Raw genomic sequence first — 57,671 nt, 5'->3', positions numbered from 1 at the left:
TCGAAGCCGCCGCGTTCACGATGCCGGTCAAGTGGACGCGCATCAGTTCGTTCTTCGGCGAGCGCGTCCATCCGTTGTCGCAGGCGATGGCGTTCCATACGGGCGTCGATCTCGCCGCGCCGAGCGGCACGCCGGTCGATGCGGCGGCCGACGGGGTCGTGTCGTTCGTCGGCACCGATCCGGGCGGCTACGGCCGCTATGTGATCGTCGATCATGCGGATGGCTATTCGACGTACTACGCGCACCTGTCCGCGTACGCTCGCGGGCTGAAGGTCGGCGAAACCGTGAAGCAGGGCCAGCGCATCGGCTCGGTCGGGATGACGGGCGCGGCCACCGGCCCGCACCTGCATTTCGAGGTGCGGGTCGCGAACGATCCGGTCGATCCGCTCGTCACGCTCGCGAACGCGCAGACGGGGCTGTCCGACATGCAGCTCACCGCATTCCGCCAGGAAGCCGCGCAATGGCGCTTCCGCCTCGCGTCGATCAATAAGACGCCGTTCGCGTTCGCGCAGAACGACGGGCCGCTGTGGGGGGATTTCGCGACCGGTCCGTCGACGCTGCGGGCGGTTTTCGATACGCACTACTCGGCAGAACGAGGCTGACGCCGAGGCACACGATCGTGGTGGTTGGAGAAGAGCGCACGGTTGTCAGAATGCTCCCGCGCTCTTCTCTACACCGTCAGTTGGTCACGGGCTTGAGCCAATGTTTTGGCGCGAGGTAAAAGTAGAACTGCGCTCGATACCGTCGGCGGTGTGCGCTTGCCCCTCGTAGTCGACCGAGGTTGGTTCCCTCATGACAAACAAGACCGCGTTTATTCAGAACTGAGCGGTCACCTGAAAACCGAGCGTCACTCGCGCAGTCGGAAAACCCGACGGCTTGTAGACAGGCGTACCCGCGAAGAGATCGTACGCATAGGCTCCGAATCGCGTGCCCATGCTGCCTTTTATGCCGATCACGGCGCCGGCCAACTGCGTCCCGACGAGGGCCACAGGCTGCGGGCCCCATACGCGACCATAGTCGAGTCCCACATAAACTGCCTGCCCCGTCTGCCCGATCGGCGCCTGCAGTTCGTTGCGCCAGTAGAAGCCGCGTGCCGACGCGAGCATCGTTTCGCCATCGAAGCCGCGCACTGTATAGCGACTGCCAATCGTCAAGTCGTCGATGTAGTACAGCGTGTTCCCGGTGTACTGACCGTGGAATGTGCCGACATAGCGGAATGGCTGCTTGCCGATCGCAAAAGGCACCGCCAGGTTCGCGTCGAGCACCGCCATCTTGAACCGATAGGTCGGCCCCCCACCCGCCGCCAACGTATCGTCCTGAGCACCCAACCCACCGACGCCTTGACGATATGCAAGTGAGCCATCGAACTGCGCGCCGCCGAAATAGTGTCGATCGGTCAGGCCGAGCTCGATCATCGTGTTATTGCGGCGCTGCTGCGAAATCTCGGTGTCTTCGATAAAGCTTTGTCCGAAACGGCGCGACAGGCGAACGTATGCGCCGAATACATCATTCTGACTACGCGACAGCACGCGGGCCAGCTTGAAATCGACCGTCTTCGAATTGCCGCTCGCGACGAATGTCTGGTTCACGCCGGCAATCTGCTGGTAGTACGTGTTCGTGTAGGCGGACAGCGTGGCCGTCCAGTAGCCCCACGGAATCGAGTAGAAGCCGTTCCAGCCGTGCGAGCCGAGACGCTTGTCGCCGAATTCGAGGTCCTGGCTCACGCCGATGTTGAAGACGTCGTTCAGGCCGAGCGGGTTGTCGATGCCAAGCGACAGGTTGCCTTGCAGCTTGCCGGTCGCGCGCGTGCCGGCGTTGTCGACCGATGCGACGACGGTCCACGGCTTGCCACGCTTTACGTCGAGCACGACGTCGCTTTCACCGGGAAGCTCGCCCGGAACAAGTTGCATCGAAACATCCTGACTCGATACGCGTTTCATTTGCTCAAGGCCTTGTTCGAGGTCGCGCAGGTTCAGCACCTCACCGTCGCGGGTGGGGAAAGCCGTTTTCCATGTACCCCGCAGTTTTTCATCAGCGAAGCGCACATGGCGAATCGTGCCGGGAATCAGCGAGAGTCTGAGCGTGCCGTTCGATAGGTCTTGCTCGGGAACGAGCACGCGCGTCGTGACGTAGCCGCGCGCCAGAATCGCCTGGGACAGCCCTTTGACTAACACGTCTACGCCTTGCTTACCGACGCATTGCCCTGCGTAGTGGTTCAGCCATTCGCGCGCGAACGCGAAACGATCCATCGGCAAGGCGGATGCCCCTTGGGCCTTCGCTGCATCAGGCAATGAGGGCGGCACATCGAGCGTAAATCGATCGATGCGGAAGCACGGCGTCTCCGAGGGAAGTGCCGGATACGCTTCAACCTTTGGCACGTCGGAACGCACGGACGGAGTACGTACGGCCGCGTCGCGCTGCTGCACGTCACGTTGCTGCTGCGCCTGCCGATCCTGTTCGGCGTTCGCGCGAGCTGCGGCGGCTTGATCGGCAGGCGTGGGGGCTTGCTGCGCCTGCACCCCGAGCGATACTAAGGCTGTGATCGGCAATGCCGCCAGCCGCTTCTTGATTTTCATTGTTCTTAAATCCCTGATTCCGCCTGATCCCAACAAATGATCACCACCACGCTCGAGCAAAAATTCGAGGGGCAGAATAATCGATCAAACTTTAAAATTCCCCATAAACTCGTAAGGATCGAGGTAATTGTCTAGCGGCTCAATCGGCAGCCACTCCTCCGGAATCCAAGGCGTGTCAACCCTCACCCTCAATCCGTGGCGCCACGCGATTTTCGCGTATATCACCGCATGGGTGCCAATGAGTTTTTCAGTAAAGCCGAACGCGTGTTCGGCGTTTCGCACCTTAGCAACTTTTGGCGACGTGAGCTCTTGTAACGTCGCCTCCATGCTCGGCACATCTCGACGGGACAATGCAAGATAGAAACGATGATCTATTTCGTACTTTTTCATCTCTGTCGACGAATTTCCAATGATCTTGAGGCAACGCTCCTCCAACGTCTTCCACTCACCGCGCAGAGCCAAAAGCGCCTGGTATCCATGAAATTCCGCTGTCGCCGGATCATTGGCTCGAATCATGTCGAACGGCTGATCATTGCTTGAGAACCATTGAATCAACCCCTCGTGATCCGATAACAACGGCATCAATAGAAGATACGCTGGGTACCAACTTTTCGGCTCTCGTTGAAACGTGATGGATTCCAGTTTTCCAGATACATAGCACCACTGCTTAAAGGAAATTAAGTCACGCCCCTTGAACCATGATACCAAGGCTGCAGCCATGGCGTGAGAGCGAAGGCGTACCATACAAAAATCAGGATCTCCGCTACCGCTTGAGATAATCTCCAAAAAGAATTTCACCTTATCAGAAAGGGCCAGAAGGTGCTTTTCGACATGCTCCAGCCCCTTACTCTGAATATCCGAATAATCAAGTTCTTTTGCCATATCACACTCATTTAATCTTTACAGGAACCGCAACCACCTGTCCGGTCGACTTGTCAACACCTGCCACAGCGGTAATTAACTTGCCGGTGGCTCGCGCTTGTTCGATAGCTTGATATGCGGGAGACGTGCTGTCTAGCCTACTCAAAACGGAATCAATCCACCCGTTCGACAACTGCATATTCCCGCCAGCACCGCTTGCAGACAACGAAAACGATCCGTTGGTGATTTGCTTACTGTCTATCAGCAAAGTTACGTTTCCGGAAGCGTCCTCAAGGACGTGATCGAACCCGTTTGTTCGCGCCGTACTTGCCACCTGCTAGGCTACTATAGCCTTCGCTCTTGCTGATCGAATTGATGAGGTCTTCCGTCAGCTGACCTGAAGGGTCTCCTTTCTGCATGATGGTCTGAACCAAGGTTTTTTGTTCGGGCGTCGAAGCGTTCAACACGCAACCGCTTTCACAAACCTTCGTTGCATTCACAAAGCCGGAAGCGGATGGCACTGCCGGCGTGGCACCCTCCAAAGCCGAAAGACTCTTGCTGGCGGCTCCGTCAGCGATGGCTCCGATGACCCGCCCAACGATCGCCTTAACGGCTCCGGTCGCCAATCCCCCAGCCATAGTTGCCGCAATCATATCTTCGGCAGTGTGTTCTGGTGCGATTGCATCCCTGGACGTACCCGCTTTTGTAATCTGATCTTGCGCAAACCCCGCCACCTGTTGGTTGGTCGGGCCGTTCGGATCAACGTAATACTGCGATCCGATCCCGGCCGTCTGAGGCGTTTGGCCCGGGGCGAGTGCATGCGCTGTTCCCCCCGGCGTACCAAACAACGTCGAGTCGTTGAATTGAGCGCTCGTCGACTGGAACGTCTTGACTGTGCTGCCATCCGCTACGATCGCGCCGGTCGTGCCCGAGATCGTGTAGCCGGACATCTGATTGATCGCATTCTGTGCAATCTTCAGATTCTGCATAAACGTATCGAGCGCTTGCGAGTTACCAGACGCTTGAGCCGCCTGCACTAACTGAATTTCATACTGCGTGAGCTGCGTCTGTGCCTGAGCGTCTACCTTCGCGCCGGCAGCCAATGTCAGCATATTGGTCCAGTAGTCCGCCAGCTTCGCCTGATCAGCCGGAGTCTTGCCGTTGGCGGCTGCTATACCCTTCGCCACCGTGGAAATCATCGTACGCTCTTGCGGATGGAGCTGACGATTGAACAGATCGGCACTCAATGCACCGTTCGCGCCACTCATCGCTCCAGCCGAACCGCCTAAAGCGCCGCCCGCCGCCGCACCAGCCAGCCCCGATGCCGCATTCGCCAACAACGTGCCGCCCAGTGTATCGCCGAGCGCCTTCCCAACGGCATTGCCCGCCATATCACCGGCCACCGTGCCAGCGACGGCCCCGGCGACATTGCCGCCCCCCATCGCCGCACCGATTGCCGCTATACCGGCGTGTGATGCGATCCGAGCTGCGCCATCGTTACCCCACAAAGCTTCCTGCTGTTGCGCCGCCGTGAAATCGGCCTGCGCCTGTGCCATCCCGGCTGTATCGCCGGCGGCGCTAGCGTTGGCATATGCCAGTCGGGCCTTGGCCTCGTCTGCAATTGCCTTGTTCTGCAGCGCGTTCGCGACATCCCCCACCACCTGCATACCGACTTGGCCGACCGACTGCTGAACCGCCATGTCGTTCTGCACGTTCTGCGCATTGAACGTGTTCTGCACCGCGCCGTTCGCATTCGCCGTGTCGCGGCTCAGGTCCGCCGTACTGTCATGCCCGGTACCCGCGTCGCCGCGTACCGTGATCGCTCCGGGAGCGACGGCCGCGTAGGTTGTTCCCGACGCGTCGCTGCTCGTGCCCGCCGCCGAGAACCCGCTCGGTCCCAAGCCTTGCGAATTCTGCGCTCCCGGTACGTTGTTCGCGCCTTGTTTGACAGGCGTATTGAGGTTCACACCAGCCGGTGTGCTGTTCCCGAAGCCACCGCTCGCGCTGAAGCCGACCGTATCGCCGGAGTAAGAGGCGTGGTTTTCCAGATTCGTAAAGCCCAGCGTCTGCGTCGACAAACTGTTCTTGTCTGGTGTCGCCGTGCTCGCAATCAAGCCACCATCGAGTTGCGTACGATTCCCGACATTCACGTTGTACCCGCCCGTGCCCGCATAGATCCCGCTTTGCTGGTTCACCGACTGATAGTTCGCGTTAATGTTCTGCTGGCTCGCGCTCGCGCTACCGCTGACCGTTTGGCCGTAGCAGAACGGAGGCACGCAAATGCTTGCCTGGAAACCAGCGCTCGATTGCTTGCTGTCGTACGTGCTGGTGTCCTGCTGGCTCGCGATATTGAGGTCGCGCCCAACACTCGCGTTGACGGTATTGCCCGACACTTCCGCACCGCGCAGATTCGTATCGCGTCCGCTCGTTATCGACAGCGCATTGCCTGCGGTAACCTGCGTATCCCGATTCGTGATGCTGCTACCGTTTGCATGGCCGTGCGCCGTGCTCGCGCCCAGTTCAAGCGTGAAACCGTTCTGCTGGCCGCCAATAGCTGCGCCAACACCGATACTGCCGCCGCTGCTGCTATTGCTGCTCGACTGCTGACTCGTATCCTTCGCGCTCGTCAGGTTGATATCGCGTGCGGCGTTCAAGTCCACGTTCTGCGCGGTAATTTGCGTCCCACTGGCGTTTATATCGCCATCGGTCGCAACGCCGTTCGCATCCTTGGCACCGCTTCCTGTTGCAATGAGCGTTGCCTTACCGCCTGCGTGCAGAGTGCTCCCGTCGTTGGCGACGGAACTGGATTGCGCTTCGCTATGGCTGGTGCCACCGCCGATACTGACCGTCGCCTTGATCAGTGCCTGATTCGTCGGCTTTCCGTCACTCAACGCGCTTCCAACTTGATACGCGTTGTAAGCCGCAAGTCCGGCCTGAGCCTTATCCAGCGCCGCCAATCGCGAATCGCCGCCACGCGCCGGCTGCGCAAATGCCTGATTGGCCTGCGCGATGGCATTACCGACTGCGCCACCAAGCGCAACGCTCACGCCGAACTGGCTGGAATCCTGACTCATCCGACTCTGCGTCGCATCCGTTCCCGGATCGAGATTCAGGTTCTTACCGATCAGTGTTAGATCCTTACCCGCGCTCAGATCGGAGCCTGCGACCGTGATGTCCTGCTTTGCATCGAGCGTCACGTTGCCCTTGCCGCTCACAATCTGGCTGCGCATCGTGCTCTGCGTTTGCGACGACGTGTCCTGCACGCTATGGCTATTCGCCACACCGACCGAAAAACCGGTCGCCGTGCCGTTGCTACCAAGGCTGCCAACCTGGCGGCTACTCGACTCCAGGCGCGTCACGTTGGTGTCGAGACCCGCCAGTACATTGATCGCGCCCTGCGTAGCGACGAGATCGACGCCCTGCGTTCCGCTGATGCCCGACCCGACGACGTTAATGTCGCCCGTCTTGCTCTTGATGACAACGCTATTACCAGTGACCGACGACGCCGTTTGCTGGGTCATCGTCTGGCTGCCGTCCGAATTGCCCCGGCTCGCGTTGTACGGAGACGGACTGTTCCCGCCACTGTTGGCCGTGCCGCCGATCCAGCGAGCGACGTCTCCAAGGCTCGGCGTCGACAGTAACGCGAGGCTGGTGCTGGAACTGCTCGACGACGTACTCTGCCGAATCTGATCTGTCGACGCCTGCAACGTCACGTTGCGGTTGGCATCCAGCGCCGCCGTACCGCCAGCGCTGATCGCGGAGCCAATCACGGCAATATCGCCGTCCACAGTGTTCCCATTCGCATCTTTCTGCGCACCGCCGGTCGCTTTCACGGTCACGTTGCCGCCGCCACGCACCGTGCTTCCCGCATTCGTCAAACTCGACATGTCGGTCGTACTGCTGCTACGGCTCCGACCGTACGTCACCGAAATCGACGGCACATCGGCCGCACCTGCGCCGATTTCGGTCAGCACCGATTGGCCTCGCTGGAAACCGTTGCCCGAGGACGCATCCGCTTTCAGGTTGCGCACCGTATCAAACGGCGTACCAGTGACCGCCACCGTCAATCCGCTCGAACGCGCTTCTTGCTGATCATGCGATTGCGCACGGTCCTGTCCCGAGTCGATCGTGACGTTCTCGCCAGCAATGCTGATGTTACCCGTCGCACCCTTGACGTCGCCCACCGCCTTGCCGGCGACCACATCGCTGCCGCCGATATGAACGTCCTTACCGGCCGACACCTTCACGTTGCCTTCGACGCTGCCGACGGAACTGCGCGATTGGCTTTGCGTCGTCGAAGTTGCGTTATATCGATCGCTCTTTTCGCTCGATCCGATCGTGATACCCAGACCACCCGAGCCGGACAGGCCCGAATGCTTCTCTTGGTGATACTCGTTGTCCTGATACGTGTTGGTTGCTGCAGTGATGTTGACATTGTCCTTGGCCGACAGTGCCACATCGTGCGTCCCGACAATGGAGCTACCGGTGACGTTGATGTCTTTCCCGCTTACGACCGTTACGCCGTCGGCCGAGATCGTGCTGCCATTGGCATACGTGGTGGTCTGATCAACCCGGTTTGTCGCGCTCGCATGACTTGCGACGCCACCGTGGTCGTGCGATTCGTCCATGTTCGACACATGGGTTTCGGTCACCGCGCCGACGTTCACGTTGCCGACTGCCATGAGGCCCACATTGCCCTGATCAAGCGAGATCGTGCTTCCGATGACGTTGATGTCCTTGCTCGAAGCAACGTTCACGGTATTGCCGCTATGCACCGTCGTGCCAACCACTGTCTGATCGTACGTGTGCAATGTTTCCGAATAGCTGCCGTGGTGATCGCTGCCCGAACTGTTGCTGTCGACCGTCGATGTGGCACTCGCAGCGCCGAGCGTGATATTGCCCTTGGCAGCGACCGTTCCCCCGTTGCGCAGGTTGATTTGCGCGCCGCTCGCGGTCAAATCACCATTCACTCCGATCATCGACACGCCACCAACATTCACTGCGCTACCAACCACGTCATTGATGTCGGTATTCGATACGCCATTCGCGCGCTGCACGATCTTGTGCTCGCCGACTTGCTGCGTACCGAGGTCGTAGTTCCCACCAACAAGCAGGCCGAGATTCCCACCAACTGTCAGCGCACCCGCATGCTGTTCAAGGTTGCCCCCGGTGATGATCGCCGCGTCGCCCTTGACGTCGAGTTGCGCAATCGGCCCAAGCGTCGTCTTGACGCTCGTCGCACCGTCGCGGCTTACCTGGGTGTCGGTATTCACAGCGCTATTGAGAACGAGATCACCGCCTGCGTTCAGGTTCAAGCTACCCGCCTTGACCTTCGCCGATGTGAGATCGACGTTGCCATCCGTCTTCAGCGACATAAGGCCGCCGCTTTGCAGCGCACCGAACGCGTTGTCGATCTGCTTGCCTTGAATCGACAACGAATTGTCCGCCTTCAACGTGCCGCTGTTCGTGAAGTTCTGCGCGTCCTTCAGATCGATGTCGGTGGCGGTGATCAGCGGACCATTGACGTTCTGCTGGTTCGCCTGCGCCAGATACACGACCGGCACGAGCACCGACTGACCGTCGACCACGCGCGTTTCCATCATGATCACGTTACCGGTCAGCTTCGATACCTGCTCGGAAGACAAGCTCGCGCCCAGCGGCAGATTAAGCGACTTCTCCAACGATGCACCCGCCGCCATAAGCTGCTGATACATCGTCTGAAGGTCCGCGTATGGACCCAATACCGCGCGGCCGGTCAGCGCCGTCACCTGATTACGAACAAGCTGTTGCTCATAGAACCCGTCGCCCAGTCGCTTCGGAATGTGGGTCAGGTCGACGCCAATCTGACCGAAGAAATAGTCACTTGAAATGAAACTCTTTTGGTTCGTGAACGCCGGGTTCGTCTCGATCACGTAGCTCGCGCTCGGCGACGGATTCGGTCGATACAACCCCCCCTGCGGAATCGTCAGGTTGTTCAGCACGTTCAACGCAGTCGCGCTTGCAATGACCGGATCGACCTGTGTTGAGCCCACGCCGTGCACCGGCGCCGTCGATTGCGCGCCCGCGCCCGTGACCGTCCCTCGAACGACGCCGCCAGTTGTAGCCGAAGCCGTCGCATTGCCGTTGAGCGTGGCAGGCGTCACGGTCGTGCCGGACCCTGTCGCAGCGCCATTAAGCGAAATAGGCGTCAACCCCGCAACCGATTGACCGGGCAACAAGCCAAGGGACGGAAGCGATGCGTTGCTCGCAGTATTGTTGATGCTCACGCCCGTGCCGGAAATTGTGCCATTCGAACCCAAGGTCGAATCGTAGCCCGGCAGCTTGTAGGTCTTGACGTCCGCTGGCGCAGCTTGGGTGTAGCCCCCCGGATTGCCCGTCACAAATGGCGCGTTGCCAAACGGCAATTGCCAGTTATATTCGCTGCTATCGTAGTTGTTGTAGTGATACTGGCCCGAGTACGTCACCGTTACGGTCGGCGCCTGCTGGCCGGTAGCCGCCCAACCATTGGCATCGTAGGCATGCGGCATATCGACATTGCCAACCGCTGTGATGCTACTCCAGTAGTTTTGCAGGGTGCCGGTCGATGAGGCATCGATCTTGCCGCCCGACACGATTTGCGCAGTCGGGCTCAATGCCGTGACCGTGTTCCCCACAGCCGTTCCAGTATAGGTCGTGTAGAAGTACCCGCTGTTCCACTGGCCGCCGTGCGGCGGGTCAATGTACATACCGCCCGGCTGGGCGATCAAGGCGGCTGTTATGGCCGGTGTGAGGTTGGAGGGCCCGAGACCGGCGATCATCTGTCCCCCTCCCGCGCAATTCACCGCGAAGTACGATGCGCAACCTGACAGGCTAATGCCGTATTGCGCGAGGGCCGCCGGATCAACGTTACTCGTGCTTCCCGAGGTGCTCATCACACGACGCGTGCTCGTCACCTTGTCGGCGTGCAGTTCCATATCACCGCCGGACTGAATCAGAGCTGATACGTTGTTGACCAGTGCCGCATTCGTGTAATTGCCGCCCGCATCCTTGCCGCCCGCGAGCACAACCTTACCCATCCCGAAAATCGCCGTCGTCGGCATTGAATCGGCCGCCGTCGTGTCGTCACGGTTTTCGATGTCGTGCGCGAGAATTTCAAGCTTGCCGTTGCTGTCCGATGCGCCAATCAACGCCGTCGACCCAGCGTTCGACACCGTGCCGGTTGCGTTGAGCGAGACGCTCCCTCCCACCAGCGACCCGGTGTTGGACAGATTGCTCGATTGCGTATGCAGCAGTCCACCGGCCGACAACGCGCCCGAATTGACGATATTGGCCGCGTTGATGTTCAGGCCATTGATGGTTTGGAAACCCGCGTTGTTGGTGAACGTGCCGGGCAGCGCAAAGGTAAGGTCGTTGCCGACGTTGAACTGCGTATCCGTCGTTGTCGTGTAATCACCTTGCAGATTCACGTGTACATCGTGCGCTGCGCTATACGCGCCGCCGCCTTGCAGTGTCGGAGCCGTGATCGTCAGGTCGTGCGCCGAGCTGATTTGCCCGTTCGTATTCGTGAGTGCGGCGCTCGCCGTCATGTCCACGTTGCCGCTCGAATTCGCAACGCTGCCGATTTGCCCGCCGCTGTTGTCCAAGGTCGCCCCTTGAACATGGAGGCTCGCGCCGCTCAACTGCCCGCCTTGCGTGTTCGAAATCGATGTCGCGCTGATCGTAACGTCGCCGTTACCGGTGATCGCGCCCATGCCCGACACGTTGCCCGCGCGGCTATTCGTGATCTGGCTGCCGCCCTGCACGGTCATCGCGCCCGTGCCGAGGTCGGTAATGGCCCCGTCGGCGTTATTGATCGAGCCGGAATGAACAGCGATCGTGCTCGTGTCGCCGGCCGTCGTCTGACCGGCCTGAACGTGCCCGGCCCGGTTCACCAGCGCGCCGCCGTTCGTCAACGACAGAGACGCGCCCGCACGCACCAGCCCTTGTACGTTGTTCACGTCGCCCGCGACCGTCGCCGTCACGCCGCCCTGTGCCGCGAGAATGCCGTTCGAGTTGTCCCAGCTGCCCGCGTCGACAACCGCCTGCCCCTTGGTGACAATGGTCCCGCCTGCATTGTTCAGCGCACTCGCGCCGTTACCCGGCGCGATGGTCAGCGTCCCGGTACCGGCATGCGTGATCGTGCCGCCTGCATTGTTCAATTGGCTAGCGGCCAGCGTCAGGTCCGCACTGTTCGTTTGAATCACGCCCGCTGCGGAGTTGTCGAGCGAACCACTGACGTTGACAGCCATGGCTGACGAGCCATATTGCGTGATCGTCCCGCCGTGGTTCGTCAGGTTCGGCGCGGTCAACGCAAGTTGGTTGGCTTCGAGCTTGCCCCTGCTGTTGTCGATCGTCGAATCGGCCGTCACGGACAGGTTGGACGCACTGACCGATCCGCTCCGGTTCGTCATCGAGCCCGTGTGAATCGACGCGTTCGTGCTCGAGCCAATCTGACCGCCGTCGTTCGTCAGCGTGCTGCTGGAAATGCCAAGGTCCGCACGGGACTGCAACTTACCGTTCGTATTGTTCAGCGCGCTGCCGACCGTCGCCGTCAATCCGGATTTGCCGTTGATCAATCCCGACGTATTGTTCAGCGTGGCCGAGTGCTCCACGACGCTACCGTTGCTTGCAATCGATCCACCAACGTTCGATACCGATCCCGTCGCGTTTCCAAGCGTCAGCGTGCCACTGCCGGCATGCGTGATCGTGCCGCCATCGTTCACGAGTGATGCAGGAGAAAGCGTCAGGTCCGTACTGTTGGTTTGTAGCGTGCCGCCATTCGAATTGTCGAGCGTGCCGCTGACGTTGACAGCCATGGCCGACGAACCAAGTTGCGTAATCGTGCCGCCGCGGTTCGTGAGATTCGACGCGCTCAACGCGAGCTGATTCGCTTCGAGCGAACCGTCATTGTTGTCAAGCGTCGAGTCGGCCATCACCGACAGGTTAGGCGCAACGATCGATCCGCTCAGGTTCGACATCGCGCCCGTGTGGATCATCGCGTTCGCGCTTGCGCCAATTTGGCCGCCGTCGTTCGTCAGCGTGCCGCTGGAAACGGCAAGGTCCGTACTGGACAATAGCTTGCCACGCGTGTTGTTCAATGCGCCGGCGATCGTCGCCGTCACCCCGGCTTGGCCATTGATCGCCCCCGACGTGTTGTTCAGCGAACCACTTTGCGCGACGACTCGCCCATTGCTCGCGATCGAGCCGCCCGCGTTCGAAATCGAACCAGTGCCGTTGCCAATCGTCAGCGTGCCGGTACCTGCATGCGTAATCGTGCCGCCATCGTTCACGAGCGAAGCCGGAGTCAGCGTAAGGTCGGTGCTGTTCGTCTGAATCACACCGGCTGCCGCGTTATCGAGCGTGCCGCTGACGTTGACAGCCATGGTCGACGAGCCGTATTGCGTGATCGTGCCGCCATGGTTCGTCAGGTTCGGTGTGGTCAACGCGAGTTGGTTGGCTTCGAGCTTGCCGCCGCTATTGTTAAGCGTCGAATCGGCCGTCACCGACAGATTGGACGCGCTGGCCGATCCACTCAGGTTCGTCATCGAGCCTGTGTGGATCATCGCGTTCGTAGTCGCGCTAATCTGACCGCCGTCGTTCGCGAGCGTGCCGCTGGTGATGCCAAGGTCCGTATTGGACAGCAGCTTGCCATTCGTATTGTTCAGCGCGCTACCGACCGTGGCCGACAGGCCGGTTTGCCCGCTGATCGAGCCGGACGTGTTGTTCAGCGTGGCCGATTGCGCCACCACGTGCCCGTTGCTCGCGATCGTACCGCCGACGTTCGACACTGATCCCGTGCCGTTGCCGAGCGTAAGCGTGCCGGTGCCCGCGTGCGTGATCTTGCCGCCGTCATTGACCAGCGACGCGGGAGCGAGCGTCAGGTCGCTACTGTTGGTTTGCAACGTACCGCCGCCGGAATTGTCGAGCGTGCCCGACAAGTTCACACTCATCGCGCCGGTGCCGATCTGCGTGATCGTGCCGCCGTGATTCACGAGGTCGGTCGCGTTCAACGACACCTTGTCGGCCTTCACGGCGCCCGCGCTATTGTCAAGGGTCGTGCCGGTCAGTGCCGCCGTCTGAGCGACAATCGAGCCGCCGCTGTTGATCAGGCGCGCACCCGCATCGACCGCCACCTTTTGCTTAGCCTGCAAAACGCCACTGCTATTGTCGACCGATTGTCCCGAGACATGCAGATTCGTACTGGACGTCATCGTCCCGTGGTTGGCAACGTTGCCGCCATGCACGGTGACGTCGCCGTTGCCACCGATCACGCCGCCCTGCGCGCCGTTTGCAGTCTTGCCCGCTGCGTTGGTCAACTGGCCGCTGGTCGTCACGGAGAGGCCGTCGCTGTTGAGCGACGTGATCCGACCCGCCGTGTTGTCCAGCGACACACCGGCCACCGTCGTGCCAGCCGCGCTTTGAACGGTGCCCTGGTTGTTCGCGATGGCGCCGCCACGCACGTCCGCCGTGCTTTCGGATACCAGTTCGCCGGATTGGTTGGCGATCTGGCCGGCGACATTCACCGACAGCGCGCCTTGAGACGACACCTTGCCGCCCTGGTTCGACAGGTTCCCGCCGGCCAGCGTCATGCTGTTGCCGCTCGACAGGCTGCCGCGGTCGTTGATCACGGTGCCCGATGCGTTCGCCTGAATGGCGCCTTGCGCGCTCGTCGTCGCGTTCGACAGATTCACGTCGCCGCCCGTCGCGTTCAGCGACAGATTGCCGTTCGCGGCGGTCTGGCTGCCGGCGAGATTCACACTGCCGCCCGTCAGCGACGCGTTACCGCCCGCCACATTCTGGCCGGTCGCGGTCAGTTGGCCCGACGCACTCAAGTTCAGGTCGCCGCTGTGCGCGACGGAACCGTCGTTGTTCACACCCGCGCCGAGCGTACCGGTCGAGTTGACGCTGCCGGCGTTGACCGTCGCATTCTGCTGCGCCGCGAGCGTCCCGCTGTTCGTCAGATCGGCTGCGGTGTTCGCCGACAACGATTGCTGCGCATACGTGGTCCCGCTATTCTGGATGCCGCCCGACGCCGACATCGCGAGGTTGCCGCTTGCCGTGGTCTTGCCCGCGAGCACGAGCCGGCCGTCCGATTGCAACGTCAAATCGCCTGCCTGCGCCGCGATCGTCCCTGCGTTCGCGACACCAACGCCTGCGGAGTTGCCAACCAGAAACACCCTATTGGCATACATGCCGCCTAACTGAGCGACGTCAATCGCGACAGCAGGTGCAGGACCGTCACCGGCGATCTGCGTCGCGGCAAGCGTGTCGTGATTAACCTGGTTCGCACCGGCGATTACATTGAGATTCTTCGCATAGATCGCGGCATTAGCCTGTACGGCACGGGCGATGATGTCGGTCTGATCAACATTCGAAGTATCGAGGCCCGCGCCTTGCACGGTTACGAGGCCGCGATTGACATTGAAGCCCGTCAACGACCCGTCCGCGCCAAACTGCGGCACGCCGGTTGTCAAGACCGCGCGCGAGGTATTGATGAACCCGCCACCGTCCACGACGATACCGGCAGGGTTGGCCAGCACGATCTCCGCGCGGCTGCCCGCGATCTCCACATACCCCTTGATCTGACTGGCCGCGGTGCTGTTGACCTGGTTGACGATGATGCGCGCCGCCTGCCCCGCGCTCAGGTTCGGGTTGCCGTTGATATAGCCGGCCTGCTACGTGTTGACGATCGTCGACGCGTTGTTCAGGATCGCGCCGTTCTTCTGAACGTCGAACTGGTTATAGGTGTTCAACGACACGCCGGCAGCGCTCGGCGTGTTGATGTTGACTTGCGGCAGGCCGTTGGGCGTCTGCAGCACCGCGGGCGCGTGAGCCCCTCCGCCGACGATCTGCGCAGTCGCCCATATCGGATTCGCGCCGGCTGCGACCAGCGCGCCGAATGCAGTCACCCGTAATGCGAACTTCGCTGCCGGATGCTCGGCGCCGCGCTTGGCGAAACGGCGAGTCTCGCCCGTATTTGTTTTCCCCGTGCTGCTGGCCGTTTCTTCGACGGCAACCAACATACCCCGTACGCGGCTGAATACCAGCCGATAATGGTTTTTGTTCATCTTCTTGGTCTACTCGCGATTTTCGTTCGATCCGCCCTGACGGCCTCGGACATCGCGTGGAATCTATTTGAAATCGTGGAAAGGCACCGTCAACGAGTGTCAATCGTCGCCGAGATGCGATGGACGAGACGACTCGATACATCGGTCGATTACTGCCATGCCAATCCGACTATCTTGATATTTTATATAATGAAATACTCCGTCGACTGCAAATATCGACGGTATTGTTAACGGCAATCCGGGCGAATCTTACCTCACCCGTCAGTTCAAAAAAATCCCTGACAGAATTGCGAGGTCGAATCGGCATGCGACCTGTAATCAGATCTCTTGTAATTGCTTATCGGGATGACATCATTGCAAGGATTTGATCCGTTCGACCGCCGTGCTCTCGACACGCCGCGCCTGCGCGCCCCGCGACAACAACCACCGCGCCGCGCCATCGAGCGACGTGCACAGCACCAGATAGATCAGCGCGACGAACAGGAAGATCGGCGCCGGATACACCATCAGCCGGTTGTTCACCTGCGTTGCGACGAACGACAGTTCCGGCACGCCGACGATATACGCGAGCGACGTGTCCTTCACGAGCGCGACCCACTGGTTGACGAACGACGGCGTCATAATCCGGATCGCCTGCGGCAGGAGCACGTAGCGCACCGTCTGCCAGCGTGTGAGCCCGAGCGACAGCCCCGCCTGCCATTGCCCGTCGCCCGCCGCGACGATCCCGGCATGCACCGCATGCGCGAGATACGCACCGCCGACCAGCGCCAGCGCGCACACGACCGTCGCGAGCCCCGGCACGTCCATGTGCAGCAGCACGGGCATCAGGAAATACGTCCAGAAGATCAGCATCAGCACCGGAATCGCGCGGAAGAAGCCGATGAACGCGAGCAGCAGCACGCGCGCCGGGCCGCGTGCGAGCGCCATCGCGACACCGAGCGCCACGCCGAGCACGGCCGACGCGAGCGCGGACGCAAGCGCAAGCACCAGCGACAGCGCGGCACCGCCGAGCGGGCCGTCCGGAAATGCACCGACCAACAGGTACGGCAGATTCGAGAGCAGCAGCGAAAGGTCCATCGTCAGCGCCCCGCTCCGAGCCGGTCGCGCCATTGCGTGGCCGCATACGCGCCGGCCTCGATCGTGGCCACCGCCGCGACGTACAGCAGCGTCGCGACGCCGAACGCGGCGAACGTCTTGAACGTCTCGGTCTCGACCTGCCGCGACGCATACGACAGCTCGGCCACGCCGATCGCCATCGCGAGCGACGAGTTCTTCACGAGATTCATGTATTGGCCGAACAGCGGCGGCAACGCGATACGCACGGCCTGCGGCAGCACCACGTAGCGCAGGGACTGCATCGGCGTGAGGCCGAGCGCGGCCGCCGCATCGTGTTGCGCACGCCGCACGCCGCGCAGGCCGGCTTCGCACTCCTCGGCGACGAACGCTGCGGTATAGGCGCTCAAGCCGACCCAGCCCGCGACGAATTCGAACGACGGCCACGCGAGCGTAAACGGGCCCGCGCTCACCGCATGGCGTGCATTGAGCCACGCGATCCACGTATCGGGCAGCAACGACGCGACGCCGAAATACCAGAACAGCAGTTGCACGAGCAGCGGCGTGTTGCGAAACGCGACGACGTACGCGGCGGCGGCCGCGCGCGGCGCCCTGCCGCGCGCATGCCGCATCACGGCGAGCAGCAGCCCGCCGACGGTCGCGGCAATCGCCGACGCGGCCGCGAGGCCGAGTGTCAGCAGGAAGCCCTGCCAGAGCCAGGATAGATATTTGGGAGCCAATCCGAGCATGCTGGAGAGCGCGCACGACGCGCGCGGTCGGATGAAAACGAAAAGCGCCGCGCGGCCAGTGTTCCGGCCGATCGCGGCGCGCGTGCAGCGAAGGTCAGGTCTTGTCGCCGATCCGGAAAATGCGCGTGAGCGGCGTCTTCGTCGTCGGCCCGAACCACGCGTCGTAGATCTGCGTGGCGCGGCCGCTCGCCTCGAGCCCCTTCAGCGTGTCGTTGACGAAGCCGAGCAGGCGCGTCTCGCCCTTCGGCACGCCGACGCCCATGTAATCGTTCGAGATCGTGAACGCCGGGATCTCGTAGTTCTGCTTGTCCGGCACGTTCGCGAGCAGGCCGATCAGCTTCGGGCCGTCCTGCGTGATGGCCTGCACGTTGCCGGCCCGCAGCGCGGCGAACGCGAACGGCGTGTCGTCGTACGCGACGATCGTCGCCTTCGGGAATTTCTCGCGCAGCGTGATCTCGTTGGTCGTGCCCTTGTCCGCGCCGACGCGCAGGCCGTTCAACTGATCGACCGATTTCAGCACGCCCTTCTTCGCGAGAAACTGCTGGCCCGACGAGAAATACGGGATGCTGAAGTCGACCTGCTTCGCACGCTCGTCGGTGATCGTGAAGTTCGCGAGCACGAGATCGACCTTGCCGGACGTCAAAAACGGAATGCGGTTCGCGGGGTTGGTCGGTTGCAGTTGCAGCTTCACGCCGAGCTTGTCGGCAAGCGCCTTCGCGTAATCGACGTCGAGACCGACGATGTGGTTGCTTTTCGCGTCGACATAACCGAACGGCGGGTTGCTGTCGAACGTCGCGACGCGCAGCACGCCGGCCTTCTTGATGTCGTCGAGACGGTCCGCATGCGCGACGGTGCCTGCGAAGATGAGCGCGACCCCGATGAGCCACGTAGCGAGCGTGTTGATTTTCATGAGCACGACCTGATTTGTTATGGAGGCCGCCGCGGATCGCGCGGCGGCACGGTTCGAAACACATCGCGACGAAGTGTGTCGTCGCGAAGCCGCTAACGTATCAGCGCGTGCGGCGAATTCGAACCAACAAATGGTGCTTTGCTCTGCGGGTTTCGTGATGAGGCACATGGGCTGCGGTCACGCACGCGGTCACACAAAAAAAGACGCCCGCTGCAAGCAGCGGGCGCGAATCCCAGTCAAGGAGGTGTCACACGAACTACGCAGCCAGATTAAGGAAATCGCCCGTCATGGACAACGAATCGATTTCCATATCGATATGACGCGGCACGCTCATGCCGGCGCGTGCGGAATCGCACGCCGCAAAAAAAACGTCCCGCCAACCGGCGGGACGTTCGTCATCATGCAAGTACGCGCGACGCGCAGCCCGATCACGGCTCGTGACGCAGATACCCTTCCTTGCTCGGATCGCGCATCCGCCACGACACGATCAGCGAGATCGCGCACAGCACGGTCACGTACCAGTAGAAGGTTTCCTCGCTGCCGATCGACTTGAACCACAGCGCGACGTACTCGGCCGAGCCGCCGAAGATCGCGTTCGCCACCGCATACGACAGGCCGACGCCCATCGCGCGCACTTCCGGCGGGAACATCTCGGCCTTGATGAGGCCGCTGATCGACGTGTAGAAACTGACGATCGCCAGCGCCACCGTGATCAGCACGAATGCGGCCACCGGGCTCGTCACGTCCTTCAGCGCGTGCATCAGCGGCACCGTGCCGATCACCGCGAACGAACCGAACAGGATCATCGACGTGCGGCGGCCGATCTTGTCCGACAGCGCGCCGAACACCGGCTGCATCAGCATGTAGACGAGCAGCGCGACGGTCATCACGTTGCTGGCCGTCTTCGCGTGCATGCCGGCCGTGTTCACGAGGTACTTCTGCATGTACGTCGTGAACGTGTAGAAGATCAGCGAGCCGCCGGCCGTGAAGCCGACCACGGTGAAGAACGCGCCCTTGTGCTGCCACACGCCGCGGATCGTGCCGGCGTCTTTCTTGTCGCGCGATGCGCTCGTCGACGTCTCGTCGAGCGACTTGCGCAGGTACAGCGAAATCAGCGCGGCCGCCGCGCCGACCACGAACGGAATGCGCCAGCCCCATGCTTTCAGCTCGCCGGCGGACAGCGTCTGCTGCAGGATCACGAGTACCAGCAGCGCGCACAGCTGGCCGCCGATCAGCGTCACGTACTGGAACGACGCGAAGAAGCCGCGACGGCCCTTCAGCGCGACTTCACTCATGTAGGTCGCGCTCGTCCCGTACTCGCCGCCCACCGACAGGCCCTGGAACAGGCGCGCGACCAGCAGCAGCGCCGGCGCGAGCGCGCCGATCTGCGCATAGGTCGGCAGCACCGCGATCACGAGCGACCCGCCGCACATCATCAGCACCGAGATCATCATCGCCGCGCGACGGCCGTGACGGTCGGCGATGCGGCCGAACAGCCAGCCGCCGATCGGACGCATCAGGAAGCCAGCCGCGAACACGCCGGCCGTGTTCAGCAACTGCGTCGTCGTGTTGCCGCTCGGGAAGAACGCCGGTGCGAAGTACAGCGCGCAGAACGAGTAGATGTAGAAGTCGAACCACTCGACGAGGTTGCCCGATGAGGCGCCGACGATGGCGAACACGCGCCGCCGGGTGTCATGCGCGGACAGCGCAGCTTGGTCGGTCTGGACGTCCATGGGTTGGTCTGTTCCTTTTAGTGCTTTCTGGGCGAGACGGCTGGGGGCCGCCGCGTGCGGTCGCACGTGGCACCGGTTCCGGCGCACGGCGCTACGGGATTTTAGCGAAATGTAAAGTAACAAGCGCTCCGGGTTCGTCCGGATGTAGAAAAATTTTCTCCCGCCACGCGTTCGTCATATGAAAACGCCAGCCCGAAGGCTGGCGTTCGATGCAAACATTTCCGACTGCGGCGACAATCACACGCGCACTTCCGGCGGCACGTAGCGGCACTCGTAGCGCTTGCGCACGGTGCCGGCCTCGTCGACGCTTTCCAGGTACACGTCGAACTGCCAGAGCCGCGCCATGTGCTTGAGCACTTCGTCGCTGTCGTTGGACAGGTGGCGGTTGTCGGTCATGAAGTGGCGCAGCGTGAGGCTGCGGTCGCCGCGCGTATTGACGGCCCACACCTGGATGTTCGGCTCGCGGTGATGGATGTCGTACTGCCGCGACAACGCCTGCCGCACGTACTGGTAACCGGAATCGTCGTGGATCGCCGATACCTCGAGCGAATCGCGCATGTCGTCGTCGAGCACCGAGAAGAGCCGCATCTCGCGGATCAGGTTCGGCGACAGGTACTGCGCGATGAAGCTCTCGTCCTTGAAGTTGCGCATCGCGTAGTGCATCGCCGGCAGCCACGGCGTGCCCGCGATCTCCGGAAACCACTTGTAGTCTTCCTCCGTCGGCGCTTCGCAGATCCGTCGGATGTCACTCATCATCGAGAAACCGAGCGCATACGGGTTGATCCCGCTGTAGTACGGCTTCGTGACGGGCGGCTGGTAGACCACGTTGCTGTGCGAATGCAGGAACTCCATCATGAAGCCGTCTTCCAGCTTCCCCTGGTTGTACAGCGTATTGAGCAACGTGTAGTGCCAGAACGTCGCCCAGCCTTCGTTCATCACCTGCGTCTGCCGCTGCGGATAGAAATACTGGCCGATCTTGCGCACGATGCGGATCACTTCCCGCTCCCACGGTTCGAGCAGCGGGGCATTCTTCTCCGCGAAATACAGCAGGTTCTCCTGCGGCTCGGACGGATAGCGGTCGTCCTGCTCCTCCGTCAGCTCCGGTTTCTTGCCCGGCAGCGTACGCCACAGCTCGTTGACCTGCGACTGCAGGTACGCCTCGCGCTCGCGCCGCAGCGCCGCCTCCTTCGACAGCGACGGTTTCTGCGGCCGCTTGTAGCGGTCGACGCCGTAATTCATCAGCGCGTGGCACGAGTCGAGCAGTTCCTCGACGCGATCGAGGCCGTAGCGCTCCTCGCATTCCGCGACGTAGTTCTTCGCGTACACGAGATAATCGATGATCGCGTGCGCGTCGGTCCACAGCCGGAACAGGTAATTGCCCTTGAAGAACGAATTGTGCCCGTACGCCGCGTGCGCGATGACGAGCGCCTGCATCGTCATCGTGTTCTCTTCCATCAGATACGCGATGCACGGGTTCGAATTGATGACGATTTCGTAGGCCAGGCCCATCTGGCCGCGGCGGTAGCTCTTCTCGGTCGCGAGGAAGTGCTTGCCGAACGACCAGTGACGGTAGTTGACGGGCATCCCGACCGACGCATACGCATCCATCATCTGCTCGGCGCTGATCAGTTCGAGCTGGATCGGGTAGATGTCGAGCTCGTATTGTTCGGCGACCTGCGAGATGTGCGTGTCGTATTCCTCGAGCAATTCGAACGTCCAGTCGGACGGGCACGGCAACGGCTTGCGTTCGGCCACGTTCATACGCGCTTCCTTTTGCCCGGAACCGGGCAAGTCGGCGGCCGGCGGCGGCGGTTCGGCCTGCGCGCGTTGCTGCGGTGCGGCAGGGCCGGCCGTATCGTCGCCGGAAGGGCGCGGCTCGTAGCCGCGCGACTCGTTGTGCAGATGGCGGGTCGTCATGACATTTCCACCTGCTTTTCGAACAATTCGCGAAACACCGGGTAAATGTCCGCAGCCGATTCCACTTTTTTCATCGCGAGATGCGGTTGCGACAGGGCCAGTTGCGCGTATTCCAGCCACAGATTCTGCTCTTCCGGCGCGACCTGGATATACGCGAAGTAACGCGTCTTGGTGAGGATATCCTCTTCCAGGATTTTGCGACACTTGGGCGAATCGTCAGTCCAGTTGTCGCCGTCGGATGCCTGCGCGCCGTAGATGTTCCACTCGGTCGGCGAGTAGCGCTCGTCCATCACCTTGCGCATCAGTTCGAGCGCGCTCGACACGACCGTGCCGCCGCTTTCGGTCGAATGGAAGAAGGTGTCCTCGTCGACTTCCTCGGCGCGCGTGTGGTGGCGGATGAACACGACTTCGATGCGCTCGTAGTTGCGCTTGAGGAACAGGTAAAGCAGGATGAAGAAGCGCTTCGCGAGATCCTTGCGCTGCTCGTCCATCGAGCCCGACACGTCCATCAGGCAGAACATCACGGCCTGGCTCGACGGTTGCGGCTGCTTCACTCGGTTGATGTAGCGCAGGTCGAACGGATCGATGAACGGAATCCGCCAGATGCGCCCTTTCAGGTGATGAATCTCGGCCTCGAGCGTCGCGATTTCCGCGCGGCGGTCTTCGGGGTCGCTCTTCAGCGCCTCCAGCTGCGCCTCGAGTTCGCGCAGCTCGTTGACGAGCGGCGAGCCGAGCGCGATGCGCCGGCCGAGCGCGCTGCGCAGCGAACGCACGACGTCGATGTTGTTCGGCGTACCTTCCGCCGACCAGCCCGCGCGCACGTTCTTCCAGCTCGGCACCGTCAGCAGGTGCGTCTTCACGAGGCGCGGCAGTTCGAGATCGTCGAAGAAGTACTGCATGAATTCGTCGCGCGACAGCTCGAACACGAAGTCGTCCTGCCCTTCGCCCTCGTTGCTCGCCTGACTGCCGCCGCCGCCCGAGCCGCCCTGCGGACGCGGAATCTTGTCGCCGCGCACGTAGTCTTCATTACCCGGGTGCACATATTCGCGACGCCCGCCCGGCGCGTGCCGGAAATTCGGCTCCGCGATGTCCTTGCGCGGGATCGTGATGCTCTGCGTGCTCTGGATATCCTTGATGCTACGGTCGCGCACCGCGTCGGACACGGCACGACGAATGTAGTTCTTGACGCGACGCAGAAAGCGTTCGCGATTGGCGATGCTCTTGTTCTTGCCGGCCAGCCTGCGGTCGATGATTTGATGAAGCACTCCCGGTCTCCCGCTCGAAAGTCGATCTGCCGGGGCACTCGCCGCGCATGCCGTCTGCCGTCATGCGGGCGGCGCCTCTGAAAGCGCCCGTACGGACTCGCCGTACGGGCGCGATACCGCGCGCGTCATGACGACTTGCGCACGCGCAGGTACCAGTCGCAAAGCAGCCTCACCTGCTTCGGCGTATAGCCCTTCGCGACCATCCGGTTCACAAAGTCCTCATGCTTGCGCTGCTCCTCCGCCGAACCCTTGGCGTTGAATGAAATGACCGGCAACAGTTCTTCGGTGTTCGAGAACATCTTCTTCTCGATCACGACGCGCAACTTCTCGTAGCTCGTCCACACGGGATTCTTGCCGGCGTTCGCCGCCCGCGCACGCAACACGAAGTTCACGATCTCGTTGCGGAAATCCTTCGGATTGCTGATCCCGGCCGGCTTCTCGATCTTCTCCAGTTCCGCGTTCAGCGCGGCGCGGTCGAAGCTCTCGCCCGTGTCGTGATCGCGGAATTCCTGATCCTGGATCCAGAAGTCCGCATACGTGACGTAGCGATCGAAGATGTTCTGACCGTACTCCGAATACGACTCGAGATACGCGGTCTGGATCTCCTTGCCGATGAACTCCGCGTAGCGCGACGCGAGCACGTCCTTCACGAACGACAGATACTTCTGCTCGGTTTCCGGCGGGAACTGCTCGCGTTCGATCTGCTGCTCGAGCACGTACATCAAATGCACCGGGTTCGCCGCGACCTCGCTCGTATCGAAGTTGAACACACGAGACAGGATCTTGAACGCGAACCGTGTCGACACGCCGGTCATCCCTTCGTCCACGCCCGCGTAGTCGCGATATTCCTGGTACGACTTCGCCTTTGGATCGGTGTCCTTCAGGTTTTCGCCGTCGTACACCTGCATCTTCGAGAACAGGCTCGAATTCTCCGGCTCGTGCAGGCGCGACAGTACCGAGAACTGCGACATCATCTTCAGCGTGCCCGGTGCGCATACAGCCTCGGCCAGCGACGAATTTCGGATCAGCTTCTCGTAGATCTTGATCTCTTCCGACACGCGCAGGCAGTACGGCACCTTCACGACGAAGATCCGGTCGAGCAGTGCCTCGTTGTTGCGGTTGTTGCGGAAGGCCTTCCACTCCGATTCGTTCGAGTGCGCAAGAATCACGCCGTCGAACGGAATCGCGCCGAAACCTTCGGTGCCCTTGAAGTTGCCTTCCTGCGTGGCGGTCAGCAGCGGGTGCAGCACCTTGATCGGCGCCTTGAACATTTCGACGAATTCGAGCAGGCCCTGGTTCGCGAGGCACAGGCCGCCCGAGTAGCTATAGGCGTCGGCATCGTCCTGCGCGTACTGTTCGAGCTTGCGGATATCGACCTTGCCGACCAGCGACGAAATGTCCTGGTTGTTCTCGTCGCCCGGCTCCGTCTTCGCGATGCCGACCTGCCGCAGGATCGACGGATAGCGGCGCACCACGCGGAACTGGCGGATGTCGCCGTTGTATTCGTGTAGGCGCTTGACGGCCCACGGACTCAGGATGCTTTTCAGGTAGCGGCGCGGAATGCCGTACTGTTCCTCGAGGATCGGACCATCCTCGTCGTAGTCGAACAGCCCGAGCGGCGATTCGTTGACGGGCGAGCCCTTCAGCGCATAGAACGGCACGCGCTCCATCAGTTGCTTCAGGCGCTCGGCGATCGACGACTTGCCGCCGCCCACCGGGCCCAGCAGATAGAGAATCTGCTTCTTCTCTTCAAGACCTTGCGCAGCGTGGCGGAAGTATGCGACCACCTGCTCGATCACCTCCTCCATTCCGTAGAACTCACGGAATGCCGGATACACCTTGATGACCTTGTTCGCGAAGATCCGCGACAGGCGCGGATCGTTGCGGGTATCGATCTGTTCAGGTTCCCCGATTGCTTCCAGCATGCGTTCACCAGCCGTCGCGTACGCGGATGGATCGTTCTTGCAGAGCGCGAGATACTCCTCCAGCGAGAGCTCTTCCTCTCGCGTTTTTTCGAAGCGGTTCGCGAAGCTGCTGTAAATATCCATGCTACCTCCCTCGCCTGAGTCTGAAGACGTGCCTGCCTTCGTCTGACTGCGCAGAAGCAAGCGCGTTCGAATTCATCCTAAACCCTTTCTTATTTTTTTTCACGAACTCTTCGTATGAAGTTCGTCATTCTCGACAACACCGCTTGGACAACGCATTTCGTCGTTTTACAATCGACCTCCCGAGCCGCAGAAACTGCATCCGCCGCGTCTCGTCGAACATCGAAACGTCTCGTGCGTTGGACACCTCCGACGTCGTCGCCTCTCCCTTCATTCCTATACGTTCGAGCGGTCGCGTGCGATGACACGCCGCGCGCACCGTTACAAATTTTTTTCGCAGTCCCTTACGGACATACCCGTACGACGAACGGGGGAACATGACGCGCATGCAGCGCATCGCCGAGGGTCCGTCGGTGCACGATGCGCAACGCACGTGCCGATGCACGACCGATCGTCCACGCTGTCACATTCAACTGTCGCAGAAACGACGACGCCCGCAATCGCGGGCGTCGTTGGTCACCAAATGGGGATCGATACGCGGCGCGCGCCGATCAGAACGTCTCCCAGTCGTCGCCGCCGACGGTCGCGGCGGCCGGCGCGGGCGCGGGCGCAGCCGAGACGGCGGCAGGCTTGCGCGCCGGCGCCGTCGCTGCAGCGGCCGCACGTTTCGGCGCGGCGTCGCGTTCGACGCGCGCGGCAGCCGGTGCGGGGGCCGCCGCCGGAGCGGAAGGCGCACGCGGAGCAGGACGCGCCGCCACCGCAACGACGGCGCCCGCGCGTGCCGCTCCGTCGTCGAGCTGGAATACCGCCGCCGTTTCGCGCAGGCGGGCCGCCTGTTCTTCGAGCGACTGCGCGGCAGCCGCGGCTTCCTCGACGAGTGCGGCATTCTGCTGCGTGACCTCGTCCATCTGCGTGACCGCGCGCGCCACCTGGTCGATCCCGCCGCTTTGCTCCTCGGACGCCGCCGCGATCTCGCCCATGATGTCCGTCACGCGCTGAACCGCGCTGATCACGTCGCTCATCGTGCGCCCGGCTTCGTCGACCAGCGTCGAGCCGGTCCGGATCCGCTCCACCGACGCGTCGATCAGCGCCTTGATTTCCTTCGCCGCGCTCGACGAACGCTGCGCGAGGCTGCGCACTTCGCCGGCGACAACCGCGAAGCCTCGGCCTTCCTCGCCGGCCCGCGCGGCTTCGACGGCCGCATTCAGCGCAAGAATGTTGGTCTGGAACGCGATTCCCTCGATGATCGCGATGATGTCCGCGATTTTCGCCGAGCTGTCGTTGATTTCGCCCATCGTGCCGACCACCTGGCCGACCACCGTATTGCCCTTGTTTGCAATCTCGGACGCATTCGCGGCCAACGAGCTTGCCTGACGCGCATTGTCCGCGTTCTGCTTCACGGTGCCGGTCAGTTGCTCCATGCTCGACGCGGTTTCCTGCAGCGCGGCGGCCTGTTCCTCGGTACGCGACGACAGGTCGATGTTGCCGGCCGCGATCTGGCGGGCCGCGGTCGCGATCGACTCGCTGCCGCCGCGCACGGTGCGCACCGTGTCGACGAGCCCGCGCTGCATCCTCGCGAGGCCCTCCAGCATCTGGCCCATCTCGTCGCGCCGGTCCACGACGATCGGCCGGCGCAGGTCGCCCGCGGCGATCGCGTCGAAATGCGACAGCGCGTCGGCGATCGGGCGGCCGATCGCGCGGCTCAGCGTCAGCCACGACAGCACCGCGGCGCCGATGCCGGCCAACAGCACGACGATCGACAGCACGCGCATCGTCTCGAACACCGATTCCGCCTGATCGAAGTGCGCCTGCGCATTGGCGAACTGGAAGTTGCGCAGCGCTTCGCCGGCCGCGGCCAGCTCGGTATAGCGCGCCTGAAGCTGCTTCGCGCCGTCGCCGATCCGGTCATGATCGCCGGCCGCGACCGCACTCGCGAACGCGTCGCAACTGGCCTGCAGCACCTTGCGCCGGGCGGCGACGTCCTGTGCGAGCCGGTCCTCGTCGGCGTCGCGCGGCAGCGCAAGGTATTTCTGCCACCACGCGTCCGACTGCGTGCGCATCGCGCGGCTGCGCTCGATGGCCGCCGCCGAGTCCGGCGTGCCGGCCAGCAGCGCCGCACGGTCGAGTGCGAGGCGCTCGCGTGCGGCGAACATTTCCGAGACCGCGACGTCGACCGCGCTCGGCATCTGGTTCGTGTAAATCTCGCGCGTCGACTCGTTCGAACGCGTCATCCCGTGCAGACCGAGCACGCCGGTGACAGCCAGCAGTACCGCCAGAAACGCCATCGTCAAACCGATGCGCGCACGAATCGTCAGCTTCCTGAACACCATCATCCACCCTGTGTTGCGTCGTCATGAACGGGCCCGGCCCGTTGGCTCGAAGCATTGCTTCACTCGGTGCATTTACGACCGGGCGGCGCATAACTTGATGGTTTTGCCGTGTTTATTTCGTATTATTCGTCTGTTTATTGAATAAGACTGAATAATCGACGCAATTCGGGTCGGAGCGAAAACGGGGCGAACGCGCGTCGGCGCGCCAATGCAGCGCACCCGGCCGTCTCGTGCGACGGACCGGGCGCGTGGGGAACCGAAAACGCGAGACCGGGGATCCGGCCCTAGTCGGCCAGTTCCGCCCGCGTCGGGATCGAGGGCTGGGCGCCCGCGCGCGTCACCGATAGCGCCGCCGCGCGTTGCGCGAAGCGAATGGCGGTATCGACGTCCGCGCCGGCCGCGAGCCGTGCGGAGAAGCCGCCGATGAAGGTGTCGCCGGCCGCCGTCGTGTCGATGGCCTGCACGACCGGCGCCGGATAGTGCCGCGCGGCGCCGTCGGCCGTCAGCGCGAGCACGCCGCGCGCGCCGAGGGTGATCAGCACGTTGCGCGCGCCGCCGGCCTGGAGCGCCCGCGCGGCGGCTTCGGCGTCGGCCGGGTCGCGCACCGGCAGCCCGGTCAGCGCGGCCGCCTCGACCTCGTTCGGGATCAGGTAATCGACGAGCTGCAGCCAGCCGTCCGGCAGCGGCGCGACGGCCGGGGCCGGATTGAGCACCACCGTGCGGCCGAGCCGGCGTCCGGCCGACAGCGCCGCGAACACCGCGTCCGGCGGCGTCTCGAGCTGGCAGATCAGCACGTCGGCCGTCGCCAGCGCGGCCTCGTGCCGTGCGATCGTGTCGGTCGTGACCTCGCCGTTGCCGCCCGCGACGATCACGATCGCGTTCTGGCTCGCATCGTCGACGACGATCAGCGCGACGCCGGTCGACGCCGACGCGCTCGTCGCGAGCCCCGTGCAGTCGATTCCCTCGGCCTCGAGGCCCGCGCGCAGTGCCGCGCCGTGCGCATCCGCGCCGACGCAGCCGATCATCGCGACCTGCGCGCCGAGCCGGGCGGCGGCGACGGCCTGGTTGCCGCCCTTGCCGCCCGCCGCCTGCGCGAACGCGTGCCCGGCGAGCGTTTCGCCCGGCAGCGGCAGCCGCGGCGCGCGCACGACGAGATCCATGTTGAGGCTGCCGACCACCGTCACGCGGCCGGCGCCCGTTGCGCTCGCCGTCATGCGCGCGCACCCGGCGCGGCCGGCTCGCGATAGACGGCCGTCGATTCGCGCAGCACGAGGCGCGGCGACACGACACGGCGGCGGCTCGGCACGGCGGTCGAGCCGCCGCCGATCCGTTCGATCAACGTCTGCGCGGCCATTTCGCCGAGCGCGCGCACCGACTGGCCGACCGTCGACAGCGCCGGATACGTGTAGCGGGAAAATTCGATGTCGTCGAAGCCGATGATCGAACAGTCGTCGGGCACGCGCAGCCCGCGCTCGGCCGCCGCGCGCAGCGCGCCGACCCCCATCAGGTCGTTGCCCGCGAAGATCGCGCTCGGCCGTACCGATTCGAACAACCGCGACGCCGCGTGATAGCCGCCGAGGCATGAGAAATCGCTTTCGGCGATCGCGCCCGGCACGATGTCGACGCCGCGCTCGGCCATCGCGCGGATGAAGCCGTGTACGCGCATCGCGCTGACCGCGGTGTCGGTCGGCCCGGTGATGCAGCCGATCTTCGCGTGTCCGAGTTCGAGCAGGTGGCGCGTCGCCAGGTATGCGCCGCGCTCGTGGTCGATCTGCACGAGATCGGCCGCGAGCCCCTCGATGTTGCGGTCGACGACGACGAGCGGCGCATGGATATCCGCGAGCGTCTGCGCGAGCACCGCGTCCTCGCCGGCCGATGCGACGATCAGCCCATCGATGCGTTTTTCCTGCAGCACGCGCAGGTAGTTGCGCTGCTTCACGGGATCGTCGTCCGAATTGCAGAAGAACACGCAATAGCCGTTGGCCGCGCACTGATCCTCGATGCCGCGCGCCAGCTCGGCGAAGTACGGATTCGTGCTGTTCGGCACGACGAGGCCGATGGTCGCCGTCGCCCGCGCCTTCAGCGAGCGCGCCACGGCCGATGGCACGTAATTCAGCTCGCGGATCGCGCCCTCGACCTTCGCACGCACGTCGGCGGACACCGGCCGCGAATTGTTCACCACGTGCGAGACGGTCGTAAACGACACGCCCGCCATGGCCGCCACATCCTTGATCGTCGCCATTTCCCGTTTCTCTCTGGTCTGTTCTGTCTGTCTTTTTACCGCACGCGCGTACGCCGGCTGCGATACGTATCGAGCACGACCGCCACCACGATCACCGCACCCGTGATGATCCGTTTCGTCGGCTCGTTCGCACCGATCTGCGCGAGCCCCGCGGCCAGCACGGAGATGATCAACACGCCGAAGAACGTGCTGATCACCGAGCCGCGCCCGCCCATCAGGCTCGTGCCGCCGATCACGACGGCGGCGATGACCTGCAGTTCGAGGCCCGCGCCCGCGTTCGGATCGGCCGCCTCGAGCCGCGAAATCTGGAACAGCGACGCGAGCCCCGCGAGCGCGCCCATCAGTGCGAATACGAGGATTTTATACGGCCGCGGGTTAACCCCTGCAAGTCGCACCGCTTCCTCGTTCGTGCCGATGCCCACCAGATAGCGTCCGAACACCGTGCGCGTCAGCACGAACTGGGCCGCGATCATCACCGCGACCGCGATCAGGAACGCCGGCGAGATGCCCAGCGCGATCGGGTTCGACAGGAAGTCGAACGCGTCGCCGATATACGCGGTGCGCGAATTCGTCAGCTGGTACGCGAGGCCGCGCGCGGCCTCCAGCACGCCGAGCGACACGATGAACGACGGGATCCGCCAGCCGACCGTGACCGCGCCCGTCAGCGCGCCCGTGGCGGTCGCGACCGCGATCCCGATCAACGCGGCCGGCAGCGGCCCCCACTGCCATTTCAGCGCGGCGACGCTGACCATCGACGCGGCGAGCGCGAGCACCGAGCCGACCGACAGGTCGATCCCGGCAATGATCAGCACGAAGGTCATCCCGACCGACATCACGACGAGATCGGGAATCTGGTTCGCGATCGTGCTGAACGTGTCGTAGGTCAGGAAATGCGAGCTCAGCACCGAGAACAGCGCGATCATCGCGGCCAGCGCGCCGGCGAGCCCGAGATAGTTCGACAGGCCGAGCCGCGTGCCGGACAGCGTGCGCGCGCGGCGGCCCGTCACGTCCTGCTGCGCGCCTGCGTCGGTCGGGGATACGGGAGGCTGGGTCATTGCTGTCGTCCTGTCGTCGAAGTGCCCGGAGCGGCGCCGCGCGCGTGCTCCGGGTCCGGATGCTGCATGGCGGCCGCCAGCGTCTCGCGGCCGAAGCCGGCGAACGCCGCGGCCAGCAGCGCGTCCTGGGTCCAGTTGCCGCGCTCGAACACGGCGGTCATGCGCCCGGCCGACATCACGCCGATCCGGTCGCAGATCAGCATCAGCTCGCGCAGGTCGCTCGATACGACCACCAGTGCGCGGCCTTCGCGCGCGAGCGCGCCCATCAAAGTGTAGATCTCGAATTTGGCGCCGACGTCGATCCCGCGGGTCGGCTCGTCGAACAGCAGCACGCCCATGTCGCGCGCGAGCCAGCGGCCGATCACGACCTTCTGCTGGTTGCCGCCCGACAGCTCGCCGACCGACTGCGCCGCGCCGTGCGTACGGATCCGCAGCGCATCGATCTGCTGCTCGGCGAGCGCCGTTTCGCGGGCCGAATCGACGATGCCGCCGCGCGCGAGCCGGTCGAGCTGGCCGAGCGACACGTTCGCGGTGATCGACTGCGACAGCAGCAGCCCTTCGCCCTTGCGATCCTCGGTGATCAGCGCGATGCCGAGCTTCACCGCATCGACGGGCGACGCGATCCGCGCCGGCTTCAACGGCTGACCGACGGCGATCGTCCCGGCATCCGGCGTATCGGCGCCGTAGATCAGCCGCAGCAGCTCGGTGCGTCCCGCGCCGATCAGCCCCGAGATGCCGAAGATCTCGCCCGCGCGCACCTCGAGCGACACGTCGCGCACCGCCGTCCCGCGCGTGAGGCCCGATACGGCGAGCCGCGGCGCGCCGAAGCGGCGCTCGCCGAGATCGATGTGTTCGCCGACCTCGCGCCCGACCATCAGCGTGACGAGCCCGTCGGACGTCGTCGCCGCCATGTCGCCCGCATGCACGAGCCGGCCGTCGCGCAGCACCGCGACGCGCTCGGCGACGCGCGCGAGCTCTTCGAGCCGGTGCGAGATGTAGACGATCGCGACGCCGCGCACCTTCAGCCGGTCGATCTGCTCGAACAGCAGCTCGACTTCGCGCGCGGTCAGCATCGCGGTCGGTTCGTCGAGAATCAGCACGCGGCAGTCGCCGATCAGGTTGCGCGCGATCTCGACCATCTGCTGATGGCCGATACCGAGCGCGCCGACCGGCGTATCGGGGTCGACCGCGTCGAGCCCGACCTGCGCCATCGCCGCGCGCGCGTCGTCGCGCAGCCGCGCGCGATCGATGATGCCGAAGCGCCGCGGCAGGCGGTTCAGGAACAGGTTTTCGGCGACGCTCAGCGTCGGCAGCAGGTTCAGCTCCTGCATCACCATGCGCACGCCGAGCGCCTCGGCCTGCGTGCGGCTCGCCGGCGCATAGGCCTCGCCGCCGAGCTGCATCGTGCCGATGGTCGGGTCGACGAGCCCGCCGATGATTTTCGACAGCGTGCTCTTGCCGGCGCCGTTCTCGCCGGTCAGCGCGAGCGCCTGGCCCGCGTCGAGCGTCAGCGTGACGTCGGCGAGCACGGGTTCGGCATAGGTCTTGCCGATGCCGGAGACGGACAGCACGGGGTGGGCTGAACGGGAGGGTTGGAAGGTCGGTTCCATCGCGATCCTGGTTGCGGCCGCGCGCACGGGGCGCGCGGGTATGACGCTCACAAGTGCATGCAGTGGCCGTGATCGCGCTCACACCGGATAACGGCCGCCGCGCCGGATTCTTGAGCGCGGCGGCCGGACCGGTGCGGCGTTACTTCGTCACGAGATCCACCGGCGTCTCGACCACGCCGGACAGGTCGGCCTGCTTGCGATGCTCGGCGATCGCCTTGAGCGCCGTGTCGATGCCGAACACGGCCTGCTTCGCCGCATACTGGTCGGCGGTCGCGAGCACGCGGCCGTCCTTCAGCATCGGCTTGATCGCGTTGATGTTGTCGTAGCCGACCACGAGTACCTTGCCCTGCTTGCCGGCCGCGCGCACGGCCGACACGGCGCCGATCGCCATGTTGTCGTTGCCGCACAGCAGCGCCTTCAGGTTCGGGTATTCGTTGAGCATCGCGGCGGCCACCGCATTGCCCTTGTCGATCTCCCATTCACCCGACTGCACCGACACGACCTTCATCCCGCCCGCCTTCATCGCGTCCTGGAAGCCGGCCGTGCGCTGCTGCGCGTTGGTCGTCGTCGACACGCCTTCGACGATGCCGACCTGGTCGCCCGCCTTCAGCCGCTTCGCAAGGTAGTCGCCGATCTTGCGCGCGCCCTTGCGGTTGTCCGGGCCGACGAACGGCACGTTCAGGTTCTTCGACTTCAGCACGTCGGGATCGAGCCGGTTGTCGATGTTCACGACGACGATGCCGGCGTCGACGGCCTTCTTCACGACCGGCACGAGCGCCTTCGAATCGGCCGGCGCGAGCACGATCGCGTCGACCTTCGACACGATCATCTGCTCGACGATGCGGATCTGGTTCGCGGTGTCGGTCTCGTCCTTGATGCCGTTGGTGATCAGGTCGAACTGGTTCGCGTTGTGCTTCTGGTATTCCTTCGCGCCCGTTTCCATGGTCAGGAAGAACTCGTTGGCGAGCGACTTCATCACGAGCGCGACCTTCGGCTTGGCTGCGGACTGCGCGTGGACAGCCGGGGCAGCGGCCACCGCGACGGCGGCGAGCGCGGCGGTCAGGAAGCGACGGCGAAAGCGGACATTCATACACATCTCCTGGCGACTGGCCCGAAGGCCGATTGTTGTTCGGTTGTTGTTTTAATGTGAGCAAACGTTTGCGCCACACTACCCGGGCAATGGCCATCGATGTTGCTGTCGGTACCACGGAATGGAAGCGAGGCAGACGGCCGACTGCCTGGCGCGTGCTGGCGTTGACGCGCCACCGCCGGCGGGACGCCGGCGGAGTGAAGGCTATGCTGTACCGATTCGCTTCGGCGCGCAACCTGTCTAATCAATATTTAAGGGTTTATTCGGAGCGCGCGAGCGCGCTTCGCGACGCGCAAATACGACACTCGCGATGCCGGCGGCGGTTCGCCGAAGCGCGGTGCATCCAGGTTCTGCGTTGCCGGTTGTTCTTGTTTTTCTGTCCGCACGGGAACGCAGGTCGATCGTCGGCTGACGCGACGCACCGGACCGGCAGCGTCGGCCGATGCTTGAAGCGTGACGGCGGCCATCCCCCCGCCGCCGCCCGGTGCGGCGTACGGCAAGGTGCGCGTCATGCGTGTCGCGCGCCGTCCGCGGGATCCGCCCGGACAGCGCGCGACACGCGCGAATCAAACGGCTTCGCGCAACAGCCCCGCGATTTCCGCTTCGTTCAGGTGCGGCGCGAACATTTCGATCAGCCGGTACGCATACGCACGCAGGAATGCACCCTTGCGCAGCCCGACCCGCGTCGTGCTCGCCTCGAACAGGTGCTGCGTGTCGAGCGCGACGAGCCCCGTGTCGCGCTGCGGGTCGTAGGCCATCGCCGCGACCACGCCGATCCCCATCCCGAGCTCGACGTAGGTCTTGATCACGTCCGCGTCGATCGCGGTCAGCACGACGTCGGGCACCGCGCCCGCCTGCGTGAACGCCTGGTCGATGTGCGAGCGGCCCGTGAAGTCCTGGTCGTACGTGATGATCGGGTATTCGGCGATTTCCTCGAGCGTCAGGTTCTCGCGACCGACGAGCGGGTGGCCCTTCGGCACGACGACCGTGTGGTGCCACGAATAGCACGGGAACGTGACGATGTCCGGATAGCGATCGAGCGCCTCGGTCGAGATACCGAGATCGGCCTCGCCGTTCAGGATCATCTGCGCGATCTGCTGCGGGCTGCCCTGACGCAGCGCGAGATGCACCTTCGGGAACACCTCGGTGAACTGCCGGATCACCTTCGGCAGCGCGTAGCGCGCCTGCGTGTGCGTCGTCGCGACGACGAGGTGGCCGCTGTCCTGATCGGCGAACTGGCGTGCGACGCGGCGCAGGTTCTCGGCGTCGAGCAGCATCCGCTCGATCAGCTGGTGCACCGCCTTGCCGGGCTCCGTGAGCCCCGTCAGCCGCTTGCCGCGCCGAATGAAGATGTCGACGCCCAGCTCATCTTCCAGATCCTTGATCTGTTTCGACACGCCCGACTGCGACGTGTACAGCACGTTCGCGACTTCCGTCAGGTTCATGTTCTGGCGCACCGCTTCGCGCACGAACCGCAATTGCTGAAAATTCATGGGTATGCCTCTTAGGCTGTCGTTGTTTGATTGTCGAATCGGCGCGAATCCCGCCCTCTGCCCTGCGTTGTCTCGTCAACGCGCGGGAAATACCCGCACGGCGCGCGGCACGGCGGTCGCGCCGTCGCCGACCTGCAGCGAAAGCGCGCGCCATGCGTCGCGGTCGAGTTCCGCCTCGAGCGCGCCGCCTGCGCGCGCCTCGAGCTCCACGCGCACCGAACCGCCGAGCGGAATCACGCGCCGTACGTCCACCGCGATGCCGTCGCTGTGCCCTTCGCCCGCCGGCCACAGCTGCAGATCGTGCGGCCGCACGTACGCGTTCGCGGGGCCCGCGAAATCGGCGTCGACCTCGATCGGCGCCGCCGCGCCCTCGGCGACGAAGCCGCGCCCGGCCACCGTGCCCGGCAGCCGGTTCGCCGCGCCGAGAAACTCGTACACGAACGCGCTTTGCGGATGGTCGTAGACGTCCTGCGGGCTGCCGACCTGCTCGACGTGGCCGCGATTGAGTACGACGATGCGATCGGCCACTTCGAGCGCCTCTTCCTGGTCGTGCGTGACGAAGATCGTCGAGATGTGCAGGTCGTCGTGCAGGCGACGCAGCCAGCCGCGCAGCTCCTTGCGGACCTTCGCGTCGAGCGCGCCGAACGGTTCGTCGAGCAGCAGCACCTTCGGCTCGACCGCGAGCGCGCGGGCAAGCGCGATGCGCTGACGCTGGCCGCCCGACAGCTCGGACGGATAGCGCTGCGCGAGCCAGTCGAGCTGCACGAGCTTGAGCAGCTCGTGCACCTTCTCGCGAATCGCGGCTTCGGACGGCCGCTCGCGGCGCGGCTTCACGCGCAGCCCGAACGCGACGTTCTCGAACACCGTCATGTGGCGGAATAGCGCGTAATGCTGAAACACGAAGCCGACCTGCCGCTCGCGCGCGCCAACCGACGCGACGTCGAGCCCCTGCAGCACGACCTGGCCGGCGTCCGCGTGCTCGAGGCCCGCGATCACGCGCAGCAGCGTGGTCTTGCCGCAGCCGGACGGCCCGAGCAGCGCGACCAGTTCGCCGGGCGGGAAGTCGAGCGAGACGTTGTCGAGCGCCGTGAAATCGCCGAAGCGCTTCTGAAGGTGACGGACGGTGATACCCATTCTGGTTGCCTCTTTACGATTTCGACGAAACGGCGCCGACGGGGCCGGCATGTGCGGGAACGGCGTCGTGCGCGTCGGCCAGTTCGGCCGCAAGATGACGCTCGGCGATCAGCTTCAGCGCGAGCGTGACGAGCGCGAGCAGCGCCAGCACCGACGCCACCGCGAACGCCGCCGCGAAGTTGTATTCGTTGTACAGGATCTCTACGTGCAGCGGCATCGTGTCGGTCACGCCGCGAATGTGGCCGGACACGACCGACACCGCGCCGAACTCGCCCATCGCGCGCGCATTGCACAGGATCACGCCGTACAGCAGGCCCCACCTCACGTTCGGCAGCGTCACGCGCCGGAAGATCTGCCAGCCCGACGCGCCGAGCACGCGCGCGGCTTCTTCCTCGTCGGTGCCTTGCGCCTGCATCAGCGGAATCAGCTCGCGCGCGACGAACGGGAACGTGACGAAGATCGTCGCGAGCACGATGCCCGGCACCGCGAAGATGATCTGCACGTCGTGATCCTGCAGCCACGGCCCGAACCAGCCCTGCGCGCCGAACAGCAGCACGTACACGAGGCCCGAGATCACCGGCGACACCGAGAACGGCAGGTCGATCAGCGTCGTCAGCAGCGCCTTGCCGCGGAATTCGAATTTCGCGATCGCCCACGATGCGCACACGCCGAACACGAGGTTCAGCGGCACCGCGATCACGGCGACGGTCAGCGTCAGCTTGATCGCCGACCACGCATCGGAATCGGCGAGCGATTCGAGATAGAAGCCGACGCCCTTGCGCAACGCCTCGACGAACACCGCGGCGAGCGGCACGACGAGGAAGAACGCGAGGAACGCCAGCGCGATGCCGGTGAGCAGCCAGCGCACGACGCGCGACTCGCTGACCGGGTCGAGCCGCTTCGCGGCACGCGCGGCCGGCGACGGGGTTTTCAGCACGACGGTGGCCTCCTGGCTCATTGCTGGCCTCCTGCGGCGGCAGCAGCAGCGGTGACGGTGGCGGGCGCCGGGCCGCTCGCCCCCTTGCTCGTACGACGCTGGAGATACCACTGCAGCGTGTTGATCAGCAGCAGCATCAGGAACGACACGACCAGCATCACGACCGCCAGCGCGGTCGCGCCCGCGTAGTCGTACTGCTCGAGCTTCGTGATGATCAGCAGCGACGTGATCTCGGATTTCATCGGCACGTTGCCGGCGATGAAGATCACCGACCCGTATTCGCCGAGCGCGCGCGCGAACGACAGCGCGAAACCGGTGAGCAGCGCCGGCAGCACGGCCGGCAGCACGACGCGGCGGAACGTCAGCCAGCGCGACGCGCCGAGGCACGCGGCGGCTTCTTCCTGCTCGCGCTCGAAATCCTCGAGCACCGGCTGCACGGTGCGCACGACGAACGGCAGCCCGATGAAGGTCAGCGCGACCAGCACGCCGGCCGGCGTGAACGCGATCTTGATGCCGAGCGGCGCCAGATACTGGCCGACCCAGCCGTTGGTCGCGTAGACGGCCGCGAGCGAGATGCCGGCCACCGACGTCGGCAGCGCGAACGGCAGGTCGACGACCGCGTCGACGAGGCGCTTGAACGGGAACGTGTAGCGCACCAGCACCCATGCGACGAGGAAGCCGAACACGGCGTTGATCAGCGCGCCGCCGAGCGCGGCCGAGAACGTCAGCCGGTACGACGCGAGCACGCGCGGCGACGTGACGGCGGTGACGAACTGGTCCCACGACAGCGTTGCGGTCTTCAGGAACGTGGCGGCGAGCGGAATCAGCACCACGAGGCTCAAATAGGCCACCGTGATGCCGAGTGTCACGCCGAAACCGGGCAGCGCGCTCGGCTTGCGAAAGGTGTACGTCGTCATCGGATGCTCTTGCTGGGTCGATGCTGCTCACGGGTCCGACGCAAACGCCGGCGCAGTGAATCGCGCCGGCGAGCCGTCGGGGACGCGGCGCGCTGTCGTGGCGCGCCGCTTGTCGTTATGGTGTGACTGCGTGCGTTACTGCGGCTTGTAGATCGAATCGAACACGCCGCCGTCCGCGAAATGCGTCTTCTGCGCATTGGTCCAGCCGCCGAACGTGTCGTCGACCGTGTACAGCTTCAGCTTCGGGAACTGCTTGGTCAGCTCCGCCGGTACGTTCTTCGAACGCGGCCGGTAGTAGTTGCGCGCCGCGATTTCCTGGCCTTGCGGGCTGTACAGAAAATTCAGGTATGCCTCGGCCAGCTTGCGCGTGCCCTTCTTGTCGACCACCTTGTCGACCACCGCGACGGGCGGCTCGGCCAGGATGCTCACCGACGGCACGACGATCTCGAACTTGTCGGTGCCGAATTCCTTGACCGACAGGAATGCCTCGTTTTCCCATGCGATCAGCACGTCGCCGATCCCGCGCTGCACGAAGCTCGTCGTCGCGCCCCGCGCGCCCGAATCGAGCACGCCTGCGTTCTTGTAGAGCTTCGAGACGAATTCCTTCGCGGTCTGCTCGTTGCCGCCCGGCTTGTGCTGGGCGTACGCCCATGCGGCCAGGTAGTTCCAGCGCGCGCCGCCCGAGGTCTTCGGGTTCGGCGTGACGATCGAGATGCCCGGCTTGGTCAGGTCGTCCCAGTCCTTGATCCCCTTCGGATTGCCCTTGCGCACGAGGAACACGATCGTCGACGTGTACGGCGACGCGTTGTCGGGCAGGCGCTTCTGCCAATCCTTGTTCACCAGCCCCTTGTTCGCGAGCGCGTCGATGTCGTACGCGAGCGCCAGCGTGACGACGTCGGCCTGCAGCCCGTCGAGCACCGAGCGCGCCTGCGCGCCCGAACCGCCGTGCGACTGCTTGAAGTTGACCGTTTCGCCCGTCTTCGCCTTCCACTCCTTGCCGAACGCCTGGTTGAAATCCTGATACAGCTCGCGCGTCGGGTCGTACGACACGTTCAGGAAGGTCGTATCGGCCTGCGCATGCGTCGCGACGCCCAGCGCCGCCGCCGCGCCCAGCGCGAGTGTTGCGATCAGGCGACCCACTCCGCCCACCAGCCCCGTATTGCGCTTCGCCATCCTTGGTTCTCCAGTGTTGTCGGTATTGCGATGTCGGGCCAGTCTATCGAACGGGTTACATGATTAAAAATAATCGTTCCTTATTTTTTAATACTCAAAAGTGCTAACGCAGACGGGATGGACGGTTGCGGCGGACAAACCGGCGTCAGGACGTCGCGAAATCACGCCGGAACCGGCGCGATCGCGTCGAACCTCAAGTAACACTTGAAATTCCCCAAGTACTGTATAAAAATACAGCTCACTGTCTATCCATACAGTTCAGCCATGACCAAACTCACCGCCCGTCAGCAGCAAGTGTTCGACTTGATCCGTCGCGCGATCGAGCGCTCCGGATTCCCGCCCACCCGTGCCGAGATCGCGGCCGAGCTGGGCTTCAGTTCGCCGAATGCCGCCGAGGAGCACCTGCGCGCGCTGGCGCGCAAGGGCGTGATCGAGCTGGCGGCCGGCGCGTCGCGCGGCATCCGGCTGCTCGGCCTCGACGACGCCCCACATCAGTTCACGCTGCCGCACGCCGGCCTGATGCAACTGTCGCTGCCGCTCGTCGGCCGCGTCGCGGCCGGTAGCCCGATCCTCGCGCAGGAGCACATCTCGCAGCACTACGCGTGCGATCCCGCGCTGTTCACCAGCAAGCCCGACTATCTGCTGAAGGTGCGCGGCCTGTCGATGCGCGACGCCGGCATTCTCGACGGCGACCTCCTCGCCGTGCAGAAGCGCACGGAAGCGAAGGACGGCCAGATCATCGTCGCGCGTCTGGGCGACGACGTCACGGTCAAGCGCCTGATGCGCCGGCCTGGCGGCCTCGAGCTGATCGCGGAGAACCCGGATTACGAAAACATCTTCGTCAAGGCCGGCAGCGCGGATTTCGCGCTGGAAGGCATCGCCGTCGGGCTGATCCGCTCGGGCGAACTCTGACATTCCGTCTCGCTAGGAGAACATCATGGAACGCCTTTCCCGCCTGCTGCCTTTCCGTCAATTCGGTCGCCTGCGTCATCTGCGCGGCCGCACGCCCTGCGCACCGCTGTCCGCGGCTGCGCCTGTGCAAGAAGAAATCGCAGTCGAACGGCAGGCGTCCCTGCTGCCGTCAGCGCTCCCCGCGTTCGCGCGGGTGTCGCTGAACGCCGGTCTGAATCATGCGGAACCCGCGCGCCGCGCGCCGGTGCGCGTCTATCACGGCCGCTCGCGCCTGATCATGGTGGGCACGATCGATGCCGTGTGCCGGATGATCGATCGCTGCATCGCGGAGGAACGATCGGCCACGCCGGGCGGTCTCTGATTGCGGAACCTTCCCGCACCGGAGGCAACGTGACTGAATCGTCGCGCCGCGCTTGGCGAATCAAGCCGCTGCTGATCGTCGCGCTGGTCGTCGCCCTCATTGCGGCGCTCGGCTATGCGTACGCGTCACCGTATGTCGCGCTCGGTCGCCTGAAATCGGCGATCGATGCGCGCGATGCGCAGGCGATCAGCGAGTATGTCGATTTTCCGTCGCTGCGCATCAGCCTGAAGCAGCAGGTCACGGAAGAGTTGATGCGCCGGATCGACGCCGTGAAGAAGAACAATCCGTTAGCGGTGATTGGCGCGCTGATCGGGTCGGCGCTGATCGGCCCGCTGGTCGATGCGTACGCGACCCCGGAAGGCGTCGCCGCGTTGATGAGCGGATTGCCGCCGCGCGGCAATCCCGGCGAGCGCCCGCCCGAGTGGTCGAATCAGCCGCCAGCAGGCAATGCGTCCGGCAACCCGCCTGCCGCACCGCCCGTCAATCCGGCGCCGGCAAGTGCTGCGGTACCGGGCGGCAACGCGGCCGCTTCGGCCGCATCGTCGCCGGCACCTGCGCCCGCCGCACCTGCCAGCCCGAGCGAAGCAACGCAAGCGCCGCGCCAGCAGCAAACCAGCGCGGGCTACCGGAATATCGATGAATTCGTCGTCACATATCAGCGCAGCGCCGACGGCACGCGCTATGCGGCGATCTTCCACCGCTTCGGGCTGTTCTCGTGGAAATTGTCCGGAATCGACCTGCACGCATAACAGGCCGCGCTCGGTGCGCGCGCTGCCAATGCAGCGCGACGCCTGACCGGCCCGCATCGCCGGTCGGGCTGTCAGGGTCATCCAGCCTTTAGGTCATTGGCTGCTCGCCGTGGCCGCTTCACGTTCGCGCGCGATTTCGGCCTTCTGCTCTTCCGCCGACGAGCACGCGACCAGAATGCTGCAGTTCACGCGATCGAGCAGTTGCGTATTGCCCGACCCCATCCACCATCTCGACAATCCGCTGCGGCACCGGTGGCCGACGACGACGAGGTCGACCTTCAGCTCCGACGCGAGATTCGCGATTTCGTCGATCGGATAACCGAATGCGAAATGGCCTTCGGCCTGGACGCCGCGCTCGCGCAGCCAGTTCACGCCTTCCTGCAGGATTTCGCGCGCGGTTTCCTCGAAGCGGCCGCATGCGACGTCGGTCAGCAAACCCGCGCTTTGCGCGATGCTCGAACGCATGTCCACGACCGACAGCAAGTGCGTTTCGGCCTTCAGGTCCATTGCGAGATTGGCGCCGTAACGCAGCGCCTTGCGCCCTTCGAGCGTGCCGTCGTAACACAGCAAAATCTTGTTGTAGCTAGCCATGAAGCCTCCCTATCGCGACAACGAGCCTACGCATTCATCATGGTGCGCCGCAATTCAGGACGCAAGGGATGGAAAACGCTGATTCGCCCCGCTCGGCGCGTGCGCGATGATGCAGTGCACGATCGGTGCGTGCTTGCCTCGCACCGTGCGCGCATGCCCTCAAGCGATGCAGCGATGCACTAGAATGGCCCCGTTCCACGTCCGGCGGGCCAGCTCGCGCCGGCGTCGTATGCTTCGGCCATGCCCATGTGACACGCCTTCGCGCGATCCGTTCGCACACGGGCCGCGGGCCGGGCGGCGGAACGCACCCGCTTACAACGACAACACGCCCATGTCCGTCGCACCAATCGATTTCCGCAACGTCGAAAAGCGCTATGGCGACAAGCTCGTCGTCAATGGCCTGTCCTTCAACGTGAAGGCCGGCGAATGCTATGGTCTGCTCGGGCCGAATGGCGCCGGCAAGACCACGACGCTGAAGATGCTGCTCGGCCTCGCGCATCCCGACGCAGGCACGATCGCGCTGTGCGGCGAACCGGTTCCATCGCGTGCGCGACATGCACGGCGGCGAGTCGGGGTCGTCCCGCAGTTCGACAACCTCGACCCCGACTTCACCGTCCGTGAAAACCTGCTCGTGTTCAGCCGCTATTTCGGGATGTCCGCGCAGGCCGCACGCGCGCTCGTGCCGCCGCTGCTCGAATTCGCGAAGCTGGAAAACAAGGCCGATGCAAAAGTCGGCGAACTGTCGGGCGGCATGAAACGCCGCCTCACGCTCGCCCGCGCGCTCGTCAACGATCCCGACGTGCTGGTGCTCGACGAGCCGACGACGGGCCTCGATCCGCAGGCGCGCCACCTGATGTGGGAGCGGCTGCGCTCGCTGCTCGCGCGCGGCAAGACGATCCTGATCACCACCCATTTCATGGAAGAAGCCGAGCGCCTGTGCGATCGGCTGTGCGTGATCGAGGAAGGCCGCAAGATCGCCGAAGGTGCGCCGCATGCACTGATCGAATCGGAGATCGGCTGCGACGTGATCGAGATCTACGGGCCGGATCCGGTCGCGCTGCGCGACGAGTTGTCGGCATTCGCGAAGCACACCGAGATCAGCGGCGAGACGCTGTTCTGCTACGTGACCGACCCCGAACCGGTCAGCGCACGACTCACGGGCCGCCCGGGGTTGCGCTATCTGCATCGCCCGGCCAATCTGGAGGATGTGTTCCTGCGGCTCACGGGCCGCGAGATGCAGGACTGATCGACCATGGACGTCCGCAACTATTCCGCCACCACGCCATCGGCCCCGCCGCGCGCGTCGCGCTTCGCGATCGCGATGCCGGCGAACGCAAGCAACTGGGTCGCCGTCTGGCGGCGCAACTATCTCGTGTGGCGCAAGCTCGCGCTCGCGTCGATGTTCGGCAATCTCGCCGATCCGATGATCTATCTGTTCGGGCTGGGTTTCGGGCTCGGCCTGATGCTCGGCCATGTCGACGGCGTGTCGTATATCGCGTTCCTCGCGGCCGGCACGGTCGGCTCGAGCGTGATGATGTCCGCGAGCTTCGAATCGATGTATTCGGGTTTCTCGCGGATGCACGTGCAGCGCACGTGGGAAGCGATCATGCATACGCCGCTCGCGCTCGGCGACATCGTGCTCGGCGAGATCGTCTGGGCGGCCAGCAAGGCGATGCTGTCGGGGAGCGCGATCATGCTCGTCGCGGGCGTGCTCGGCTACGCGGCGTTTCCGTCGATGCTCGCGGTGCTGCCCGTGATCGCGCTGGCCGGCCTCGCGTTCGCCAGCCTCGCGATGATCGTCACGGCGCTCGCGCCATCCTACGATTTCTTCATGTTCTACCAGACGCTCGTGCTGACGCCGATGCTGCTGCTGTCGGGCGTGTTCTTCCCGATCACGCAGTTGCCGCCGCTCGCGCGGCACGCGGCGCAGGCGCTGCCGCTCGCGAATGCGGTCGAGCTGATCCGGCCTGCGATGCTCGGTCGGCCGGCGACCGACATCGCGTTGCACGTCGTGGTGCTCGCCGGCTACGCGGTCGGCGGGTTCCTGCTGTCCGCGTGGCTGTTCCGGCGGCGGATGATGCGCTGACGGCCGGCGCGTCGGGCACCGGGCACCGGGCACCGGGCGTCGGGCACCGGGCGCCGGCTTCATGCGACGACGTTACTCGTCGTCGTCGCTCCACGGAATTTCGACGTCGGTCAGGAACGCGACGGTCGCGAGCGGGCCGCCTTCCTGGCGGCCGAGCTTGCCGTCCGCGCGATGCCATTCGACGCGGAACTGCGTGCCCGGATCGTCGGCCACCAGATAGACCGTGCGCAGTTCTTCCTTGTCGGCTTCGTTCACCGGGCCGTCGAACGACACCAGCATCTTCTGCGGCCACAGGCCGTTGACCGGATCGTAGATGCGATCGCCTTGCGGAATGTCGATGCTGGCCTCGACGCCGATCGTTGCGGATGCCTCGATGATCATCGTGCCGAGCGCGTTCAGCACGGCAGTCGCCCGCGCGGAATTGGCCTGGCGGATCGCGAGATCGCCGCGCGTCAGCGCCTTTTCGAGTCGAGGATGGATCTTCGGTTGGGTCATGCGTTTTCCTGTTTGCTTCTTGTAAAGGGCGCCGCACGCGTGAAGCGGCGGCGCCGGATGAATACGAATGCGACGCGTGCGCCGGGCCGGCGTGTCGCCCGCGTTGTCAGAACCCGAACGCGATCGCGAGCAAGCCGCTCACGATCCCGAATACGACGACGAGCGTCGCGACGATCGCCAGCATGTAGGGCTTGAACGAACGCGCGAGCATCGCGAGCGACGGCACGCTGATCGGCGGCAGCGTCATCAGCAGCGCGGCGGCCGGACCGACGCCCATGCCGAGCGACAGCATCGCCTGGATGATCGGCACCTCGCCGGCCGTCGGGATCACGAACAGCATGCCCGCGACCGCGAACGCGACGATCCAGCCGAGATGATTGCCGATGTCCGGGCCGATGTGCGGAAACAGCCACGCGCGCGCGGCGCCGAGCAGCAGCACGAGCACGATGTATTCGGGCACGAGCCGCACGGCCATGCGCGCGAGCAGTTTCATCCAGCGGACGAACGGATTGCCGGCAGCGGCCTGTTCGGCCGCCAGCGCGGCGAGCTGCGCATCGTCGATGCTGCGGTCTTCGGGGCGCGCGATGCGGTTCAGCAGATAGCCGATCCCGAACACCATCGCGATGCCCAGCACGAGGCGCAGCGCGCTCCAGTGCCAGCCGAGCACGAAGCCCATGAACACCAGCGCGGCCGGATTCAGCACCGTATTGCCGAGCCAGAACGCGACCGCGCCGCCCGGCGATGCATGGCGCGCACGCAGGCCGGCGACGACCGGCGCCGCGCAGCACGTGCACATCATCCCGGGCAGCGACAGCAGCCCGCCCGCGGCGACGCTGCCGAAGCCCGTGCGGCCGAGCACGCGCGCCACCCAATGCGCGGGCAGCAGCGCCTGCACGGCCGAGCCAAGCAGCAGGCCGAGCACCATCGCCTGCCAGATCGCCTTGCCGTATGCCCATGCGTAGTCGAGCGCCGCCTTCAGCGACGGCTCGGGTGCGGCCGCCGACGTGCCCATCAGGATCGACTGGCCGATCGAATGGTGCTCGGCGGCAACGAACGCCTTGTTGTAGTACGGGAACCATTTTACGTAGAACAGTCCCGCGACCGCGATCAGCAGGAAGGTCATCCAGCCGAGGGCCGGGTTCGGTTGGGTGCGTGTGGTCGTCATCGTGTGGTGATCGTCGATTGGTTTTTGTCGGTTTCGGATGTCGTGCCGCCGGCAAGCGCGGCCGATGCGGGCAATCCGGCCTGCGCGAGTTCGGCCAGCAGCGTGCGCGCCTGAGCGCGTACGTCGTCCGCGTTGGGCCGGAACGTGAACGTCAGCGCGCGGTTCGGCTTGTCGTATGTCGCGCGATACGTGCGTGCGTAGGCGGGATCGTAATGTCTGTCGATCAGTTCGGTGAACAGATCGGCCCGCGCGCCGGCATCGATCAGCGCCTTCCAGCGCATCACCTCTTCGCGGCTGTGCAGGCCGATCAGCCGATGAAGCTGCGCCTTGAATGCGTCCGGTTCGTCGAACAGGTGCGCGTAATCGTCGAGCAGGAACGCGATCCGCTCGTCGTGCGCCGCTTCGACCTGCACCCACGGCCCCGCGTGAAACGCTTCGATCAGCGCGATCGGCAACTGCACGAGCCCGATCCTGCGGCTTTCCGACTCGACGAATACTGGCCATTGGGAGTTGAAACGCCCGAGCGTCTCGACGAGCCCGGAATCGAACCCCTTTTGCGTGGGCTGCGGCTTGCCCGGCAGCGCGCCGAGCAGGGAGCCGCGATGGCACGCGAGTGCTTCGAGATCGAGCGTCTGCGCGCCCACGTCGCGCAGCGCGTTCAGCAGGCGTGTCTTGCCGCAGCCCGTATGGCCGACGAGCGCGATGTAGCGAAAGCGCGTCGGCAGCGAGTCGAGCGTCGCGCACACCGACCGGCGGTATGCCTTGTAGCCGCCGTCGAGCTGGCGCGCCTTCCAGCCGATCAGGTTGAACCAGGTCGTCATCGAGCCCGAACGCTTGCCGCCGCGCCAGCAGTAGATCAGCGGTCGCCAGTTGCGCGGCCGGTCGGCAAACGTCGTGTCGAGATGGCGTGCGATGTTGCGCGCGACGATCGCCGCGCCGACGCGCGTCGCCTCGTACGGCGACACCTGCCGGTACATCGTGCCGACGAGCACGCGCTCTTCGTTGCTGAGCACGGGCGCGTTCAGCGCGCCGGGGATATGGTCCTCGGCGAACTCGAGCGGCGTGCGCACGTCGATGATCTCGTCGAACTCGCCGGCGCGATCGAGGGTGACAATCAGGTTCTTCAATTTGGCGTCGAACAGGGGCGATGCGGCTCGGGGAGCCGCATGGGCACGGAAGGCGGATTGACGATTATCTCACGGGCCGGCGTCCCGGGCCTCGTGCGGCAGTCGGCGACGACGACGCGGCCTGCATCGCGTCGATCAGATGGTCGCGGAACGCGCGCACCGACGCGGGCAGATCGCGCCCGGCCATCGTCTGCACCTGGATGCTGCGTTCGCGCAGTTGCGGGTTCGTCACCGGCACGACGACGAAGCCGTCCGCATCGGCGCGATCGCGCACCGACAACAGCCCCGTGAACATCACCGCACCCGTGCGGCGCGCGTAGCCGTACATCGCCGCTGTGTTGTTACTGGTCAGTTCGGGCTCGAGCAGCAGCCCGTCGAGCGCGCACGCGATGTCGATCAACTGGCGCACCGTCGTGCCGGCCTCGGGCAGCACGTGCGCGTGCCGCGCGACATCGGCAAGCGACACCGCATCGCGCGCCGCGAGCGGGTGATCGTGCCGGACCAGCGCAAAGACCGGCGCGCGCTCGGTGTGGTCGACGCGCACGCCTTTCTCCGGCGCGAGGCTGAACGTCAATGCGATGTCCGCATCGCCGTCGCGCACGCGCCGGGTCGCGTCCGCCGGCGATACGACCCATACGGTGAAATCGACGCCCGGGTGGCGCGCCTTGAAGCTCGCGAGCACGCCGGGCAGGAAATCGATCGCGAACCCTTCCGAGCACGCGATCTTCAGCAGGCTGCCGTGCAGCGCGTCGAGCCCGCCGATGTCCTTCATCACGTGCTCGGCCTCCAGCAGGCTGCGCTGCGCGAACGCCAGCAACCGCTCCCCCGCCTCCGACAACGCCATCCCGCGCGGCCGCCGCTCGAACAGCGGCGCGCCGAGCTCGCTCTCCAGCTTCGCGATCTGGCGGCTGATCGCCGACACGGCCACGTGCAGCCGCGCGGACGCGTCGCTGATCGAGCCGGTACGCGCCACCTCGACGAAATACCGCAACCCCAGGCCATGCAGGAAAGCCGCCATCGTTCTGTCTCCGCGCCGCATCCGGCCGCGCTGCTTTGCCTTTTCGGCAAAGAAAGGTTCGAAATTCGATCATTGTGACAAAAAAAGCGGCTTTCTAGAATCGATCGCACTTCACGTTGCCTGCGCGGCCCGCGCACGGCGAACCCGACCGAGGAGACACGATTTGAGCCGTACCGCCGCCATCCAGCATGCGCTGAACCAGTTCGAATCCGGCGCGTTCTTCACGACCCTGAGCCGCCGCGTCGGCCTGCGCACCGAAAGCCAGGAATGCGGCAGCGGCGCCGCGCTGCGCGCCTATCTGACCGACGAGATCGCGCCCGAGGCCGCCCGCCTCGGTTTCACGTCGCGGATCGTCGACAACCCGGTCGACGGCGGCGGCCCGTTCCTGCTCGCGTCGCGCCACGAAGACGACGCGCTGCCGACCGTGCTGATCTACGGCCACGGCGACGTCGTGCGCGGCTACGACGCGCAGTGGCGCGCGCCGCTGTCGCCGTGGACGCTGACGGCCGACGGCGATCGCTGGTATGGCCGCGGCAGCGCCGACAACAAGGGCCAGCACACGATCAACCTCGCCGCGCTGGCGAGCGTGCTCGATGCGCGCGGCGGCCGGCTCGGCTTCAACGCGAAGCTGCTGATCGAAATGGGCGAGGAAACCGGGTCGCCGGGGCTCGACGCGCTGTGCCGCCAGGAGCGCGACGCGCTGGCGGCCGACGTGCTGATCGCGTCGGACGGCCCACGCATCGCCGCCGCGCGCCCGACGGTCTTCCTCGGCTCGCGCGGCGCGGTCAACTTCAAGCTGAGCCTGCGCGCCCGCGACGGTGCGCATCATTCCGGCAACTGGGGCGGACTGCTGCGCAATCCGGCGATCGTGCTCGCGCATGCGCTCGCGAGCCTCGTCGACGCGCGCGGCGCGATTCGCGTCGCGGGGCTGCGCCCGCCGCCGATCCCGGCCGCGGTGCGTGACGCGCTCGCCGATCTTTCCGTCGGCGGCGGCCCCGGCGACCCGGCGCTCGACGCCGACTGGGGCGAGCCCGGCCTGTCCGCGGCCGAACGCGTATTCGGCTGGAACACGTTCGAGATCCTCGCGTTCAAGGCCGGCAATCCGGAGCACCCCGTCAACGCGATCCCGCCCGCCGCGTATGCGCACTGCCAGTTGCGCTTCGTCGTCGGCACCGACTGGGAAGCACTGCATGCGCACCTGCGCGCGCACCTCGATGCGCACGGCTTCGCCGACATCGAGATCGACGTCGAGCGCGGCGCACCGGCGACGCGCGTGCCGCCGGACGATCCGTGGGTGCGCTGGGCCGTCGCGTCGCTCGCGCGCACCACCGGCAAGAAGCCCGCGATCCTGCCGAATCTCGGCGGCACGCTGCCGAACGAGGTGTTTGCCGACACGCTCGGGCTGCCGACGCTGTGGGTGCCGCACTCTTACCCGGCGTGCGCGCAGCACGCGCCCGACGAGCATCTGCTCGCGAGCGTCGTCAGCGAGGGGCTGCAGATGATGGCCGGCCTCTTCTGGGATCTCGGCGACGACGCGCCGCCCGTTCGCCGCGCGGCATCCGCCGCGGCCGGCGCCGCCCTGTAACGCGCTTCGCCCCTTTCACGGGATCTGCACACACGATGAATACGACCACCCTCACCGCGCAGGACGCCGCGCGCCCGAGCGCCGCGAAAATCCGGCGCATCATCTTCGCCGCGTCGATCGGCAACGCGCTCGAATGGTTCGACCTGATCGTCTACGGCTTCTTCGCGGTGACGATCGCCAAGCTGTTCTTCCCCGCCACGAGCGAAGCGACGTCGCTGATGCTGACGCTCGGCACGTTCGGGCTGTCCTACCTGATCCGGCCGATCGGCGGCTTCGTGCTCGGCGCGTATGCCGACCGCGCGGGCCGCAAGGCGTCGCTGCTATTGTCGATCGCGATGATGATGGTCGGCACGCTGCTGATCGCGCTGATGCCGACCTACGCATCGATCGGCATGCTCGCGCCGCTCGGGATCATGCTGTCGCGGCTGATGCAGGGCTTTTCCGCGGGCGGCGAATTCGCGAGTTCGACCGCATTTCTCGTCGAACACGCGCCGCAGCGGCGCGGTTTCATGTCGAGCTGGCAGTTCGCGAGCCAGGGCCTCGCGACGTTGCTCGCGTCGGGCTTCGGCGCGCTGCTGACGGCCACGCTGACCACCGCGCAACTCGAAAGCTGGGGCTGGCGCGTGCCGTTCCTGTTCGGGCTCGCGATCGGCCCGGTCGGGCTGTATATCCGCCGCTACGTCGACGAAGGCGTCGAGTTCAAGACGCAGGCGCGCTCCGAGGCGCCGGTTCGCGAGCTGTTCGCGGACCAGAAGGTGCGGCTGCTGCTGTCGATCGGCGCGCTCGTGATCTCGACCGCGGTCAACTACATGATCCTGTACATGCCGACCTACGCGATCAAGCAGCTCGGGCTGCCGGCATCGACGGGCTTCGCGGCGACGCTCGCGACCGGTTTCGTGCTGACGCTCGTCACGCCGGTCGTCGGCCATCTGTCCGACCGCACCGGGCGGATCCGCATGATGGCGGTCGCGGCCGTGCTGATGCTGCTGACCGTGTGGCCGACGTTCGCGTGGCTCACGCGCCACGCGTCGTTCGCGACGATGCTCGCCGCACTGATCTGGATCGGCGCGCTGAAGGCGATGTACTGCGGCGCGCTGCCGGCGCTGATGGCCGAACTGTTCCCGTCGCAAACACGCGCCACCGGGCTCGCGGTCAGCTACAACACCGGCGTCACGCTGTTCGGCGGCTTCGCGCCGTTCGTCATCACCTGGCTGATCAGCACGACCGGCAACCGACTGTCGCCGGCGCTCTATCTGATGGGATGCGCGCTGCTGAGCCTCGCCGCGTTGTTCGTCGCGCGCACGCGGCTGAAGATGCGCTGACGCGAGAAACGACGGCGCGGCGCGGCGCCGCCGCAACCGCCCGACTCGGCCCGTCGCGGCATCGCTGCCGCGCGGGCCGCGTGCCGTTTACGGCGCCGGGTTCGGCTGCCGTTCGTGCAATGCGTCGATCTCGGCGAGGATCTCGTCGGACAGCGCCACGTCGATGCTGCCGATGTTCTCCTTCAACTGCTCGAGCGACGTCGCGCCGACCAGGTTGCTGCGCACGAACGGGCGGCTGTTGACGAACGCGAGCGCCAGTTGCGCGGGCGACAGCCCGTGACGCCGCGCGAGCGCGACGTAACGCGACGTCGCCTCGACGGCCTGCGGCTTGCTGTAGCGCTGGAAACGCTCGAACAGCGTGATGCGCGCACCGGCCGGACGCGCGCCGTTCTCGTACTTGCCGGACAGCCAGCCGAACGCAAGCGGCGAATACGCGAGCAGGCCGACGCCGTCGCGATGCGTGAATTCCGACAGCCCGTTCTCGAACGTGCGGTTCAGCAGGCTGTACGGATTCTGGATGCTCGCGATGCGCGGCAGCCCGAGCTTTTCGGCCGCGCGCAGGAACTGCGCGACACCCCACGGCGTTTCGTTCGACACGCCGATCGCGCGCACCTTGCCGGCCTTCACGAATTCCGCGAGCACGCCGAGCGTTTCCTCGATCGGCACCGTGTATGTGTCGTCGACCCACGGATACGCGGGCCGGCCAAACGTGGTCGTGCTGCGATCGGGCCAGTGCAACTGGTAGAGATCGACATAGTCGGTCTGCAGGCGCTTGAGGCTGCCGTCGAGCGCTTCGGTCAGGTTCTTGCGGTCGAACTGGTTGCCCTCGCCGCGAATATGGCGCGGATTGTGCGGCTGCCGCGCCGGGCCCGCGATCTTCGTCGCGAGCACGATACGGTCGCGCTGCGCGCGATGCTGCGCGATCCAGGTGCCGATGTATTGCTCGGTGCGGCCCTGCGTGTCGGGCTTCGGCGGCACCGGATACATCTCCGCGGCGTCGATCAGCGTCACGCCCTGCCCGAGCGCGTAGTCGATCTGCTCGTGCGCGTCGCGCTCCGAATTCTGCTCGCCCCACGTCATCGTGCCGAGACCGATCAGGCTGACCTCGAGACCCGAATCGCCGAGTGTGCGGTATTCCATGCTGTTCCTGTCGCGTCGGTGGAAAGCAGGAAAGCTATCACATTGACGCAACTGCTTCAGGCAGGCGCGGCGCACGCTTACAGGCGGCCTCCAGCGCTGCCCCGCGCGTTCACGCGCCCGCCCGGATGCGGCCGCGCTCCGTCACTGCGGTCGCTGGATGAAGCAGGTCGCCGACGCATGCGCGACGATCTTGTCGTCCGGCGTCTTCAGCGTGCCCTCCGCGACGCCCAGCGAACGCGACAGGTGAATCACGCGTCCTTCCGCGATCAGGTCGACGTCGCGCGGCACGGGCCGCAGCATCTTCACGTGCAGATCGACGGTGCCGTAACCGACGCCCGCGTCGAGCATCGAATGTACCGCGCACCCGGTGACCGAATCGAGCACCGTCGCGGCGAACCCGCCGTGCACGCCGCCCAGCGGGTTCAGGTGCCGGCCGTCCGCCCGCGCCGAAAACTTCACGTAACCGAGCTCGACGTCGAGCGGGCGCATCGGAATCGTCTCGGAAATCGACGCAAGGGGCGCGTCTCCGGACGCGGCGGCACGCAGCAGATCGAGGCCAGACAGGGAAAGCGGGTTCATCGGGTTGTCTCCGGGTTGAAAGCGCGTCGCCGCGCGCGTAAGTTCTAAATTGGAACTCATTATTGTCAACGAGGCGGGCCGTTGTCAACGCGGCTGCGCCCGTTGCGACCGAAGGCGGGTTCTATAATCGAACCCGCTATTTCGCTGAACCGCCGCAAGACTGCCGCAACGGGCACGAGACTCGACAATGAAATGGGATGACATCGGCACGCTGAACTGTTCGGTCGCGCGCACGCTCGCCGTGCTCGGCGACCGCTGGACCATGCTGATCCTGCGCAACGCATTCCTCGGCTGCCGCCGCTTCGACGCGTTCCAGGCCCAGCTTGGCCTGACGCGCCACGTGCTGGCCGAACGGCTCGCGCGGCTCGTCGACGAAGGCGTGCTCGTCAAGCGCGCGTATCAGGAACGCCCGCCGCGCTTCGAATACCGGCTGACGGAAAAGGGCCTCGACCTCTACCCGGCCCTGCTCGCGCTGATGGTGTGGGGCGATCGCTGGAAGGACGACGGCCAGGGGCCGCCGGTGCAATTACGCCACCGGGCCTGCGGGCAACTGATGCACGCGGTCACCGTATGCTCGGCGTGCGGCGAACCGCTCGACGCACGCGACGTGCAGCCCGAGCCGGGGCCCGGATGGATCGCGTCCGACGGGACCGAGGCGTCCGCATCCACGGATTGACGATACGTCGCGCACGGATGTCGTTCCGACGCGCCTGCTAGACATACGCTTGGGCCACAGGCCGCATCGAGTCGCAGTCCGCCCGCCGGCGCACGCATCGTTCGCACGCCGGTGCGCCGCAACGGCAAACGCAATCGCCTGCCATCGCCGGCACTATCGCTGTGCGTTGATCGCCCGCTCGCCCGCACCGGCTGCATAACGCAACTTTGCGTCACCCTGTCCACCACTGCCGATCACTGCGCACGCCCTCGTTTCGCATCCGCGCGTGACCGGGCCGGCATGCGTGCGTTACACTCACGGCCCGCTGTCTCGAAATTATTCGCTGTCCAAGATGTTGTCGCGCAATCGCCTCGCCGCCGCCTGTCTCGCCGCTTCCCTGCTCGCCACACCCTTCGCCGCCTTCGGCAAGACGCAAAGCGAATCGCTGCTCCAGCAAGCGATCGACCTCGTGTCGCGATGGCTGCCGGCCCCCACTCACGAAGCCCCCGCGACCCAGGTCGTCGAATCGGCATTCTCGCCCGACGGCGGCGCCGAGGCGCTCGTGCTGAAAGCGATTGGGGCGGCGCGCACCTCGATCCGGGTCGCCGCGTACTCGTTCACGTCGCCGCCCGTCGCGCGCGCGCTGCTTGCCGCCAAGCGCCGCGGCGTCAACGTCGCGGTGGTCGTCGACGACAAGGGCAATCGCGCGAAGAGCAGCAAGCAGGCATTGAACCTGCTCGTCAACGCCGGCATCCCGACGCGCACGATCGATGCCTATGCGATCCATCACGACAAGTACCTCGTGATCGACGCCGAGCACGTCGAAACGGGTTCGTTCAACTACAGTGCGTCGGCGGCCAGCCGCAATTCCGAGAACGTCGTCGTGGTCTGGAACAACCCGCAACTCGCGTCACGCTACCTCACGCACTGGCAAAGCCGCTTCGACCAGGGCACGCCGTATCGCTCCAGCTACTGACGCCGACACACGCTTTCTCGTGGCGCTCGCCCCTCGCATTTCTGCCGCCGCGTTGCAGATGATCGGCGAGCATGGCGCGATGTTCAATTCGGCCGAATGGCCAGCACGCGGCGTCGCGAAGCGCCCTTCACGCGCGACGCGCCGCGTTCAATGGATTTCCGGCGCCCGCCCGGTCGCGACGCGCGCAGGCGCGCTCGCGACACAACGGCTCGCGTGCCCGTCCGCGCCGCTGGCCGAATTCGCCGACAGCCCGTGGTCGCCCATCGGCAGCACGCTGCGCACGCACGCGGTGCTGAACATCAGCGTGTTCTGAACCAGCGGGTAAAGGAGATACAGCGCAAACGCGAGATAGCCCGCGTACAGAATTCGAACCATGGTGCGATCGGATGAGATGAACGATTGGACTCGTCGTGTTTACGGCAGGGCGACGCGCGCCCTTGAGGCATCGCGGGTCCGATTCCGCATCGGGACGGAACGCGGGCCGATGCCCCTCGCTTCTCGCCGCATCTTCACCGACACTCGCGAACCCGATCGCCGCCGCGGCGGGAGTTGCAGCGTGGCGATGCATCGAACCGTGCGCAATACTGTTCGACGAACCATGACCGACCTGACAGTCGGGACACGAGACAAGACTCACGCAAATCGCACCGAAACCGGCCGACGTGGCGGCCCGGTCGGACACGTTGCCTATGATCCCGCCCGCCATCGCACCGTCGCCGACCTGCTTGGCTCGGCCGATCGGCGGATGGACTAACACAAGCAGCGCGGCCGGACGGCCCGCGCATGACCGCCGACGAGCCAGGCCGGCGCGGCGCGATCAAGCCGCCGCGCTGCCCGTCGCCGCCGTCGCCGCGCTCGTGCGACGGTGTCGATTCAACTGCCGCAGGGCGGCGCGCTGGCCATGGCGTCCGCGATCTGCTCGGGTGTCAGATCGCGCTGATGCGTCGCCAGCGACCAGCGATGCCCGAACGGATCCTCGACCTGCCCGTAACGATCGCCCCAGAACATGTCGGCCGCCGGAATCGTGACCGTCGCACCGGCCGCGACCGCCCTCTCGATCGCCGCATCGGTGTCCGGCACGTACAGATGCAGGCAGACGGGCGTGCCTTTCAGCGCCTTCGGCCCCAGCGCGCCGTGTTCGGGCATTTCATCGACCAGCATCAGCGTCGAATCGCCAATCGCCAGGCACGCATGCGCGAGCCGGCCGTCGGGCATCGCGAGGCGAAACTGTTCGGTCGCATTGAACGCGCGCTTGTAGAAGTCGATGGCGGCGGTAGCGCCCGCACAAATCAGGTGCGGGGTCAGCGTGCGCATCCCTTCCGGGATCGGCTTGACGGATGTGGCCATGGTGTCGCTCCTTCAGTCGGTTGTCGTATCGAAAATCGGGACGGACGCGCGATGCGCACGCCTCCGATGCTACGACGGACGACTCCCGCGGAAATCGACACGGCGCCCGGGATTTTTCTGTTTGCTCGAGTGACGGGGCGCGCAGGAAGCCGCATCGGGCGTTACCGGCCCGTTCGGTCGGCCGGTTGGTCCGGCAAGCCGAACTGCCGGCGGCAAGCCTCCAGCAACGCGGCCACCGCGTCGAGCGGAAGATCGGCAAACCGGGCAATCGGCAGCATCACGCCGCCCGGCACCTTCGTACGGGAAGAATGTACGGAGAACTGGTAGCCGATGTAACGATTACCGGCGACGCTGACGATCCGGAATTCAGCGACGTCCCGCCACGGCGTGACGGGTTTTTCGCGGGCGGAACCGATCAGCCGGAAGCCCGTCTCGTCGACCTGCAGCGCCAGCTTGCGCCGCGACGAGACGAACAACGCGGCACTGGCGAGCCCCAGCAACGCGGCCAGCGCCGCTAGCGGCCAGAGCGTCGGGGCGGCCACGTAACCGCACAGGCTCGCCGCGGCCAGCCCCGCACACACGACCGCCCTGCTTTTCAGGCTTCGGCTGTCGACCGCGAGCGTCACCGGCAACGCCCCGGTGACCGTTCCCGCAACGGGATCGACGTGCCAGCCGGAATCCGTCGTTTCGCGTTCGTCGTTCATTGCTCGCCGGCTCGTGTCGACGGCCGCCCGTCCATCGACGCGGGCGACATGTCGGGATTCCGATTCCGTTTGCACGCATCACGCGCCATCGCGCCGACGCCGGTCAATTGCATACGTTGACGGTACCGTTGGTCGTGCATTGACCGACGGCCGCGTGACTCTGCCCGGCCAGACGAGGCGCGCCCCCGATGCCGCGAATCGGCGCGGCCGGCGGCGACGATGCGGGAACGGTCGTCGACGCGGTTTCGGGCGACGGGTGCACGGGCGTCGGCCCGGACGCGGTCTGGCAGGCGGCAAGCGCCAGACAAAGCGCGAATGCCAGCGGAAAAATGGCGAATCTGGACATGGTCGTGGGCGCGTTCGCGCGATTCGGTTGGGGAAACGGCTCGCGGTCAGATCTGCGGCAGATCGCGCAACGTGCGCGACTCGCTCGTTGCATCGATGTCGAGCTCGATGCCTTCCGACGCATCGCGATACAGCACGCGTTTCAGCCTGGGCCCGATTGCGGTGGTGTCCGAGGCCGAGAAGATCGCGCGGACATCGTTACCGGACGCAAGCGCGCGCGCCACGTCCGCCACCGGGGCCTCGCGGGGCGTCGCCGCCCACGAGCGATCGGCCGGGTTCACGGCCGCCCAGCGCACGTGCGTCACGCGCGCGCTGAGCGGATCGATTCGGACACCATTCACCGCGAACGTCGACATCGGCATCTCCCTTGAATTTTTGCGGCCGGCCGCATGCATGCGGCGCGCTGCGAACAGCCCGGATCCCGCGGGCGCGGCGCACACGGCCCGCGATCGGGTGCGCGGCTCCGGCCAACGCGATTTTCGATGATACATTGGGACGCTTTGCAACCGTCAACAGACAATCGTGTACGGGAGAAACACATGAGCGACGCCTGGGGAACCTTCCCTGCCAGAATGGGCGACCATCAGGCTTTCATCAGCTTCAATCACGGCTTTGCGGAAATCGCCGAAGGCGATCCGCGCACGTCGCTGCTCAGCGTGCGCGTCCCCTTTGCACATCCGTCGCCCGAAGGTCTGCCGACCGGCGACGAATTCGCCGATCTCGCGAAGATCGAGGATCTGCTCGACGCCGCGATCGTCGCGAAAGGCGGCGTGCAGGTCGGCCGCATCACCGTCGACGGCAACCGGGATTTTCTTTTCTACGTGCCGTTCGACGAAGAGGCGGCCGCGGAGATCGTCGAATCGCTGGCCGACCAGACGACCTATGCGCTTCAGTATGCCCATCAGGACGACCCCGACAAGACGACATACTGGCAGACGCTCTACCCGACCGACGACGACTGGCAGATCATGCGCGACATGCGCACGCTGGACGCGCTGCGGCAGCAAGGCGACGCGCCGGACGTGAGCCGGCGCGTGATGCACTGGGCGTACTTCCCCGACCCGAGCGACGCGCACCAGTTCGCGGACTGGGCCGAAGCGAAAGGCTATCCGGTCGAATCGGTCGCGCCGACCGAGGACGGCAAGTCGGCGGTGCGGTTTTCGCACGAAGGCACGATGGCGCTCGCCGACGTCACGCGCCACACGGTCGCGCTCAATCGCGAGGTGCGCGCGCTCGGCGGCAACTATGACGGATGGGAAACCAGCGTCGAACAGGCGGGCTGAGCGGAGCGCGATGCCCGTGACGCGCGATGTGACGTGACGCAAAAAACATCCCGGC

General features: G+C 65.1%; 45 protein-coding genes (1 of these 45 cut by a window edge). 11 read left to right on the top strand and 34 right to left on the bottom strand.

Going from position 1 to position 57,671, the window contains the following annotated elements; all coding sequences use genetic code 11:
- Positions 1-602, top strand: partial view of a M23 family metallopeptidase gene (locus KR541_RS08160; protein WP_204383838.1) — the final stretch only. Its footprint begins 670 nt before the window's first position; 602 of the gene's 1,272 nt are visible here — the last part of the coding sequence; the start codon falls outside the window, past its left edge; it ends in the stop codon at positions 600-602.
- Between the two features lie 213 nt (positions 603-815).
- Here the strand turns inward: KR541_RS08160 and KR541_RS08155 are convergent, their stop codons facing one another.
- The 22 genes from KR541_RS08155 to KR541_RS08045 all read right to left on the bottom strand — a co-directional run bounded on the left by KR541_RS08155 (position 816) and on the right by KR541_RS08045 (position 39,176).
- The gene (locus KR541_RS08155; protein WP_050012596.1) at positions 816-2,576 is read right to left on the bottom strand and encodes a ShlB/FhaC/HecB family hemolysin secretion/activation protein; all 1,761 of its coding nucleotides are present in this window, start codon (positions 2,574-2,576) and stop codon (positions 816-818) included.
- Positions 2,577-2,660: 84 nt separating this feature from the next.
- Positions 2,661-3,458 (bottom strand): Imm49 family immunity protein, encoded by a 798-nt coding sequence (locus KR541_RS08150; protein WP_050012595.1) that lies wholly within the window; start codon positions 3,456-3,458, stop codon positions 2,661-2,663.
- A gap of 269 nt (positions 3,459-3,727) precedes the next feature.
- Entirely contained in the window at positions 3,728-15,100 is an 11,373-nt protein-coding gene (locus KR541_RS36670) for a hemagglutinin repeat-containing protein (RefSeq protein ID WP_290369659.1), read from the bottom strand.
- Between the two features lie 30 nt (positions 15,101-15,130).
- Entirely contained in the window at positions 15,131-15,523 is a 393-nt protein-coding gene (locus tag KR541_RS08135) for an ESPR-type extended signal peptide-containing protein (protein WP_290369658.1), read from the bottom strand.
- Positions 15,524-15,874: 351 nt separating this feature from the next.
- Positions 15,875-16,600, bottom strand: a complete 726-nt coding sequence (locus KR541_RS08130) for an amino acid ABC transporter permease (RefSeq protein ID WP_216089485.1) — start codon at positions 16,598-16,600, stop codon at positions 15,875-15,877.
- 2 nt (positions 16,601-16,602) lie between these two features.
- Positions 16,603-17,325 (bottom strand): amino acid ABC transporter permease, encoded by a 723-nt coding sequence (locus tag KR541_RS08125; protein WP_089488421.1) that lies wholly within the window; start codon positions 17,323-17,325, stop codon positions 16,603-16,605.
- Between the two features lie 94 nt (positions 17,326-17,419).
- On the bottom strand, positions 17,420-18,235 hold the full coding sequence (locus KR541_RS08120; protein WP_089488420.1) for an ABC transporter substrate-binding protein: 816 nt from the start codon (positions 18,233-18,235) through the stop codon (positions 17,420-17,422).
- A gap of 428 nt (positions 18,236-18,663) precedes the next feature.
- Positions 18,664-19,968, bottom strand: a complete 1,305-nt coding sequence (locus KR541_RS08115) for an MFS family transporter (RefSeq protein ID WP_050012591.1) — start codon at positions 19,966-19,968, stop codon at positions 18,664-18,666.
- A gap of 237 nt (positions 19,969-20,205) precedes the next feature.
- On the bottom strand, positions 20,206-21,885 hold the full coding sequence (locus tag KR541_RS08110; RefSeq protein ID WP_089488418.1) for a SpoVR family protein: 1,680 nt from the start codon (positions 21,883-21,885) through the stop codon (positions 20,206-20,208).
- On the bottom strand, positions 21,882-23,150 hold the full coding sequence (locus tag KR541_RS08105) for a YeaH/YhbH family protein (RefSeq protein WP_006476064.1): 1,269 nt from the start codon (positions 23,148-23,150) through the stop codon (positions 21,882-21,884). The genes KR541_RS08110 and KR541_RS08105 overlap by 4 nt, the downstream gene beginning before the upstream one ends.
- A gap of 125 nt (positions 23,151-23,275) precedes the next feature.
- Positions 23,276-25,198, bottom strand: coding sequence for a PrkA family serine protein kinase (locus KR541_RS08100; protein ID WP_027784391.1), 1,923 nt, complete (start codon positions 25,196-25,198; stop codon positions 23,276-23,278).
- A 548-nt stretch (positions 25,199-25,746) separates the two neighbouring features.
- Positions 25,747-27,525 (bottom strand): methyl-accepting chemotaxis protein, encoded by a 1,779-nt coding sequence (locus KR541_RS08095; protein ID WP_216089635.1) that lies wholly within the window; start codon positions 27,523-27,525, stop codon positions 25,747-25,749.
- A gap of 284 nt (positions 27,526-27,809) precedes the next feature.
- Entirely contained in the window at positions 27,810-28,739 is a 930-nt protein-coding gene (gene rbsK / locus KR541_RS08090; RefSeq protein WP_213346063.1) for a ribokinase, read from the bottom strand.
- Complete coding sequence (locus KR541_RS08085) at positions 28,736-29,767, bottom strand: LacI family DNA-binding transcriptional regulator (protein ID WP_050012587.1); 1,032 nt, start codon at positions 29,765-29,767, stop codon at positions 28,736-28,738. Before KR541_RS08085 ends, rbsK begins: the two co-directional genes overlap by 4 nt.
- Before the next feature lie 35 nt (positions 29,768-29,802).
- Positions 29,803-30,822, bottom strand: coding sequence for an ABC transporter permease (locus KR541_RS08080; protein ID WP_006476069.1), 1,020 nt, complete (start codon positions 30,820-30,822; stop codon positions 29,803-29,805).
- Positions 30,819-32,432 (bottom strand): sugar ABC transporter ATP-binding protein, encoded by a 1,614-nt coding sequence (locus KR541_RS08075; RefSeq protein WP_216089484.1) that lies wholly within the window; start codon positions 32,430-32,432, stop codon positions 30,819-30,821. The genes KR541_RS08080 and KR541_RS08075 overlap by 4 nt, the downstream gene beginning before the upstream one ends.
- Positions 32,433-32,571: 139 nt before the next feature.
- A complete protein-coding gene (locus tag KR541_RS08070; protein ID WP_050012585.1) occupies positions 32,572-33,522 on the bottom strand; it encodes a sugar ABC transporter substrate-binding protein in 951 nt (316 codons plus the stop codon).
- Between the two features lie 566 nt (positions 33,523-34,088).
- Positions 34,089-35,015: a CysB family HTH-type transcriptional regulator gene (locus KR541_RS08065; RefSeq protein WP_034186954.1), complete on the bottom strand. Its 927-nt coding sequence runs from the start codon at positions 35,013-35,015 to the stop codon at positions 34,089-34,091.
- A gap of 75 nt (positions 35,016-35,090) precedes the next feature.
- Positions 35,091-36,149, bottom strand: a complete 1,059-nt coding sequence (locus KR541_RS08060) for a sulfate/molybdate ABC transporter ATP-binding protein (protein WP_050012584.1) — start codon at positions 36,147-36,149, stop codon at positions 35,091-35,093.
- Between the two features lie 13 nt (positions 36,150-36,162).
- Complete coding sequence (gene cysW, locus KR541_RS08055; RefSeq protein ID WP_050012583.1) at positions 36,163-37,107, bottom strand: sulfate ABC transporter permease subunit CysW; 945 nt, start codon at positions 37,105-37,107, stop codon at positions 36,163-36,165.
- On the bottom strand, positions 37,104-38,003 hold the full coding sequence (cysT, locus tag KR541_RS08050; RefSeq protein ID WP_050012582.1) for a sulfate ABC transporter permease subunit CysT: 900 nt from the start codon (positions 38,001-38,003) through the stop codon (positions 37,104-37,106). The genes cysW and cysT overlap by 4 nt, the downstream gene beginning before the upstream one ends.
- 135 nt (positions 38,004-38,138) lie before the next feature.
- Entirely contained in the window at positions 38,139-39,176 is a 1,038-nt protein-coding gene (locus tag KR541_RS08045; protein WP_050012581.1) for a sulfate ABC transporter substrate-binding protein, read from the bottom strand.
- 264 nt (positions 39,177-39,440) lie between these two features.
- On the opposite strand from KR541_RS08045, the gene lexA reads away from it, so the two are divergent.
- From lexA to KR541_RS08030, 3 genes are read left to right on the top strand one after another with little or no spacing between them, the layout of a single operon-like run.
- The gene (lexA, locus tag KR541_RS08040) at positions 39,441-40,088 is read left to right on the top strand and encodes a transcriptional repressor LexA (protein ID WP_050012580.1); all 648 of its coding nucleotides are present in this window, start codon (positions 39,441-39,443) and stop codon (positions 40,086-40,088) included.
- A gap of 25 nt (positions 40,089-40,113) precedes the next feature.
- Entirely contained in the window at positions 40,114-40,449 is a 336-nt protein-coding gene (locus tag KR541_RS08035) for a hypothetical protein (protein ID WP_069621440.1), read from the top strand.
- A 29-nt stretch (positions 40,450-40,478) separates the two neighbouring features.
- Entirely contained in the window at positions 40,479-41,198 is a 720-nt protein-coding gene (locus KR541_RS08030; RefSeq protein ID WP_209925567.1) for a DUF2939 domain-containing protein, read from the top strand.
- A gap of 93 nt (positions 41,199-41,291) precedes the next feature.
- Here KR541_RS08030 and KR541_RS08025 read toward each other — a convergent pair whose 3' ends face one another.
- The gene (locus KR541_RS08025) at positions 41,292-41,789 is read right to left on the bottom strand and encodes a universal stress protein (protein WP_089467374.1); all 498 of its coding nucleotides are present in this window, start codon (positions 41,787-41,789) and stop codon (positions 41,292-41,294) included.
- Between the two features lie 331 nt (positions 41,790-42,120).
- On the opposite strand from KR541_RS08025, the gene nodI reads away from it, so the two are divergent.
- Positions 42,121-43,035, top strand: coding sequence for a nodulation factor ABC transporter ATP-binding protein NodI (nodI, locus tag KR541_RS08020; protein ID WP_050012576.1), 915 nt, complete (start codon positions 42,121-42,123; stop codon positions 43,033-43,035).
- Positions 43,036-43,041: 6 nt separating this feature from the next.
- A complete protein-coding gene (locus KR541_RS08015; protein WP_050012575.1) occupies positions 43,042-43,875 on the top strand; it encodes an ABC transporter permease in 834 nt (277 codons plus the stop codon).
- A gap of 72 nt (positions 43,876-43,947) precedes the next feature.
- Here KR541_RS08015 and KR541_RS08010 read toward each other — a convergent pair whose 3' ends face one another.
- From KR541_RS08010 to KR541_RS07995, 4 genes are all read right to left on the bottom strand, one after another.
- Positions 43,948-44,370, bottom strand: coding sequence for a hypothetical protein (locus KR541_RS08010; RefSeq protein WP_050012574.1), 423 nt, complete (start codon positions 44,368-44,370; stop codon positions 43,948-43,950).
- A 106-nt stretch (positions 44,371-44,476) separates the two neighbouring features.
- Complete coding sequence (locus KR541_RS08005; RefSeq protein WP_027809855.1) at positions 44,477-45,535, bottom strand: permease; 1,059 nt, start codon at positions 45,533-45,535, stop codon at positions 44,477-44,479.
- Positions 45,532-46,662, bottom strand: a complete 1,131-nt coding sequence (gene mnmH / locus KR541_RS08000; RefSeq protein ID WP_050012573.1) for a tRNA 2-selenouridine(34) synthase MnmH — start codon at positions 46,660-46,662, stop codon at positions 45,532-45,534. The genes KR541_RS08005 and mnmH overlap by 4 nt, the downstream gene beginning before the upstream one ends.
- A 64-nt stretch (positions 46,663-46,726) precedes the next feature.
- Positions 46,727-47,680, bottom strand: a complete 954-nt coding sequence (locus KR541_RS07995) for a LysR substrate-binding domain-containing protein (protein WP_050012572.1) — start codon at positions 47,678-47,680, stop codon at positions 46,727-46,729.
- A gap of 163 nt (positions 47,681-47,843) precedes the next feature.
- Here KR541_RS07995 and KR541_RS07990 point away from each other — a divergent pair, with 163 nt between their 5' ends.
- Together KR541_RS07990 and KR541_RS07985 are read left to right on the top strand one after the other, a co-directional pair.
- Positions 47,844-49,265 (top strand): M20 family metallopeptidase, encoded by a 1,422-nt coding sequence (locus KR541_RS07990; protein ID WP_124556404.1) that lies wholly within the window; start codon positions 47,844-47,846, stop codon positions 49,263-49,265.
- A 35-nt stretch (positions 49,266-49,300) separates the two neighbouring features.
- Entirely contained in the window at positions 49,301-50,587 is a 1,287-nt protein-coding gene (locus tag KR541_RS07985) for an MFS transporter (RefSeq protein WP_089488411.1), read from the top strand.
- 87 nt (positions 50,588-50,674) lie between these two features.
- On the opposite strand, the gene KR541_RS07980 is transcribed toward KR541_RS07985, so the two are convergent.
- Positions 50,675-51,727 (bottom strand): NADP(H)-dependent aldo-keto reductase, encoded by a 1,053-nt coding sequence (locus KR541_RS07980; protein ID WP_050012569.1) that lies wholly within the window; start codon positions 51,725-51,727, stop codon positions 50,675-50,677.
- A gap of 141 nt (positions 51,728-51,868) precedes the next feature.
- Entirely contained in the window at positions 51,869-52,306 is a 438-nt protein-coding gene (locus KR541_RS07975) for a PaaI family thioesterase (RefSeq protein ID WP_050012568.1), read from the bottom strand.
- Positions 52,307-52,493: 187 nt separating this feature from the next.
- Between KR541_RS07975 and KR541_RS07970 the strand changes: the two genes are divergently transcribed.
- Both KR541_RS07970 and KR541_RS07965 read left to right on the top strand, forming a co-directional pair.
- Positions 52,494-52,982 carry a winged helix-turn-helix transcriptional regulator gene (locus KR541_RS07970; RefSeq protein ID WP_050012567.1) on the top strand — a complete coding sequence of 163 codons (489 nt, stop codon included), beginning with the start codon at positions 52,494-52,496 and terminating at the stop codon, positions 52,980-52,982.
- A gap of 331 nt (positions 52,983-53,313) precedes the next feature.
- The gene (locus tag KR541_RS07965) at positions 53,314-53,937 is read left to right on the top strand and encodes a phospholipase D family nuclease (RefSeq protein WP_050012566.1); all 624 of its coding nucleotides are present in this window, start codon (positions 53,314-53,316) and stop codon (positions 53,935-53,937) included.
- Positions 53,938-54,084: 147 nt separating this feature from the next.
- Here KR541_RS07965 and KR541_RS07960 read toward each other — a convergent pair whose 3' ends face one another.
- The 5 genes from KR541_RS07960 to KR541_RS07945 form a co-directional block, all read right to left on the bottom strand.
- Positions 54,085-54,312 carry a hypothetical protein gene (locus KR541_RS07960; protein WP_080334187.1) on the bottom strand — a complete coding sequence of 76 codons (228 nt, stop codon included), beginning with the start codon at positions 54,310-54,312 and terminating at the stop codon, positions 54,085-54,087.
- A gap of 498 nt (positions 54,313-54,810) precedes the next feature.
- Positions 54,811-55,284 carry a VOC family protein gene (locus KR541_RS07955; protein ID WP_089488409.1) on the bottom strand — a complete coding sequence of 158 codons (474 nt, stop codon included), beginning with the start codon at positions 55,282-55,284 and terminating at the stop codon, positions 54,811-54,813.
- A 161-nt stretch (positions 55,285-55,445) separates the two neighbouring features.
- A complete protein-coding gene (locus KR541_RS07950) occupies positions 55,446-55,988 on the bottom strand; it encodes a hypothetical protein (RefSeq protein ID WP_050012564.1) in 543 nt (180 codons plus the stop codon).
- Between the two features lie 103 nt (positions 55,989-56,091).
- Complete coding sequence (locus KR541_RS37010) at positions 56,092-56,334, bottom strand: hypothetical protein (RefSeq protein ID WP_050012563.1); 243 nt, start codon at positions 56,332-56,334, stop codon at positions 56,092-56,094.
- A gap of 46 nt (positions 56,335-56,380) precedes the next feature.
- A complete protein-coding gene (locus tag KR541_RS07945) occupies positions 56,381-56,689 on the bottom strand; it encodes a hypothetical protein (protein ID WP_011545327.1) in 309 nt (102 codons plus the stop codon).
- A gap of 183 nt (positions 56,690-56,872) precedes the next feature.
- Here KR541_RS07945 and KR541_RS07940 point away from each other — a divergent pair, with 183 nt between their 5' ends.
- Complete coding sequence (locus KR541_RS07940; RefSeq protein ID WP_216089483.1) at positions 56,873-57,616, top strand: DUF695 domain-containing protein; 744 nt, start codon at positions 56,873-56,875, stop codon at positions 57,614-57,616.
- Positions 57,617-57,671 lie beyond the last annotated feature (55 nt).

It is taken from the genome of Burkholderia sola, assembly GCF_905400185.1.
GTDB lineage: Bacteria > Pseudomonadota > Gammaproteobacteria > Burkholderiales > Burkholderiaceae > Burkholderia > Burkholderia sola.
The sequence above is the reverse complement of the archived record's forward strand: the minus strand, read 5'-3'. Positions and strand labels throughout refer to the sequence as shown.

Bases quoted from the DNA above. Each gene is read 5' to 3' on its own strand.
- KR541_RS08155 (WP_050012596.1), bottom strand. From the start codon at position 2,576: ATGAAAATCAAGAAGCGGCTGGCGGCATTGCCGATCACAGCCTTAGTA.
- KR541_RS08150 (WP_050012595.1), bottom strand. From the start codon at position 3,458: ATGGCAAAAGAACTTGATTATTCGGATATTCAGAGTAAGGGGCTGGAG.
- KR541_RS08135 (WP_290369658.1), bottom strand. From the start codon at position 15,523: ATGAACAAAAACCATTATCGGCTGGTATTCAGCCGCGTACGGGGTATG.
- KR541_RS08130 (WP_216089485.1), bottom strand. From the start codon at position 16,600: ATGGACCTTTCGCTGCTGCTCTCGAATCTGCCGTACCTGTTGGTCGGT.
- KR541_RS08125 (WP_089488421.1), bottom strand. From the start codon at position 17,325: ATGCTCGGATTGGCTCCCAAATATCTATCCTGGCTCTGGCAGGGCTTC.
- KR541_RS08120 (WP_089488420.1), bottom strand. From the start codon at position 18,235: ATGAAAATCAACACGCTCGCTACGTGGCTCATCGGGGTCGCGCTCATC.
- KR541_RS08115 (WP_050012591.1), bottom strand. From the start codon at position 19,968: ATGGACGTCCAGACCGACCAAGCTGCGCTGTCCGCGCATGACACCCGG.
- KR541_RS08110 (WP_089488418.1), bottom strand. From the start codon at position 21,885: ATGACGACCCGCCATCTGCACAACGAGTCGCGCGGCTACGAGCCGCGC.
- KR541_RS08100 (WP_027784391.1), bottom strand. From the start codon at position 25,198: ATGGATATTTACAGCAGCTTCGCGAACCGCTTCGAAAAAACGCGAGAG.
- KR541_RS08095 (WP_216089635.1), bottom strand. From the start codon at position 27,525: ATGGTGTTCAGGAAGCTGACGATTCGTGCGCGCATCGGTTTGACGATG.
- rbsK (WP_213346063.1), bottom strand. From the start codon at position 28,739: ATGACGGCGAGCGCAACGGGCGCCGGCCGCGTGACGGTGGTCGGCAGC.
- KR541_RS08085 (WP_050012587.1), bottom strand. From the start codon at position 29,767: ATGGCGACGATCAAGGATGTGGCGGCCATGGCGGGCGTGTCGTTTACG.
- KR541_RS08080 (WP_006476069.1), bottom strand. From the start codon at position 30,822: ATGACCCAGCCTCCCGTATCCCCGACCGACGCAGGCGCGCAGCAGGAC.
- KR541_RS08075 (WP_216089484.1), bottom strand. From the start codon at position 32,432: ATGGAACCGACCTTCCAACCCTCCCGTTCAGCCCACCCCGTGCTGTCC.
- KR541_RS08070 (WP_050012585.1), bottom strand. From the start codon at position 33,522: ATGAATGTCCGCTTTCGCCGTCGCTTCCTGACCGCCGCGCTCGCCGCC.
- KR541_RS08065 (WP_034186954.1), bottom strand. From the start codon at position 35,015: ATGAATTTTCAGCAATTGCGGTTCGTGCGCGAAGCGGTGCGCCAGAAC.
- KR541_RS08060 (WP_050012584.1), bottom strand. From the start codon at position 36,149: ATGGGTATCACCGTCCGTCACCTTCAGAAGCGCTTCGGCGATTTCACG.
- cysW (WP_050012583.1), bottom strand. From the start codon at position 37,107: ATGAGCCAGGAGGCCACCGTCGTGCTGAAAACCCCGTCGCCGGCCGCG.
- cysT (WP_050012582.1), bottom strand. From the start codon at position 38,003: ATGACGACGTACACCTTTCGCAAGCCGAGCGCGCTGCCCGGTTTCGGC.
- KR541_RS08045 (WP_050012581.1), bottom strand. From the start codon at position 39,176: ATGGCGAAGCGCAATACGGGGCTGGTGGGCGGAGTGGGTCGCCTGATC.
- lexA (WP_050012580.1), top strand. From the start codon at position 39,441: ATGACCAAACTCACCGCCCGTCAGCAGCAAGTGTTCGACTTGATCCGT.
- KR541_RS08035 (WP_069621440.1), top strand. From the start codon at position 40,114: ATGGAACGCCTTTCCCGCCTGCTGCCTTTCCGTCAATTCGGTCGCCTG.
- KR541_RS08025 (WP_089467374.1), bottom strand. From the start codon at position 41,789: ATGGCTAGCTACAACAAGATTTTGCTGTGTTACGACGGCACGCTCGAA.
- nodI (WP_050012576.1), top strand. From the start codon at position 42,121: ATGTCCGTCGCACCAATCGATTTCCGCAACGTCGAAAAGCGCTATGGC.
- KR541_RS08015 (WP_050012575.1), top strand. From the start codon at position 43,042: ATGGACGTCCGCAACTATTCCGCCACCACGCCATCGGCCCCGCCGCGC.
- KR541_RS08010 (WP_050012574.1), bottom strand. From the start codon at position 44,370: ATGACCCAACCGAAGATCCATCCTCGACTCGAAAAGGCGCTGACGCGC.
- KR541_RS08005 (WP_027809855.1), bottom strand. From the start codon at position 45,535: ATGACGACCACACGCACCCAACCGAACCCGGCCCTCGGCTGGATGACC.
- KR541_RS07995 (WP_050012572.1), bottom strand. From the start codon at position 47,680: ATGGCGGCTTTCCTGCATGGCCTGGGGTTGCGGTATTTCGTCGAGGTG.
- KR541_RS07985 (WP_089488411.1), top strand. From the start codon at position 49,301: ATGAATACGACCACCCTCACCGCGCAGGACGCCGCGCGCCCGAGCGCC.
- KR541_RS07980 (WP_050012569.1), bottom strand. From the start codon at position 51,727: ATGGAATACCGCACACTCGGCGATTCGGGTCTCGAGGTCAGCCTGATC.
- KR541_RS07975 (WP_050012568.1), bottom strand. From the start codon at position 52,306: ATGAACCCGCTTTCCCTGTCTGGCCTCGATCTGCTGCGTGCCGCCGCG.
- KR541_RS07970 (WP_050012567.1), top strand. From the start codon at position 52,494: ATGAAATGGGATGACATCGGCACGCTGAACTGTTCGGTCGCGCGCACG.
- KR541_RS07965 (WP_050012566.1), top strand. From the start codon at position 53,314: ATGTTGTCGCGCAATCGCCTCGCCGCCGCCTGTCTCGCCGCTTCCCTG.
- KR541_RS07960 (WP_080334187.1), bottom strand. From the start codon at position 54,312: ATGGTTCGAATTCTGTACGCGGGCTATCTCGCGTTTGCGCTGTATCTC.
- KR541_RS07955 (WP_089488409.1), bottom strand. From the start codon at position 55,284: ATGGCCACATCCGTCAAGCCGATCCCGGAAGGGATGCGCACGCTGACC.
- KR541_RS07950 (WP_050012564.1), bottom strand. From the start codon at position 55,988: ATGAACGACGAACGCGAAACGACGGATTCCGGCTGGCACGTCGATCCC.
- KR541_RS37010 (WP_050012563.1), bottom strand. From the start codon at position 56,334: ATGTCCAGATTCGCCATTTTTCCGCTGGCATTCGCGCTTTGTCTGGCG.
- KR541_RS07945 (WP_011545327.1), bottom strand. From the start codon at position 56,689: ATGTCGACGTTCGCGGTGAATGGTGTCCGAATCGATCCGCTCAGCGCG.
- KR541_RS07940 (WP_216089483.1), top strand. From the start codon at position 56,873: ATGAGCGACGCCTGGGGAACCTTCCCTGCCAGAATGGGCGACCATCAG.